The following is a 56,621-nucleotide window of genomic DNA, read 5'->3' on the forward strand; positions in this document are numbered from 1 at the left end:
GGTCTGCGAGACGAACCAGTTGGCGACGGTCGGGCCGAACCGGCCTTCCCGCACACTGCTGTTGATCACGGCGAGGCGCAGGGGTGTGGCGGACATACATCTCCTCTAGTACCTGTCCGGGCGGAGCCGGCCGGGGCCTCTCCGTCCGGGTCCGAAGGTCGGACCGCGGCTGACGTCAGGACCGGCCCGGTGATCCCATCCGGCCCGGGGAGCTCGCCGCGGGGGTGCGTCCCGTGCCGTGCTCACGGCCCCAGCCGCGGGCGCCGCTGTGGCGAAGCGCGCGTTCCAGACGGTGCCAGTTGGGTGAGCGGCGGCGGGACGGGCGAAGGGGCTGGGACGCGGCGGACCGAGCCATCAACACCACGACAAGAGCAGCGAGTTCCTCGGAAGTAGCGTAACCGCGGATGACCCGGATGTCCGACATGATTCTCCGTCACAGAGGGGGGTTGCCGTGTTTGCGGGAGGGAAGTTCGGCGTGCTTCTCGCGCAGCATCGCCAGGGATCCGATGAGGATGGAGCGGGTGTCGCGGGGGTCGATGACATCGTCGACGAGACCGCGCTCGGCGGCGTAATAAGGGTGCATGAGCTGGGTGCGGTACTCCTGGATCTTCTGCTGCCGCACCGCTTCGGGGTCGTCGGCGGCGGCGATCTCGCGGCGGAAGATGACATTGGCCGCACCCTCCGCACCCATCACCGCGATCTCGTTGCCCGGCCAGGCGAGGGCCAGGTCGGCTCCGATGGATCTTGAGTCCATCACGATGTAGGCCCCACCGTATGCCTTGCGGATCACGACCGAAACGCGAGGAACGGTGGCGTTGCAGTACGCGTAGAGCAGCTTCGCGCCGTGCCGGATGATTCCGTTGTGCTCCTGGTCGATGCCCGGGAGGAAGCCGGGTACGTCGATCAGCGTGACGATCGGGATGTTGAAGGCGTCGCAGAACTGCACGAAGCGGGCGGCCTTCTCGGAGGCCTCGATGTCCAGCACCCCGGCCAGGGACTGCGGCTGGTTGGCCACGATGCCGACGACCTCACCGCCCAGCCGGGCCAGGACACAGAGGCTGTTGCCCGCCCAGCCGGCGTGGACCTCGAAGAACTCCCCGTTGTCGACGATCTCCTCGATGACCGCACGCATGTCGTAGACCCGGCCGGGATCGTCCGGGACGAGGTCGAGCAGGGCCTCGCTCCGACGGTCGTGCGGATCGTCGGCCGGGACGGCCGGGGGCAGCTCCCGGTTGTTCTGGGGGAGGAGGGAGAGGAGGTAGCGGACTTCGGCGATGCAGGTCTCCTCGTCGTCGTACGCGAAGTGCGCGACGCCGGAGGTCTCGGCGTGGACGTCGGCGCCGCCGAGCCCGTTCTGCGTGATCTCCTCACCGGTGACGGCCTTGACGACGTCGGGGCCGGTAATAAACATCTGCGAGGTCTCACGGACCATGAACACGAAGTCGGTCAGGGCGGGGCTGTAGGCGGCGCCGCCGGCGCAGGGGCCGAGCATCACACTGATCTGCGGGATGACGCCCGAGGCCTTGGTGTTGCGCTGGAAGATCCCGCCGTACCCGGCGAGGGCGGAGACGCCCTCCTGGATACGGGCCCCGGCACCGTCGTTGAGCGACACCAGCGGTGCACCGGCGGAGATGGCCATGTCCATGATCTTGTGGATCTTCGTCGCATGGGCCTCACCGAGCGCCCCGCCGAAGATCCGGAAGTCGTGCGCGTAGACGAACACCGTCCGCCCGTCGACCGTGCCCCAGCCGGTGACCACACCGTCCGTGTACGGCTTCTTCGCCTCCAGGCCGAAACCCGTCGCCCGGTGGCGCCGCAGCTGCTCGACCTCGTGGAACGAACCCTCGTCCAGCAGCAGCGCGATCCGCTCGTACGCCGTCAGCTTGCCCTTCGCGTGCTGGCGTTCGGTGGCGGCGGGGTCCGGGCCGTGCCGGGCCTCGTTCCTGATCAGGCGGAGTTCCTCCAGGCGCTCGTAGAGCGTCCAGTCGGAACGCCGGGCCGGAGTCGTATCGATAACGGACATCAAAGCCTCACTCTTCTGTGGATGGTGTGGCGCCCCGGGCCGGACCGGTCCGCAGACCGCCGAGCCCGGCCGCCAGCCCGGCCACGGCCACGGCGGTGACGAGCAGGAACGCCGGCCGGTCGTCGGTACGGCCGACGGCCAGGGCCGCCACCAGCGCCGGTACGACGGCGGCGGCGAGCTGGACGGCGCTCTGGTAGAGGCCGACGGCGGCGGGCCGGTCGACGGCGGCCAGCCGGGACGTCGCCTGGGTGTTCAGCGCGGCGAAGGACAGGACGAAGCCCGCACCCACCAGCAGCAGCGTCGGCAGGACGTCCGTGACGTAGCGCTCCGGGGTCGGATGCCGCAGGCACAGCGCCGCGCCCAGGACCGGGCCCAGCGCCCCCAGGGCGATCAGCCGGGCCGTGCCGTACCGGGCGATCAGCCGCCGGGAGAGCAGCGCCGTGACGGCCAGCGGCACACTGGCGGGCAGGAGCGCCAGCGCGGTGCGCAGCGGGGACCAGCCCAGACCGGTCTGGAGGCGTACGGTCAGGATCAGCAGCAGCCCGAGGTTCACCCCGTTCAGCGCGGCGGCCCCGGCCATCGAGCGGACCAGGGTGCGGTTGCGCAGCAGCCGGCCCCGGATCAGCGGCCGTGCTCCGGTGCGTTCGACGACGGCCAGCACGGTGCCCAGCGCCGCGGCGAGCAGCAGCGGCCCCGCGGTCCGCGCGTCGGACCAGCCGTGGTCGGGGACCGAGACGATCCCCAGCACCAGGCAGAGCAGGGCACTTGTCAGGGCGAGCGCCCCGGCCGTGTCGAAGCGGCGTGGTTCGCCCGGGGGCGGGGCGGCGGGGGCCGGGCCGCGCGGGATCAGCCGTACCGCGCAGACGAACAGCACCAGGACCACCGGCGCGGGGAAGGCGACGGTCCACCGCCAGCTCACCTCCGTCAGCAGCCCCGACACCAGCAGGCCCGCGGCGAAGCCGGACCCGCCGAACAGGGCGTAGACCGACACCGCGCGCTCGCGGCTGCGCCCCGCCGGGAACTCCGAGGCGATGATGGCCAGTCCGGTCGGCGCGGTCAGCGCGGCGAAGAAGCCCTTCAGCACGCGGGCGGCCACCAGCACGGCCGGTTCGTCCGTCACCCCGCCCGCCAGCGAGGCCGCGGCGAAGCCGAGCAGCGCCCCCAGGTAGACCCGCCGCCGGCCGAGCAGTTCCACCAGGCGCCCGCCGAAGAGGGTGAGCCCGCCGAAGCCGACGGCGAAGCCGGTGATCAGCCACTGCGCCCCGGTCAGCGAGAGCCCGAGCGCCTGTCCCGCCACCGGCACGGCCACGACCATGGCCGACACCTCAAGGGCGTCGATCAGCATGTTCCCGGCCAGGACGAACAGCAGCCCCCACAGGCGCGGGCTCCACCGCCCGGCGCCGGCCGGAGGGGCGGCGGAACCGAGGGATTCCTGAGGTGGTGCCACGGGTTTCATCGCGCTCCTTCACTCCGTCCTGTCCCTGCCGTCCGCTGCCGGCCGCCGTCGGGTCGCACAACCCGTCGGGGTCCGGTCCCGGTGCCGTTCAGCCGAGGAGCGTGCCTCCGGTGGCGTCGAGGAACGCCCCGGTGATCCAGCGGGCGTCCTCGCTCGCCAGGAACGCCACCACGTCGGCGACGTCCCGGGGTTCGCCCACCCGTCCGAACGCCGAGAGCGCCGCCATCTGCTCGACGGCCTCCGGGATGCCGAACACGGGGTTGTCGTTGCGCGTGATGCCCGGCGCGACGCTGTTGATGGTGATGCCGCGCGGCGCGAGGTACTTCGCGAAGTGCAGGGCCAGTTGCTCGACGGCGCCCTTCGTCATCGCGTAGGCGATCTCCTCCGGATTGGCGAAGTGGGTCAGCCCGGAGGTGATGTTGACGACCCGGCCGCCGTCGGTCAGGTTCCCCAGCGCCCGCTGGATGAGGAAGAACGGCGCCTTGGCGTTGACGGCGAAGAGCCGGTCGAACTGCTCGGGCGTCGTGGCGTCGGCCGCGACACCACCGCCCATGATCCCGGCGTTGTTGACCAGGATGTCCAGATCGGTGGTGCCGGTGCGCTCCTTCAGGCCCTGTTCCAGGTCGAGGAAGAGCGCGTCGGCGTCGCCGGGGACGCCCAGTTCCGCCCGGACGGCGAAGGCCCGGCCGCCGTCCTTCTCGATCGAGGTGACCACGTCGTCGGCGGCCTCGCCGCCCCGGGAGCTGTGCACGGCGACCAGGGCGCCTTCCCTGGCCAGCCGCAGGGCGATGGCCCGCCCGATGCCCCGGCTGGAACCGGTCACCAGCGCCGTCTTGCCCGTGAACCTGCTCATACCTGCGTCTCTTTCCTGTGAAGGGGTCGGTGAGGGTGCGCCGGCGGCCGGGGCCGGGGATTCCGTACGCGCCGGGGTGCGGGCCGGTGCGTCGGTGAGGGCGTACGGGCCGTCCGGCGCCTCCGGTTCGCCGAACCAGCGCCGCAGCGCCGTGCGCAGCCCGGCCCCGTCGTCCTGCCCCCCGCCCTCCGGGCCGGCCCAGACGACGTGGCCGTCCGGCCGGACCAGCACGGCGGCGCCCGGCTCCGGGACCGCCGTGCCCGCCCCGCCGCCGGGGACGAGGTCGACCCGGTCGCTCCACGGGGCCAGCGCGTGCCGCCAGGTCTCCGCCGGGCCGGGGGCGCCGGGATGCGGCAGCAGCAGGCCGCGGGAGCCGTGGCCGCGCTGTCCGTGGGCGAGCCGGTGGCCGAGCAGCGGGTGGTCACCCGGGCCGGTGTCGTAGCGGATGTCGAGGCCGCAGATCATCGCGGCCAGATGGGCGCGGACCGGTTCCTCGCGGACGAGTTCGGCCACGACGGCCCGGACGGGTTCCACCTCGGGGCCGCCCATGAGCAGCATCGCCTGGGCCCGGATGTTGCCCAGGGCCCGGGAGCCCACGGCGTGCCGTTCGGTGTGGTAGCTGTCGAGAAGGCCGTCGGGGGCCCGTCCGGCGACCTGGAGGGCGAGCTTCCAGCCGAGGTTGGCCGCGTCCTGGAGGCCCAGGTTGAGGGCCTGGCCGCCGATGGGCATCTGCTGGTGGGCGGCGTCGCCCGCGAACAGCACCCGCCCGTCCCGGTACTGGGCGACCTGCCGGGCGGCGTCCGCGAAGGTGTTCACCCAGAGCGGGCGGCCGTGCCCGATGTCCTCGCCGGTGAGCCGCTGCCACAGATCGCGGATCTCGGCGAAGACGGGCGCCCCGGTCCGCTCCCCGGCCGCGCTGCCGAACTCGTGCGCCATCACCCGGGTCACGCCCTGGGCGTTGCGGGCCGCGACGGCCAGCCCCCGGGGCAGCCGCTGGAAGCGGCGGGCCGGGATGTCGATGCCGGCGACATCGGCCCGGACCAGCTCGCGGCGCGCGGCGTCGCCGGGGAACGCGGCCCCGGTCAGCCGTCGCACGGTGCTGTCCTCGCCGTCGCACGCGACGAGGTACCGGGCCCGGACCCCGACCGTCCGGCCGTCGGCCACCGCCTGGGCGGTCACCCCGTCCGGGCCAGTGTGCACCCCGGTCACCTCGTGGCCCGTCCGCAGCTCCGCGCCCAGCGACAGCGCCCACTCCCGCAGGGCCGCCTCCGTCCCGGTCTGCGGGATCTTCCACTGCCCCGGATACGGGGTCGGCAGCGTCAGATCGAGCGGGATGCCGCCGAAGTGGCCTCGTACGTCGTTCGGCAGCTCCCCCAGCGCGTCCAGCAGGCCGCGGCTGTCGAGGATCTCCATCGTGCGGGCGTGCAGGGTCGACGCGCGTGACTCCGTCCCCGGCTCCGTGCGGCGCTCCAGCACCACCACGGCCGCCCCGCCGAGCCGCAGCTCCCCGGCCAGCAGCAGCCCGGCCGGGCCCGCTCCGACGACGACGACATCGCAGTCCAGGGTGGTCACGGTCAGCCCGTGCTCTCGGCGTGGTCCTTGGCGTGTCCGAGCGTGGCGCGGCTGTTGGTGCTGAGCGCCCCGTGGACGTAGGCACGGGCGTCCGCGACGGTCGCCCCGGCGCCGAGGACCTTCTCGATGGTGGCGGTGTTGAGCACCACGGTGTGCTGGGAGACGGCGGTGACGGAGCCGTCGTCCTCCTCGGTGAAGGTCCAGCAGCCGGTGTGCAGGGTCATCAGCGCGGGCAGCGTGATCTGCTTGTACGCGATCTTCTGGTGCGGGAACGCCACCCGGTAGGACTTGGTGGTGTGGGTCGAGCCGTCCCGGGCGCGGGTGTCCATCTCCAGGGTCTGGAGCCCGGGGACGTCCTCGTCGAAGCGTACGGACGCCACGTGCGGAAGGCGCTCCGCCCAGAGTCCGGCCTCGTTGATGAAGTCGAAGGCGTCCTTGGCGGAGCCGTCGATGCGCACGCTGTCCTCGAAGGAGAAGGTCAGTTCCTTCGCGGCGTGCGCGCGCTCCACATTGGTTCTGAGGGCGGCCAGTTCGGACCGGGAATTGCGGTCGACGGCCTCCTCGATCCACTCCAGGCCCTCGGCGTCGTCGTCGACGGCCCGGTAGTCGTGCAGCAGCCGGACGCGGGAGTCGCCGCCGGGCAGCGGTTCGATGATCCAGGTGCCGCCCATCGCGGCGACCGGCGGCGTGGACACCTCCTGGCGGAAGTCGATGCGCAGGCCCTCGGGGTCCAGGGTGCGGCGCGAGGTCCAGTTCTTGGCGGCGCCGTTGGCGGTGGCCCAGATCCGGATGCGCTCGCTGTCGCCGTCCCGGTCGGCCACGTCGACGTGGATGGTGGGCGGGAAGATCTGCGGCCAGTTCTCCACCTCGGCGATCAGGCGGTAGACGTCGGCCGCGGGCGCGGCGACGGTGATCTCGTGCTCGACGTGCTGGGTCGTCATGTCGGTGTCTCCTCGCGAGGGGGTCCGGGACGGTCAGAAGTTGCCGAGTCCGCCGCAGACGTTCAGTGCCTGGGCCGTGAGGGAGGCCGCGGTGTCGGACGCCAGATAGCCGACGAGGCCGGCCACCTCCTCGGGGGTCGAGTAGCGGCCGAGCGGGATCTTCGCCGTGAAGCGCTCCATGATCGCGGCCTCGTCGGTGTCGTACGCGGCCGCGTAGCCCTGGCGCACCCGCTGGGCCATGGGGGTCTCCACATAGCCGGGGCAGACCGCGTTGACGGTGATGCCGGTCGGCGCGAGCTCGTTGCCGAGGGCCTTGGTGAAGCCGACGACACCGTGCTTGGACGCCGAGTACGGGGCGCCGAGGACGACGCCCTGCTTGCCCGCCGTGGAGGCGATGTTGATGATCCGGCCGCGGCTCTTCTCCCGCATGCCGCCCGCGTTGAGCACGGCACGGGTCATCCGGAAGACGCTGTTGAGGTTGGTGTCGATGACGTCGTCCCACAGCGCGTCGTCGATGTCGGCGGTGACGCCGCCGCCGCTGCGGCCCGCGTTGTTCACGAGCACGTCGACGGTGCCGTACCGCTGCACGGCGGCGCGGACGAAGGCCTCGACGCCCTCGGCGGAGCGCACGTCGAGCGGCGCCCCGTCGACGTCCAGGCCCTCCTCGCGCAGCTCCTTCACGGTGGACGCCACGTTCTCGGCGGTGCGCGCGCCGATGAAGACCCGGTGCCCCTGACCGGCCAGCAGCCTGGCGGCGGCGAGCCCGATTCCGCTGGTGGCGCCGGTGACGACGGCGACCCTGGTGTCCTGGCTGTTCTGTGGCATGGCTGACTGCTCCCGTGATCGGTGGGATGAGAGGCGTACGGAGGGTGCGGTGCGGTGGGGGCCTGTCCGGCGGGCCTCAGGCCGCCGCGTCCTGGACCAGGTGCTCGTTGACGGCGCCGACCAGGGCGCGCGGGGTCGTCGCGTCGGCCAGGATGGTGTCGGAGATGGTGATGCCGTAGGCGCGCTCGATACGGCTGCTGGTCTCCAGCAGCGCCAGCGAGTCGTAGCCCAGGTCCTCGAACTCGTGGTCCGCGATGTCCGAGTCGAGGTCCACGTTCTCCGCGGCGCCGGAGCCCTCCAGCAGGATCCGCTTGAGGTCGTCGATCGTGAACGGCTGTGTGGTCATGCGTCCGCCCTGCCTTGTGTCGGGGTCTGAACCGGTGGAATGGGAAGGTGAGAAGAGAGAAGGGGCCCGCCCGCCCGGTCAGGCGGTGGCGCGCAGCAGCACGGCCGAGTTGAAGCCGCCGTGGCCGCGGGCCAGGACCAGCGCGGTACGGATCCGGGCCGTCCGGGCCGTGGTGACGAGGTCGAGGCCGAGCGCCGGATCGGGGTCGGTGTGGATGCTGGGCGGGATCAGCCCGGACCGCATCGAGAGCAGCGCGGTGGCCAGGTCGAGCGGCGCGGCCCCGGAGTAGAGGCGGCCGGTCATGGTCTTCGGCGCGGTGACGGGGACGCCGTGCCGCCCGAAGACCGTGCGGAGCGCCTCGGCCTCGGCCCGGTCCAGCTCCGGTACGGCCGCCGCGTCGGCGAAGACCACGTCGACGTCGCCGGGGGCGGCGCCGGCCTCGGCCAGGGCCAGTTCGACGGCCTTGCGCAGCGCGGGCTCGCCGCCGCTGCCGGGCCGGGGGTCGAAGGTGGCGCCGTACCCGGCGACCTCGCCGTAGATCCGGGCGCCGCGCCCGCGGGCCTTTCCGGCCTCTTCCAGGATGAGCATCGCGCCGCCCTCGCCCGCCACATGGCCGCAGGCCCGGCGGTCGAAGGGCAGATAGGCGCGGGCGGGGTCGTCGACCGTGCTCAGCCGGCCGCTCGCCAGCTGCGCCACCCAGCCCCAGGGGCAGACGGAGGCGTCGATGCTGCCGGAGACGATCATTCCGGTGCCCTTGCGGATCTGGCGGCGGGCGTGGGCGACGGCGTCGAGGCCGCCCGCCTGGTCGCTCACCAGGACCCCGCTGGGCCCCTTCATCCCGTTGCGGATGGAGATCTGGCCGCTGTTGACGGCGTAGAACCAGGCGAAGGACTGATAGGCGCTGACGTGCTGGCTGCCCTTGCTCCACAGCTTCTGGAGCTCGTTCTGGCCGAACTCGAAGCCGCCGGAGGAACTGGCCGTCACCACGCCCATGTCGAAGCCCTCGGCCTCCTGCGGCTTGATGCCGGCGTCGGCGAGCGCCCAGTCGGTGGCGACCAGGGCGAGCCGGGTCATCCGGTCGGTCTGCGGCAGCAGCCGGCTCGGCAGATGGTCCTCCGCCTCGAAGCCGGGCACCTCACCGGCCAGCCGCGCCGGATAGCCCGAGCCGTCGAAGCGGGTGAGCGGGCCGATCCCGCCGCGGCCGGCCCGGGTGGCCGCCCAGTAGTCCTCCTTGCCCAGGCCGTTGGGGGCGGCGACGCCCAGTCCGGTGATCACGACCGACGCGGTCATCGTGTGCTCCCTTCGACCCGTTCCAGCACCATGGCGCTCTGGAACCCGCCGAAGCCGCTGCCCACGGTGAGCACGGTGTCCGTGCGGTGGTCGCGCGCGGTGAGCGGCACGTAGTCCAGGTCGCATTCGGGGTCGGGTGTGTGCAGATTGGCCGTGGGGGGCACGACGTTGTGCTCCATGGCGAGGGCGCAGGCGGCGATCTCGATCGAGCCGATGGCGCCCAGCGAGTGCCCCACCATCGACTTGATGGAGCTGACCGGGGTGCGGTGGGCGTGGTCGCCGAGGCTCTTCTTGAACGCGGCTGTCTCGTGCCGGTCGTTCTGCTTGGTGCCGGAGCCGTGCGCGTTGATGTAGTCGATGCGGTCGCCGGGGATGCGCGCCTCGTCGAGCGCCACCGTGATGGCCTCCGCCATCTCGGCCCCGTCCGGGCGCAGCCCGGTCATGTGGAAGGCGTTGCAGCGGGAGGCGTAGCCGGAGATCTCGGCGTAGACGTGCGCGCCGCGCCGCCGGGCGCTCTCCAGCTCCTCCAGGACGAAGACGGCTGACCCCTCGCCCAGGACGAATCCGTTGCGGGTGCCGTCGAAGGGCCGCGAGGCCTCGCCGGGCGCGTCGTCGCGCGGGGTGGTCGCCTTGATCGCGTCGAAGCACGCCATGGTGATCGGGGAGATCGGCGCGTCCGAGGCCCCGGCGATCATCACGTCCACCGAGCCCTCGCGCAGCAGCTCGACCGCGTAGCCGACGGAGTCCAGGCCCGAGGTGCAGCCGGTGGAGACCACGGTGCTGGGGCCCTGGGCGCCGACCGCCCAGGCGACCTCGGCGGCGAAGGAGCTGGGGACGAAGTAGTTGTAGAGGTGCGGGGCGGCGTAGGCGGGGTCGACCAGGTCGAGCCGGCCGCCGTCGCTGACGATCCGGTACTCCTCGTCGAGTCCCATGGTCGCGCCGACCGCGCTGCCGATCGTGACGCCGAGGCGGTACGGGTCCAGGGCGGCGGTGTCGAGACCGCTGTCCGCGACGGCCTCCCGGGTGGCGACGATCGCGAGCTGGGCCGCCCGGTCCATCCGCCGGATCTCCTGGGGGCTCAGCCCGCTCGCCTCGGCGTCGAAGTCGATCTCGGCGGCGACCCGGGACCGGAACGGCGCGGGGTCGAAGAAGGTGATGCCGCGGGTGGCGGTGCGCCCCTCGCTGAGCAGGCTCCAGAAGTCCTTGACGCCGATGCCGCCGGGGGCGACCACGCCGATGCCCGTGATGACGACCCTGCGCCCGGTCACGCGGAACCGTCCCAGTGGTAGAAGCGGGTGGCCATGGCGTCGGCGGGCGAGCGCCAGGTGGCGGGGTCGTAGGCCTGGATGAACGGCTTGAGATCGTCGCTGATCCCGATGAACCGGGGGTCGGTCTTGGCCTGTTCGATCAGCTCGCCGCCGTTGTCCTCGTCGAACTCCTGGAGGTGGAAGTACAGCCCCCGGTAGGAGAACAGCTGACGGCGCCGGGTGCCCATCAGGTGCGGCATCTCGGTCCGGTCGAAGGCGTCGAACAGCCCGGCGACCTCGGGTCCGGTGCCCGGTGCCATCCGGGCGACGATCAAGGTGCTGTGCATGGTCTCTTCTCTCTCTTCTCTGGGGTGTACGGGGGTCAGCGCGCCGGTCCGAACCAGCGCTCCAGGGCCATCGGCAGATCGCTGTGGCTGCCCGGCGCGGCCCAGGCCACATAGCCGTCGGGGCGGACGAGCACGGCGGCGGTGCCGTCCAGCGCCCCGTCGCCGGGAAGCTCCTTGGGCGCCGCGGTCACCACGTCCACCCGGTCCGTCCAGCCGGACGCGCGGCGGCGCAGTTCGGCGTTGTCCGCGAGGTCCAGGAGCACGCCCCGGCCGCCGTGCAGGGCCTCGGTGGAGCTGCCCGGGGAGGTGGTGCCGGTCAGTTCCAGGTGCGGCATCCGGCGGCCGAGCAGGGGGTGGGCGCCGCCGTCGACGGCGTAGTGGATCTCCAGTCCGCTGACCATCGCGGCCAGGTGCCGGCTGACCGGCTCGTAGCGGATGAGTTCGCTGAACACATCGCGCAGCGGCTGCACTTCGGCGCCGCTGAGGAAGAGGAGCCCCTGGGCGCGGGTGTTCATCAGCAGACGCTGTCCGACGGGGTGGCGTTCGTTGTGGTAGGTGTCCAGAAACGTTTCGTCCATCCGGCCGAGGGCCACGGCCGCCAGCTTCCAGCCGAGGTTGACGGCGTCCTGGATGCTGGTGTTCATGCCCTGTCCGCCGGCCGGCAGATGGATGTGCGCGGAGTCGCCGGCCAGCAGGATGCGGCCCTGCCGGTAGTGGGTGGCCTGGCGGGTGGCGTCGCCGAAGGAGGAGACCCAGACGGGTTCGCCGTGGCCGATGTCGTCCCCGGTGAGCCGCTTCCAGGCGGCGGCGACCTCGTCGTACGAGGGCGGGGTCTCGCGCCGCTGGGGCGGGGTGCCGCGCTCGCACACGATCAGCCGGGTGATGCCGTCCGGGAGCGGGCCGACCATGACCATGCCGCCGGGCAGGGTCTCGCCGATCATCCGCGGAGGCAGGTTCAGCCCCTTCACGTCGGCCAGGAACATCTCCATGGTCGAGGCGGTGCCGGGGAACTCGAATCCGGCCTGTTTGCGCACCAGGCTGCGGCCGCCGTCGCAGCCCACGAGGTAGGGGGCGGTGAGCCGGTGGACCCCGTCGGGGCCGCGGACCTCCGCCTCGACGTGGTCCCCGGCGTCCTTGACGGAGAGCAGCTCGTGGCTGCGCCGGACGTCGGCGCCCAGGGAGGTGACCCACTCCTCCAGGACGGTCTCGGTCCGGGACTGGGGGATGGTCTTGGCGGCCTGGTGGGCCCCGTCCAGGACGGCGAAGTCGATCGGCAGCCCGCCGAAGTGGCCCTGGTTGCTGACCTCGATGTCGCCGAAGCGGGCGAGCAGGCCGCGCTGGTCGAAGACCTCCATCGTGCGGGCGGTGAACCCGAGCCCGCGTGATTCGCCGGTGCGCCGGGCGAGCTTTTCGAGGACGACGACGTCGACCCCGGCCAGCCGCAGTTCCCCGGCGAGCATCATTCCGGCCGGGCCGGCCCCGACGACGATCACTTGAGTGTCCATGCACCCTCTCCATGCTCGATCCGTACGAATGACCTGAAGAAAATTGACCTGAACCTGTCAAGACGTGGGGCGCGGCGGTGCGCCACCGGAAACGTGACGGGAACGGCGAACGGCCCAGGTCACCGACCTGGGCCGTTCGGGAGAAGCCTGGCGTCAGCGGGTCACGGCCCCCGCGAGGACGTACCGTTTGCCACCGATGCCGCGCACACCCGGCATCGTGATGGCCTCCAGGCACTCCTTGGGACGGCTGCTCTTCATGAAGCCGACGTGGGCGTCCTCGTCGACCCACTCCGCCCAGTTCATGACGCGGGTGCCGTCGAGGCTGATGTGGAAGTGGGAGGCGACCAGACCGGGGAACGGCGTGCCGAGCGGTCCGTCGATCAGATTGTCGATCGAGCGGCGCTGCCGGTCCCGGCCGTCCACGTCGAAGACGGGCGCCACCAGCGCGGTGGGCACGCTGCCGGGCTCCAGGACCCGGCCCCGGTAGAGCCGGTAGCGGACCGGTTCGGTGGTGTTCTCGTCCGGTTCGCCGAGACCGCCGCCCGCCACGAACGCGCGGTAGGCGTCGTCCGAGGTCCACTGGGCGTACGTGAGGACGTTCTCGCCCTCGGTGCTGGTGAAGACGCTCACCGAGAGGAAGCCCTCGGGCAGCGGCCCCTTCCGGTACGGCGCGAGGACCCGCTCCGCCTCGGCCCGCTGGTACTCCGGCCCGCCCACGTACAAGGGGGTCACGAGCGCGACCCCCGCATCGGTGCGGGCGACGTCAGGAAAGGGGCTGGGGGCGTCTGCCATGGGGCTTCTCCTTCGTACCGTCACTGTCGGACCGTCAACCATCATGGCAAGATCCGCAGTTCGATGATCGGATGGTCACCCTGTCGGCCGGGACGTCACCCGTCGATGGCGCGATACAGGTGGTAGCGGGTGAAGCCGATCGGCCGGACGCCCGGGGTGCGGGTCGCCAGCCGCAGCGAACGGTGCCGGGTGGCCCCCTCCAGGAACGCGATGTGCTCCTCGTCGCTCGTCCACTCCGCGTAATTGACGACCCGGGTGCCGTCCATGCTGAGGTGGAAGTGGGAGGCGATCAGCCCGGCCTGGTCGGAGCGCGGGGACGCCTCGATGTTCGCCGTGACGGAGGAGACGATGTGCTCCTGCCGCTCCCGCCCGTCCACATCGAAGCTGGCGATCACCACCGAGGCCGCCGGACCGCTCTCCGGGGCCAGTGGCACGCTCCGGAACAGGCGGTACTCCACCGGTTCCACCCGCGCCGCCGCCGACGGCAGCGAGCGGACGAACGGCCGGTAGGCGTCCGGGCCGGCGCACTGGGCGTACGTCATCACCGTGACGTCGTCGCCGCCCGTGCTGAGGTAGCAGGAGAAGGACAGGACGTCCTCCGGCCGCTCCGCCGCCTCCCAGGCGTCCGCGATCTCGTCGAGGACCGCACGGCCCTGCTCCTCCCCCGCCACGTACCAGTGGCTCATGAAGACGGCGCGGGAGTCCGCGCGGTCGATGGCCGGTACGGCGGCTGCCCGCCGGGCTCCTGTGCTGGTCATGTCGTCTCCCGTGGTCTCGTGGGGCGGGCCCGGCTCAGTGCGCGGGCTCCCCGAAGCTGCGGTGCAGGGCGGTGACGAGGTCGCCGGAGCCGGCCGCCCAGGCCACATGGCCGTCGGGGCGGACCAGGACGGCGTCCGCGTCCACCCCTTCGCCGTCCGCGCTCCGCGCGCCCGGCCGCGCGGAGCGGACGTCCACCCACGGCGCCCACCGGGCGGCGAGACGCGCGGGCTCCGGATCGTCGCCCAGGGACAGCAGGACGCCCCGGGCCGGATGCAGCAGCCGCAGGCTCCGCGTCTCCTCGCCGCCCTCCAGCACCAGGGGGATGTCCGGCAGCCGCCGGCCGAGCAGCGGATGGTCCCCGGCGCCGACGTCGTAGCGGATCTCCAGACCGCTGACCATCCCCGCCAGCAGCAGCGCCGCCTCCGGGCCGCGGAACACCTCGGCCAGCACCTCGCGCAGCGGCTGCGTCTCGGGCCCGCCGAGGAAGAGGGAGGCCTGCGCCCGGGTGTTGCGCAGCAGGGCCGCGCCCACCGGGTGGCGTTCGTCGTGGTAGCTGTCCAGCAGCGCCTCGGGCATCCGGCCGGTGACGACCGCGCCCAGCTTCCAGCCGAGGTTGACGGCGTCCTGGATGCTGACGTTCATCCCCTGTCCGCTGGCCGGCAGATGGACGTGGGCGGAGTCCCCGGCGAGCAGGACCCGGCCCCGCCGGTAGGCGTCGGCCTGCCGGGCCGCGTCCCCGAAGGAGCTGACCCAGACCGGTGAGGCCCCGGAGATGTCGTCGCCGCTGACCCGCTTCCAGGCGTCGGCGACCTCGCTGAACTCCGGCGGCCCGGTGCGCTCCCGTGGCTTCCTGCCGTGTTCGGAGACGACGACGCGGACCATGCCCCCGCCCAGCGGGGCGGCCAGCAGCATGCCCGCCGGGCGCCGCTCCCCGGACCACTTCGGCGGCAGTTCGAGGTCCTTCACATCGGCCAGCAGCAGTTCGGCGGTGGCGTCGGTGCCGGGGAACCCGAAACCTCCGGCGCGCCGGACCGTACTGCGGCCGCCGTCGCACCCCACGAGGTACGCGGCCGTCAGCCGCACCTCGCCGTCCGGGCCCTCGGCCCGCACCTCGACGCCGTCGCCGAGGTCGGTGAACCCGGTCAGCCGGTGGCCGCGCCGGACGTCGGCGCCCAGCTCCGCCGCCCACTCCCCCAGCACGGCGACCGTACGCGCCTGCGAGACGCCGGTGACACTGGCGTGCCGCCCGTCGCCGACCGCGAAGTCCACCGGCACACTGCCGAAGTGGCCGCCCGGCGACCGCTTCAGCTCGCCGAAGCGGGGCAGCAGCCCGCGCTGGTCGAACACCTCCAGCGTGCGGGCGGTGAACCCCATGCCGCGCGATTCGGCGGTCGGCCGGCTCTCCTGCTCCAGGACCACGACCCGCGCGCCGGCCAGCCGCAGCTCCGCGGCCAGCATCAGCCCCGCGGGTCCCGCTCCTGCCACGACGACGTGGGTGTCCCGTTGTGCGGACTGCGCCTGCATCCCGTCCCTCACTCCCTGCTCTCGTGTGCGTTCTCGCGTACGGGTGTGCCGGGTTCCCCTGCGACGACGGTGATCGCCCCGGTCGGGCAGCACTCGGCGACGGCGCGCAGCAGCCGCGTCCGCTCCTCCACGTCGTCCGCCGGGACGCCCCGCGGGGTCGCGGCGATACCGTCGTCGTCCAGCAGGAACAGGTCCGGCGCCATCGACTCGCACAGCCCCGTGCCGAGGCACAGCGTGCGGTCGATCCGGGCGGAGACGGTCATGACGGCCGCCCCGGGCCGCTCGCGGCGGCCACCTCAGGCCTCCTGGGCGGCGCGCGCGGCGGCCTTCGGCGAGGCGGCGACGGGCAGCGCGACCAGGCGGCGGATCGCCCAGTTGTCGATGTAGCGCACGGAGTCCCGGGGCGCGTTCAGGACCAGCTCCGGGAAGCGCGCGAACAGGGCGGGGATGGCGATGGCCCCTTCGAGGCGGGCCAGGGCCGCGCCCAGGCAGTTGTGCAGCCCGTGGCCGAAGCCGACGTGGCGGGGGCCCTCGCGCCGCAGGTCCAGCACGTCGGGCCGGTCGAAGCGGCGGGGGTCGCGGTTGGCCGCCAGCAGGCCGACGATGACCGGGGCGCCGACGGGCAGGACGGTGCCGGAGAGCTCGATCTCCTCGGTGGTGACCCGGAACAGGGCGGTGCTCAGCGCCCCGTCGTAGCGGAGCAGCTCCTCCACCGCCGGTTCGGCCAGCCCCGGTTCGGACCGCAGCAGGTCCGCCTGGGCGGGGTGGTCCAGCAGGGAGAGCACCGCGTTGCCGATGAAGCCGCGCACGGTGTCGCTGCCGCCCATGATGACGGCCGCGACGAGACCGGTCAGCTCGTCCTCGGTCAGCCGGCCGTCGTCGTCGTCCCGCAGCAGCGCCGAGGTCAGGTCGTCGGCGGGCCGGGTGCGCTTCTCGGCGACCAGTTCGGCGGCGTACTCGCAGATCCGGCCGAACGCCCCGGGCACCTTGTGCATGAGCGCGGGGTCCGACGGGAACGCCTCGTTGAGCGCGCTGACCAGCTCCCGGTGGCGTTCGATGCGCATCCCGAGGATCTCGCCCAGCACGCCGGCGGAGACCTCGCCCGCGTAGTCGTCCATCACGTCGAAGGTCTCGCGCAGCGCGCAGTCGGCGAGGACGCGCTCGACGTGCTGCCCCACCGTGGTGCGCCACCGCTCCACCTGACGGGTGGTGAAGGCGCCCATCGCCCGCCGGCGCAGCCGGGTGTGGTACGGCGGATCGACCACCGATATGCCCCGCCCCAGGATGGTGCCCTCGGCGGCGACGAGCCCCGCGGCCCGGAACTCGTCGTTGGCCCAGGTGGCGGCCTCCGCGCTGTAGCGCGGATCGGAGAGCACGGTCCTGACGTCGTCGTAGCGCGTGACGAGCCAGGTCCGTACGTCACCGGCCGGGAAGCGGAACTCGTGGACCGGGGAGTCCTCCCTGAGCCGGGCGAGCGTGGTGTGCGGGTCCTGGTAGTAGGCGGGCGAGAACAGGTCCGCGGGCGCCTGCGTCCGCGTCGACAACGTCATGACGTTCGTTCCTCTCCGAGGGGTCAGAGTGCGTTCCACACGTCGGCGGGCGGGGCGAAGAAGTCGCGCAGCGGGGGCGGGAAGACCCCGGCGTCGGCGGCGGTCTCCACCAGGTCGCGTACGTACAGGGCCAGTTGCTCGACGTGCTCGGCGCCCAGGGCGTCGTAGGGCCGGCGGTCGAGCCACGTCGTCTCCGCCTCGACCTCGTCCCTCAGCTTGGCGCCGCGCGCGGTGAGCAGGCCCGCCGCGTCGACCAGTCCCCGTCCGGCGAGCCGCTCCCGTCCGGCCGCCCACTCCTCCTCCGTCCAGCCGCGCATCGGCATGACGATCTCCTTGGCCATGCCGTGCGTGCTGGCGCAGTCGATGACGAGGGAGTCCACGCCGGTCAGCCGGTAGTGGCCGAGTACGGCGACGTGGCCGTCGCCCCGGTGCTCGCGCAGCATCGTGGCGGCGTGCCACAGGGCCGCGTGGGGGCGCTCCGGCTGCGGGAGCACGGAGTTGGCCGCGTACAGCGGGCGGCCGGGCAGGGCGCAGGCCCCGGCGGCGACCGTCGCGAGCTTGGCCGCCTCGGCGAGCTGCGGGGAGTGGACGGTCTCGGTGCCCAGCAGGCGTTCGAGGGCGGCGGCGGAGGCGTCCTCACGGGCGCGCAGCGCCCGCTCGGGCGGCACCAGATCCCAGAGCGCGGGAATGCGTTCGGCCACGAGACGCGGGGCGAAGGAGTTGAAAGCGGCGGTCACCACGGCGGGGTCCACGATGCCCAGGGGAGACGCCCGTCCGGCAAGGTAGACGGTCGAGTGGTCGTCGATGCCGAACGGCGCGAGTTCGTCCGCCAAATCGCTGGTGAAATAGGGAATGGAATGGAGCGCGTTCAGCGCCTGGGCGCATTGCCGCGCGTATCCGTTTTTTCTGTGCTGGTGATCCATGAAGCCCTCAAGGCTGGGTGTCGTGGTCGGCATGAATGCCGCTGGAGTCCGGCCTGAATACCGCTTGAGCGGCTGCGGACGGGGCACGCAACAGGTGCACCGGAAAGCGTGAAGACCACCGGAGAGCTAAGGGTGGCCGCACAAGGGAGAGGGCCCTGGTGTCTGCTCCGCAATCGCTTGCCGATCGGGATTTGCGCAGACCAGTGGCCCGCGAGAAGTGTGACAGTCGGCCGCTGCAGATGTCAACAGCCGTTTTTCCACGCGATGTTGAGTGGCTCTCGATAAACCGTGGGAGGGTGACGCGACCCACATGAGATCTCCTTGACACTTCTGAGCCGACGAGCGCGACAATTGGTGAACAAATTGACCAACGACGGGCCGACGGAGCAAATGCACCGTTCGCCCGATTTGGTTATGCCGCGATTACTGTAGTGCACACGTATGGGCGTCACCGCAAGGCGAACGGACAGGCAGGGAAACTCTCCGGCCGATACGAGAACGCCGGCCGAAGGAAACGGATGCTCGGTCTACAGGAGATGCGAGGCCAGAACGTGCAGCAGCAGGGTTGCTCGGAATCATCGGAACGATTCATACGTCATCCCCCCGCACCCGGGGCGGAATCCGCCACCGGTTCACCGGTCGAAAGACTGAGCGCACGGCTGCGGGACGTCGGAGAGGTCTACCGGGAGAGCGAGGAGGAACTGACCTCCACCCGCACAGGCCCGGTGGAACGTGTCAGCGGGACGCAGTCGGTGGGCATCCGCCTCGACGACCGGATGCTGGCGCTGCGCTCGCAGATCGCCGACTTCCTGTGCTCCTGGGCGGGGCTTGTGGTCTCCGAACGCGGACTGCCGTCGGTGCCCGGCACGGAGGTCCCCGCCCTGCTCCGCTTCCTGGCCGGGCAGGCCGACTGGCTGGCCGCCCACCCGGCCGCCCAGGACCTGGACGCCGAACTGACGTCGCTGCTGGATTTCGCCCGCTCCCTGCTCGGCCCGCGCGCGTACGAGGTCTCGCTGGGAACCTGTTGTCACCACGGCTGTACGGCGCATCTGCGCGCGACGCTGAGAGGCACCAGCGACACGGTCTACTCCCGGGTGGCCTGCGACGCCGGGCACACGGTGCCGCCCCGGGACTGGCTGCTGCTCTCCGGCCGGGCGAAGCCGGCGACGGAGGGCGGCCGGGCGAACGGTCCGGCATGACGGAGCAACGGCGCCGCCGTACCGTACCGACCGAACTGGCCGCGCTGGCCGCGGGGGTCAGCCCGGCCACCATCCGCAAATGGGCGAGCCGGGGGAAGATCACCCGCCTCGGCACCCCGCAGCGCGCCGAGTACGACCTCGACGAGCTGTACGAACTGCTCTCCCGCTCCCCCAAGGCCCCCCGGAGCGGCTGAACCGGCACCACGCGGTCCCCCGGCGGGCGCCCGTCCGGGGCGGCCGCCCCGGTCACGGCACGTCCCACGCGGAGACCACGGAAACCGCCTGCCCCGGGGTCAGCCGGGGGTCGCAGAACGAGGTGTAGCGCTCACCTACGGCGGGCAGTTCCGCCTCGGTGTCGGCGCACTCCGTGACATCGTCGGGCGTCGTCTCCAGATGCAGGCCCCCCGGCACACCGCCCGCCCCGCGCACGGCGGTCACGAAGCGCGAGACCTCCAGCGCGACGGTCTCCACGATCCGCGTCTTGTGGCCGCCGGGCGCGGTGACGGTGTTGCCGTGCACCGGATCGGTGAGCCAGATGGCCGGGTGCCCGGCCTCGCGGACCGCCTCGACCAGACGCGGCAGCCGTTCGGCGACCCGGTCCGCGCCCATCCGCGCGATCAGCGTGAGACGGCCCGGCTCGCGCCAGGCGTCCAGCCGCTCGCACAGCGCCACCAGCTCCCCCGGCTCCATCGACGGACCGACCTTGCAGGCCACCGGGTTGGCGACCTGCGCGAGCAGCGCCACATGGGCGTCGTCGATCTGCCGGGTCCGCTCCCCGATCCACGGCCAGTGCGTGGACCCCAGGAAGAGCCGCCCCTCGTCGTCGGTGCGCAGCAGCGGCACCTCGTAGTCGAGCAGCAGCGCCTCGTGGCTCGTCCACACCTGCGTGCCCGCCGCCCGGTGCCCCGTGCCGCGTTCGCGCCAGCCCAGGTGGTCCACGGCATCGCCCGCCGCCATGTAGCCGGTGAGGATGCGCAGCGGGTCCAGACGGCGGCTCTCCGGGTCCGGTTCCGGACCGTTGACCATATGGCCCCGGAAGACGGGGAGTTCGACACCGCCGACGACCTCGGTCGGCCGCGACCGGGGCTTGGCGAACTGCCCGGCGATCCGCCCCGCCCGCACCACCGGCCGGCCGGTGATCAGACCGAGCGCACCGGCGAGCAGATCGAGCACCGCCACCTTGCGCGCCACGTGCTCGCGCCCGCACTCCCGGGGGTCCTCGGCGCAGTCACCGGACTGCACGACCAGGGCCCGGCCCGCCGCCACGGACCCCAGCAGCGTCCGCAGCGCGGCCACGTCGTCGGGCCGCACCAGGGCGGGACGCGCGGCCAGCGCCTCCCTGACCCGGTTCAGCTGGGGCAGGTCGCTCCATTCGGGCTGCTGCCGTGCCCCGCGGACGCTGACCTCCCGGATCACGTCCTTCACGACGTCCTTCATTGCGTACTCCGATCCAACGGTGCTCTCGCTCGTGACAGGAACGTCGTCGTGCCGCGCCCCGCGGCGGGCTCGAAATCCGGCCGAGGGGTCATCGGGAGTATCGGCGCGCGCACTTGAGACCCGGTCGATTTCCTGTCGGGACCGCGGCGCGGCACACCGGGCCGTCAGTCGATGCCGCGGACCACGTGCGGCTCGGCGAGATCGTCCTCGTCGATGCCCGCGAGCAGCAGCGGCGGGACCGTGACCGGGGAGAACTCCGCCGCCTCGTAGCCGAACCGGGCTTCCTGTTCCATGGTGTCGAGCACGTGCTCCTCCGCTCTCAGCAGGTCGGTGGAGCGTCAGCCGTGGAGCAGTTCCACGCGCCGTCCGCTCCTCGATCCGGTCACGGCACGGTGGATCTCGGGTGCCGCCGTCGACCGGTTGAGCGTGATGTAGTGCAGTCCTGGTGCGCCTTCGGCGAGCAGCCGCTCGGCCATGGCGGTGGCGTACTCGACGCCGATGCGGTATCCCTGCGCGGGATCGTCGCGGGCGGCGTTCAGCCGGTGTGCCAGTTCCTCGGGGAACGCCGCGCCGCTCAGCGCGGCGAAGCGGCTGATCTGGCGGGCGTCGGTGGCGGGCATGATCTCGGGGATGACCGGGATGTCGCAGCCGGCCGCGGCCACCCGGTCGCGCAGCCGCAGATAGTCCTCCACGTGGAAGAACATCTGCGTCAGGGCGTAGTCGGCCCCGGCGCGGCATTTGGCGACGAAGTGCCGGATGTCGCTCTCCCAGTCCGGTGAGCGCGGGTGCCGTTCGGGGAAGGCCGCCACCCCGATGCTGAAATCGCCCAGCTCCCGGACGAGTGACACGAGTTCATGGGCGTGCCGGAAGCCGTCGGGGTGCGGGATCCACGGTGCGTTCGGGTCGCCCGGCGGGTCCCCGCGCAGCACGAGGACGTCGCGTACGCCCGCGTCGGCGTACTGGCCGATGATGTGGCGCAACTGCGCGACGGAGTGCCCCACGGCGGTGAGATGGGCGACCGGGCGCAGGGTCGTCTCGGCGACGATCCGCTTGGTCACCTCGATGGTGCGGTCCCGCGAGGAGCCGCCCGCCCCGTAGGTGACGGAGACGAAGTCCGGCGCCATGCGCTCGATCCGGCGGATCGTCTGCCACAGCCCGTGCATCCCGGCCGCGGTCTTCGGCGGGAAGAACTCGAAGGAGAACGTCGGCTCGGGCCGCGCCAGCGCCTCACGCAACGTCGTCACGTCCGGCCCCTCCGGCCTCGGGAGTACCGGTCACCACCATCAGCACGGGGACTCCTTCACTCGCTTCGGATCCTCCACCATGCGGCCCGCCGGACGAGGTTCCCTCGGGAAGCGCTCGAATCCCCGTCGAGACCGCTCCTCCGCCGGGACCACCCCTCCCCACCGAGACCGCCTCTCCCCGCCCCGCAGGGACGGGACCGGTCCATCCGGATCAGCTCCCGGATCCATCAAGATCAACTTCTGTGAGAGCGATTCTCCCGCCCGCCACCCCACCGCGAGAACCGTCCCTCGATGGCTCCGAACAGCCCCTCCACCCCCCGGTCCACGCCCTCGCCCCGCCCCCTCCCTCTCCCGCGATGGTCCGGCCCCGGACCCCACTCCCCCACCACGACACCACCGCGAACCGGCACCCCACCCCTGCCCCTTCCGCCCGAAACGGACATGCCGCACCGCACGCCCCCGCCTCGGCGCAGTGCCCCACCGACTCCCCCACCACCCGAGCCGGATCCCTGGACGAGCCGCGACACGACCTACGCCATCACCCCACCCGAACACGACGGCCGCAGACCGAAGTCACCCCGACCAGCAGCCCGGCAGCATGCCCGCGCCGCCTCGGCGTGCTCGCCGGCATCGGTGCGGCGGGGCGCGGGTGCGTGCCGTCCCTCCCGCTACGGCCCGCCGGTCTCGCGGCTCGATGGGCGGAACGCCCGGCAGGTCCGTGATGATGCCACCGCCCGGGACCGGTGTGCGGAGGCGGGACGCGGAGGGGCGAAGGAGCGTCGAGTGGAGGGGCATGCGGCGGGCGGGGCCGTGCGTCTTCGGAGGCGAGGTGCCGGGTTCGTCGGTGCTTCGCTGATCGGTGCTTCGCGGCTGCGAGTGACAGCGCTCCTGACTCCGATACGTCCGTTCCTGGGGTGGCGTGGTCGGTCAATCCAGGAGTACGTGATGCCCGCGCTGAGCGTTCTGGGCAAGGGAGCGTGGACGTACGAGCAGGTGGTGTGCCGACGAACGGTCGAGGCATTACTTGGGCCGGAGGAGCTGATCTTCGCGGCGTATTCGGTGCGGGGCGTGGTCGGAGCTACGCGGTGTGCGGGGTGGGTGCTTGGGCAGCTGAGGTGTATCGAGCCTCCTAATCTTGAGGCAATGAGTTGATCATGGATGACACGAACGAGCGGGGACGGGCGCTCGGTACACATGAGTGAGGGGTCGGCTGTCGACGTACGGGGTGTGCGAGCAAGGCATCCTCCATGAGCCTTGCTGGACACCGTCCGACGGGATGGAGGTAACTCCGAATGTGGTGATGAGAGCGGGCATGGTGGTACTGAGGCTTACTCCGATCCGCCGCTCTCCATCGGCCCACTCCGGTGCGAGGGAGCAGGTGACAGAGCCTTCGTCCATGCGTTGACGATCGGCACATGGGAGGTGACTTCGACACACTGAACTGGAAGAACTATGACCCCACCCCAGCCATCCAAGGCCTAAGCCGTTGCCGTGCAAGGGCATCGGCAAGGAGGACTCAGCAGTGCACCATCGAGACAATCCCGTCCGGCGTATCGCTGCGATGAGGGGCAAACTCCCTAGACCCAGAGGTCTGCACAGGGGATCCATGCATGGCGTTCTGACGCCAGCAGGCCATTCACTGAGAGCGGTTCACCTGCAAGAACTCCTGGATCAAGATGGGTTCTGACGCCCGATGAAGGACGCACGGAAGCGATGCGTCGTTCCCCAGAGTTATTGGCACTCGATCGAAGAAGCATAGGTACTCGCGCGGCGAAGTGTGATCACGCTAGAGTGCAGGTACCGGAACGCCAGAAGTGGCCTCTGACCTGGGAAAACAAACACCTCTGCAAACATCGACACAAGCTTGCACGCAACTGGGAGGACATGCATGTACAACCGCGTGAATCCCGGCGTGAGCAGTGGCATGAGTCTGCACTTTGACCCACGCCCGCTCAGTAGTTGCCACAGAGGCTGGTGCATCCGCTGTGACTCCACTACGCACACATACTGTGGTGCCTGTCAGTATCAAGGCAGGACGACAAGCACGTCACTCGGCCTGGTTCTCCACTCCCCTTCACCCATGCGGGTACACCCGGCCACACGTCTACCTCTCCACATCCCGGGACGTGACTCACCAAGCAGGCCAGCCACCATGTTTGCCCACCTCTTGGCATGCGCCTCGGCACGTATGACCGCGAGTGCGAGGACGAACGGGCCCGGCAGCACACCCGACAGCAGGCATGCGCGGACGTATGCACAGAGGCCGCCCAGCTCGACTGGAGGCAGGCCGATCCACCTCCCCGCGCATGGGCATGCAGGGGAGAGGGGTGACGCGCCCACCCACCAGAGGGCATGCAGGTGTACCGGCAGGCGTGTCGGCCAGTCAGTACGCAGGTCACCGAACACCGTGCCCAGCAGGTCCGCACGCCGCCCCGCTCACCGGGAGGCAACCCACCCCGCACACACCCCCGCAAGCGGCTCCGCCATCACCCCGGCCCACAGCACCGCACGCATGCGGACAAGCCGAACCGCCAGCCTGAAAGGCAACCAGATCACCCACCAGCAGCTCTGCCTGACGGCCCGCCCCTAGCCGAACAGGACGTCTGGCAGGGCCGCGCGCAGATGACCCGGCCGACCCGCATACGGGCCTCGCCGCTGGTTCAGCGGTACGGCAGCGGACATGGCGGTCGGCGCGTGCGCCCATGGCGCTGGCACCACGCCCACCACCCGCACCGCCCATACGACTTCAGGCCCACGGGTCACTGGGCAGGCACACCGGTGCATCTGGTGGGTGCCCTGCGGGCGGATGTGTCTGCCGTGCGATGGGCCGAGGGACAGGGATGCAAGCGGATCGCTGCGTGTGGGTGCCCGTTCATCTCATGATCGTCGTGCTAACTTGGGTCCCGCCCTCTTCTCCTGCTTCTCCGGAGGTGACTGTGCTCGCCGAGACGCCACCAGGCTTCTCCACTGAGTGGTCAGCGTCGGTCGCGGCAAGGAGGAGGGCGTGAGGTCAAGCAAGGGCCACAACGTGGGGCCATGCGGGATCACTTGTGGGGGAGAACACCCCAAGTACCCGTATGAGCTGCGACGACGAGGGGGCAGCAGGACGATTCGATGCCGTGGAGGGCGGGTTCGGGCCCTACCCGACACCCTCTTCGGCCGCTTCGGAGCGGAGAATCGTTCTGAGCGAACTGCGGCCACCCGTATCAGCGCAAAAGGGGCACCACGCGCCCTGTATGCGGGCCTGAACCAGAGTGAGAGGATCCATGGCCAGTCCCTTCGAAGCACCTGACGCTCATGCGCAGGCCCACGGCATCCCCTGGGAGTCGCTGTCGCACATCTTCATGTTCGGCAACGGCAAGGGGGGCGTCGGCAAGTCGTCCATCTCCGCCAACGCCGCGGGCAAGGCGGCCCGCAGCGGGCTGCGCACCCTCATCATCGACTGCAACGCGCAGGGCAACATCGCGCGTGAGCTCGGGTACAAGCGCGCCGAGTGGAACGACGGGGGAGCGGCGCTCATCGAGTCGCTGCGCACCGGCGCGCCCCTGACCCCGGTCGAGAACGTGCGGGAGAACCTGGACGTCGTGCTCGGCGGACCGGCGCTCGGCGACGAGTTCGGGATCTTCTTCCACACGCTGCTCGCCAAGGAGGGCCCCCAGGCCTATCTGCGGCTGCTGACGTGCCTGCTGCCCATCGCGGACCGGTACCAGATCATCGTTCTGGACACCCCGCCGGAGAATCCGTCGCTCCAGCGCCTCGCGCTCTCCTGCGCGCGATGGCTCGTCATCCCCGTGAAGAGCGACGGTGGCGCGGAGGACGGGCTGGCCCAGATCGGGCTGGAGTTCTCCTACGTCAAGTTCGTCAGCCAGATCAACCCGCACATCGCGCTGCTGGGGGTACTGCTGTTCGACACCGGACGCAACTACAGCGGCATCCACGCCGATGTGCGGCTCCAGGTGCAGAAGGTGCTGGGCAAGGAAGCCCATATGTTCAAGCACCTCATCGGGCACACGGAGTCCGTGGCCCGGCTGGTGCGCAAGCGGGGGCTGCTGGTCCATGAACTGGCCGACCAGCGGTCGGGCGGTGACCGTTCGATCCCCGAAGCCGTGGTGGGGCTCGACTCGGACTACGAAGGATTCACCGAAGAGATGTTCGCTCGGGCTCTGGAGCTCAGGAAGGAAACCGCGGCATGACACCGCCGAAGAACAAGAGGACCGAGACCCAGGACGACGAGCAGAGCATGTCGGACGAGGGCGTCGGCAACCTGTTCAGCGGGGGAGGGGCGCCGTCCGGCGCGCTCGCCGGCTGGGCCAAGCCGCAGAGCGCGGCACCCGCCGCCGCGCCCGCCCAGCCCGTGCCCACGGCCGTCGCCCGCCCCGTCGTCGTCCCGCAGCCCAGCCGTGAGCCCGCCGAGGAGCAGGCCCCCTCGGTCGCGGACGCGGACACGGCGAAGCCGGTCGGGTTCTACGTCTCGACCAACGTCGCCACCCGCTTCCGCAAGCTCCGCAAGACCAGCGATCTGACGCACACCCAGATCGTGTTCCTCGCGGTCGAGGCCGCCGTGGAGAAGGGGCTCGCCCAGGTCGTCGAGGAGGCCAGGCGCGCCCCCAAGTTCCAGTCGAAGCTGTTCGCCGTCGCCCCCGACAACACGGACCTGCGCGGGCTCGGCCCCGTACAGCTGCAGTACAAGCCGACGCGGGCCCAGCGCGGTGTCATCGACGGACTGGTGACCGAGGCCGGGCTGCCCGACCACACCAAGTTCCTGGCCATCGTGCTCGACCAGTACCTCCCGGGGCGCAGGGACGCCTGAGCACGGAAACCTCGGAGCGCCGGAACGCCGGCGCGCGGTACGTGAACGGGCGCCGGTCCTGTGGGGGAGACCCCGGGGCCGGCGCCCGCGGGCCGCCGGCCCCTGTCGGCCGCTCAGTCGGGCGGGACGGCTGGGCCGATGATCCGATACCCCACGCCGGGTGTCGTGGCGATGACCGGAGGGTCGCCGAGTTTGCGGCGCAGGCGGCTGATCGTCACCGTGACGGTGTTGGTGAACGGGTCGGCGTGCTCGTCCCAGACCTGTTCGAGGAGGTTCTCCGTGCTGAGGAAGGCGGGACTCGCGTCAAGGAGGGCTTCGAGTACCGCGAATTCCTTGACGGAGAGGTCGAGTTGGTGACCGTCGCGGGTGGCGGTGCGGCGCATCGGGTCGAGCTCGATGCCCGCCGTGCTCAGGGTGCGGGACCGGGCGACGGGGCGGCGGCGGGCCAGGGCGCGGATGCGCAGAACGAGTTCGGGAAAGTGGAAGGGCTTGGCGAGGTAGTCGTCGGCACCCAGGGTCAGGCCGCTGACGCGGTCGCCGGGTGAGTCGGCGGCGGTCAGCATCAGGACCATCACGCGGCCGTCCCCCTCGGTGATCATCTGGCAGAGGGTGTCGCCGTGGATGCCTGGCAGGTCCCGGTCGAGCACGACCACGTCGTACGCGTTGATGTCCAGCTTGGCCGCGGCGTCGAGCCCGTCGTGGGCCACGTCCACGGCCATGCCCTGGTCGCGCAGTCCCTCGGCGATGACTTCGGCGAGAGGGCGGGCGTCCTCGACCACCAGGACTCTCAACGCACCACGCCCGTCTCTGCGCCGGGAGCTTGCGCCGTCGCCCTGCCGTCCGTACGGGGGAGGGTGATGGTGACGCGCAGTCCGCCGTCGGGGCGGGCGCGCAGGTTAAGGGTGCCGTGGTGGGCCTGAGTGATGGCCGCGACGATGGAGAGGCCGAGGCCGCTGCCCTGGCCGGTGCCGGTCCGGTCGGCGCCGAGGCGGCGGAAGGGCTGCGAGAGGTCCGCCACCCGCCGCTGGTCGAGGACGGGTCCGCTGGACTCGACGACTAGGGACACCGCGCCTGCGTCGTCTCCTTCGGCCCGTACCGCGACACTGATCCAGCCCCCGGGGTCGTTGTGCGCGATCGCGTTGTCGACCACGTTGTCGACCGCGCGGCGCAGCAGCGTCCGGCTGCCCCACACCCACGCGGAGTCGTCGATCCGGTTTTCACGCACGGTCAGGCCCTTGGCCGCGATGTCCGTTGCCCGTCCGGTCAGGGCGGTCAGCGCGAGTTGGCCGAGGGTGAGGCGCGCCGAGTCGGTGAACTCGCCGTGCTGGGTGCGAGCCAGGACGAGGAAACTCTCCAGCAGCCGGTCCACCTGGTCGAGTTCGGCGCGCATCCGGCCGGCCAGCGTGGCCGTGGTCTCGGGTACCGGGCCGGGCTTGGCGAGGGCCACGTCCAGGGAGGCCCGCATCGTGGTGAGCGGGGTGCGCAGCTCGTGGGACGCGTTGGCGACGAAGAGGCGTTGGGCGTCGAAGGAGCCCTCCAGACGGCCGAGGAGGTCGTCGATGGTGTCGGCGAGGTCCTTCACCTCGTCGCCGGGACCGCCGATGGCCAGGCGTTCGTGCAGGCTGTCGGCGGTGATCCGGCGGGTGGCCGCTGTCATCACGCGCAGCGGGCGCAGCACCCGGCCGGCGACGAACCAGCCGAGGCCGACCGAGATCATCACCATGACGCCGAGGGCGATGGCGGAGCCGAGCAGGATCTGCCGGGACTGGGTGTCGTGCGCCTGGGCCAGCTGCTGCTCCAGCTCGTCGATGCGGCCCCGGGCCTGTGCCGCCGTGGCGGCCTGATGGGTGCCGCCATCGGGGGCGGCCTGGCTGGAGCGCGATCCGCCGGATGCCACCACGGCCGCGATGGCCAGCAGCGCCGTTCCCGACAGCAGGAACAGCGTCACGTACAAGGCGGTGAAGCGAGTGCGGGCAGTGCCACGGTGCAGGCCGAGCCGGGCAGTCAGGCCCGCGAGCCGTCGGGGCGGACCCCATCTCATCCGCATGCTCCCCTCTCGCCACCGCACCAGGACACGTACCGGGCCAGGCTAAGCCGAGGCGCCTAACAGCGAGATGACAGTGGCCGTTCGGCCCCTGTAACTCACTCCGTCACAGGGTGGGGCCCATGAGCGATGAGAGTACGAAGGCGACGATCGAGGTCATCGGTCTGCGTAAACGCTTCGGGCCACAGCTGGCTCTGGACGGGATGACGTTCACCGTGCGGCCCGGACGGGTGACCGGCTTCGTCGGCCCGAACGGCGCGGGCAAGTCCACCACCATGCGGGTGATCCTGGGCCTTGACGCAGCCGAGGAGGGAAAGGCTCTGGTCGGCGGGGTGCCGTACCGCACCCTGCGTCGCCCGCTCCGGCATCTGGGGGCGCTGCTCGACGCCTCCGCGCTGCAGCCGAGCCGCACCGCCCGTAACCACCTGCTGTGGCTGGCCCACTCACAGGGCGTGCCACCCCGGCGCGTGGACGAGGTCATCGAACAGGCCGGCCTGGGCACGGCGGCCCTGCGCAAGGCCGGCGGCTTCTCGCTGGGCATGCGCCAGCGCCTGGGGATCGCGGCGGCGCTGCTCGGTGACCCGCCGGTGGTCATGCTGGACGAGCCGTTCAACGGCCTCGACCCCGACGGCATCGTGTGGATGCGCGGCTTCCTGGCCACGCTTGCCCGGCAGGGCCGCGCCGTCCTGGTCTCCAGTCATCTGATGAGCGAACTCGAAGACACCGCGGACCATCTCGTGGTGATCGGCCGCGGCCGGGTCGTCGCCGACACCAGCGTGTCCGAACTGCTCGCCGAGGCGTCCGGCGGCAGGGTCAGCCTGCGTACCTCCGCGCCTCCGCGCGCCGCCCAGGTCCTGCACGGCGCGGGCGCCACCGTTCTCGCCACCGGCCCCGACACCCTCGGCGTCACGGGCCTGCCCGACGAGGAGATCGTGGCCCTGCTCGCCCGGAACGGGGTGCCGTTCTCGCAGGTGTCCGCGCACCGGGCGACGCTCGAAGAGGCATACATGGAGCTCACCCGGGACGCGGTGGAGTACCGGGGCATCCCGGCGGGGGAGGCCACGCGATGACAGCCACCCTCACCCCTCGCCCCCCGGTCACGAGGCGCGCCGAGCGGAGCGGGTTCCTCAGAACGCTGCACGCCGAGTGGACGAAGTTCCGTACGGTACGCGGCTGGGTCCTCGCCATGGCGGGGGCGCTCCTGGTGACGATCGTGGTCGGCCTGCTCGGCACGGCCGCCCCCGCCCCCGGCGGTCGCGGCAGCGACCCCACCTCGTATCCGAGGGGCCCCGGCGGCGAGGCGGTCAATGACAGCTTCTACTTCGTCCACAGGACGCTCACCGGCGACGGTGCCCTCACCGTTCCCCTGCGGTCCCTGACCGGTGCGGCCGACACCGGGACCGGCAGGACGGCCCAGGGCGCCCAGCCCTGGGCGAAGGCAGGGATCATCGTGAAAGAAAGCCTCGCCCAGGGATCCCCGTACGCGGCTGTCATGGCCACGGGCGGCCACGGCGTGCGCATGCAGTACGACTACACGCACGACACGGCGGGCCCTTCCGGCAAGACCGCCCAGGGGTCCCCGCGCTGGCTGCGCCTGGTCCGCTCCGGCGACAGCCTCACCGGTTACACCTCCACCGACGGCTCCCACTGGACCAAGGTCGGCCGTGCGAAGCTGCCTGGGCTTGCGCGCACCGTGCAGGCCGGGCTCTTCGCCACGTCACCGGAGGCGAAGCAGGACACCGCGGCGGGCACGGGCTTCAGCCCCGCCGTGGCCACCGGCACCTTCGGCCGTCCTGGCCTTACCGGTGGCTGGTCCCAGAGCGCGTGGAGCGGCACACAGGTGGGCGGCGACGCGGGCACCTCCGGCAGCTACACGAACACCACCGAGGGCGGCTTCACGCAGACCGACGGCGGCGGGTTCACCGTGACCGGGGCCGGTGACATCGCACCGGTCGTCGGCGGGCCCGCCATGGGCGTCGGCTTCTCCGTCGAGAACTTCCTCGTCGGCACCTTCGCCGGGCTGATCGTGGTGATCGCCGTGGGCACGGTGTTCATCACCGGCGAGTACCGGCGTGGTCTGCTGCGCACGACCATGGCGGCAACTCCCCTGCGGGGCCGGGTGCTTGCTGCCAAGGCGCTGGTGGCCGGGGGCGTCGCGTTCGCCATCGGCCTGGTAGCCGCCGCGATCACCATTCCCATCGGGGAACGCAGCGCCCGCGGCAGGGGGTTCCATGTCTTCCCCGTCACGTCGGCGACCGAAGTGCGCGTCATGGTCGGAACCGGCCTGCTCTGCGCAGCCGCCGCTGTGCTCGCTCTCGACGTCGGTGCCCTGCTGCGGCGCAGCGGCACGGCGGTCGCCCTGGTCATCGCGTCGATCGTGCTGCCCTTCCTGCTCGCCACCTCCGGCGTACTGCCCGCAGGCGTCTCGGAGTGGCTGCTGCGGGTGACCCCGGCTGCGGGCTTCGCCATCCAGCAGACCCTGCCGCAGTACGCGCAGGTGCTCAGCGTGTACGAGCCGTCGACCGGCTACTACCCGCTGGCGCCATGGGCCGGCTTCGCCGTGCTGTGCGGATACGCCGCGCTCGCCTTCGGTCCGGCCGTGGTGCGGCTGCGCGGGAGGGACGTATGAGCCTCCTGTGCGGTGCACGACTCACGAACACGGCGGACGGCGCATGGCGAGGGGACTTCGGCCGCGCTCTGCGCGCGGAGTGGACGAAGTTGCGCACCGCGGGGGACATGGGCAGGTTGCTCCTGCTCGCCGTCGCGCTGACCGTGGCCGTCGGGTGCGGCACCGCCAAGGCCGTGAAGTGCCCGGAGGCGGGGTGCGGCCAGGACGCCGTCAAGCTCGCCCTGACCGGCGTCACCGTCGGGCAGGCAGTCATCGCCGTTCTCGCGGTGCTGGCCGTCAGCGGCGAGTACGGCACCGGGATGATCCGCACCACGCTCGTGGCCGTGCCGAACCGGCTCACCGTCCTTACTGCCAAGGCGACGGTCCTCACCACGGTCGTCCTCGCCTCCGGGACGGCTGCCGTCCTGGCCTCCCTCCTCGCCGGCCGCTCCATCCTGCCCGGCAACGGATTCACCGAGGCGCACGACTATGCCCCGCTCTCCCCGGCCGACGGCCCGACCCTGCGCGCGGCCGTGGGTTCGGTCCTCTACCTCGTCCTGGTCGCCCTGATCGGCCTCGGCGTGGCGACGGCGGTACGGGAGGCGGCGACCGCCATCGGGATCGTGCTCGGGCTGCTCTACCTCTTCCCGGTCGTCATCCAGGTGGTCCACGACCCGGAGTGGCAGCGCCACCTCCAGCAGGTCTCGCCCATGACCGCCGGACTCGCGATCCAAGCCACCGTCCATCTGCACGAGCTGCCGATCGGCCCATGGGCCGGCCTGGGCGTGCTCGCCACGTGGGCCGCGGCCGCGCTGCTGGCCGGCGGTCTGCTGCTGCACAGGCGCGACGCGTAGCCGAAGCGAGCCGTCCGCGAGCACGGTGGCTTCGGGCCCCTCCCCGGCCCGGCGCCTCACCCGGTCAACGACCCAGCCGGGAGCGACGCCGGGCGGGCGGGCCTTAACAGAGGGAACAAGGGACGCCGGTCGGCGTCGGCGAGGTAGTCGCAGATGAACACCGTCCGTACCGCCCACCCGAGGCGATCACCCTGCGCCACGGCACCCGCCTCGAAAGCGCACGTCGCGGGCCGGGGCTTAAGGAGCAGTCCAGCCCGGCTCAACGATCGGCCCGGCCCGGCTGCAGCTTCCCACGGGACCGAACGGGTCTGAACGGGCTCGGGGCTCAACGGGCCTGAACGGGGCTGTCAGTCCCGTACGGGTAAAACAGCAGGTCAGAGCCGTTCTGTTCTTTTTCCACGGGACTGACGGGGCTCAACCTCGTAGTTATCAGCTGTTCAAGAACAAGGGAACACATGTGCGCGCGCGTACGACGTCTGTTTCTCTATGCTGGTGATAACTACGAGGTTGAGCCCCGTCAGACCCGTAGTTTTCCAGGTCAATGCTGTGACCTGCGCTTTTGTGTCACGGGACTGAACGGGTCCGAAGGGCTGGGGGCCCGCACGGGACTGAACCGGCCGTGGGGGGAGGCGCATTGCCCGAGGGGTACGGGACTGACGGGACTCAATTTTCCCGACACGTGCGTCTTTCCGTTCCGGAGGCCCTCGGTGGGCTACGCTCTGCTTGGTCAACTCAGAAGCTCAGTCCCTTCGGTCCCGTAGTCCCGTCGGCGCGGGCCTCGGACACGCGGGGGACCCGACCCGCAGCTGTCCTGTCCCTCGGCGCCCAGCGCCCGTTCTCCCGACGAGGATGCTCATGAGCGCAGAACCCGTGCGCTTCGACGCTGTGGCCGCGGCCCGGCAGATTCATCAGCAGAGCCTCGATCTCGCCCTGCACGAGCAGCCCAGCCTCCCGGCCCAGCAGAGCGAGGCGGCCACCGCGCCGCCCCCGGCCCGCGCCCTGGGCCTGCTGCCGACCTCCCTCACCGACCGGGGCAACGCCAAGCTGTTCGCCCGCCTCTACCGGGACCGCTTCCGGTACGTCATCGGGATGGGCTGGCACTGCTGGGACACCTACCGCTGGAAGCTGACCGGTGGCGAGGAGGCGGCCGTGTGGGCCGCGGGGGAGATGGCCGAGCGGTACGCCGAGCACGATCCGAGCGGCCGCTTCACGGACCGGCAACTGGCGGGCCACAGCAGGCATTCGGAGTCGACCGCCGGGGTCAAGGCGCTGCTCTTCCAGGCCCAGGCCGCACCGGACCTGCGGCTGGACCCCGATGTCCTGGACGGCGACATCTACGCCCTGTGCACCCCGACCGGCGTGGTGGACCTGCGCACCGGCGAGCTGCGCAAGCCCGATCCGCTCACCGACATGCACTCGCGCGCCACGACCGTCGCCCCGCTCAAGATGCCGGTGCCCCGCTGGGACAGCTTCCTGCGCGACACCTTCGGCGCCGACGACCAGGGCCTGGAGACCACGCGCTTCCTGCACCTGCTGCTCGGCTACTCCATCACCGGGGACGTCGGCGCGCAGGTGCTGCCCTTCCTGTACGGCTCCGGGGCCAACGGCAAGTCCGTGCTCCTGGAGGTCATGACGCAGATCCTCGGCGACTACGCGAACGCCGCGCCGCCCGGCTTCCTGATGGAGAAGGGCAAGTTCACCGAGCACTCCACCGAACTGACCGAGCTGCACGGCCGGCGGATCGTCGTGTGCAGCGAGCTCAAGCCGAACGACAAGTTCAACGAGGCGCGCGTCAAGCTGTTGACGGGCGGCGACACCATCACCGCCCGCCGGATGCGGCAGAACTTCTTCACCTTCACGCCCACGCACAAGCTGTGGCTGCTGGGCAACCACCGCCCCGAGGTCGGCACCGGCGGCCACGCCTTCTGGCGCCGGATGCGCATCATCCCCTTCGAGCGGCGGGTGCCCGACGAACGCAAGATCGACAACCTGGCGGCGGAGCTCGTCGCCGACGAGGGCCCCGGCATCCTCCAGTGGCTCATCGAGGGCGCCCAGCGCTATCTCGCCACCCGGGACTCACTGGCCGGACCGGCCTCCGTCCGGGTCGCCACGGCCGCGTACGAGACGACCGAGGACCACGTCGGACGGTTCGTCACCGAGCGGTGCACCAAGGGCGAGGGGGACGGGCCCAACCCGGAGCTGCGCGTCGAGCAGAAGCTGCTGTACGAGACCTACAGCCGCTGGTGTCTGGACGAGGGGATCCGCGCCTCCACACCGCGCGCCTTCGCCAGCCGCATCCGCCAGGAACTCGGCCTCGCCTCGCCCGCCGACATGATCAAGAACAACGCGACCAAGCTCTATCCGGGAATCGCCCTGCTTGCGGAGAGCGTGGAAGGGGGCGCACGATGACGGACTGCGCCCTGCCCGCTCCCGTAGGGCACCCGTACGATGGGGGCGGAAGTTCCGGACGGCTTCGTTCCACCTGTCCGGACCCCGGCTTCGCGAACGACACACCACCAGGCCGACCCGCGGCCGCCCACACGCAGGAGGGCCGACGATGAGCGCGCTGCCCCAAGAAGGCGATGTTGCCCAGGAGGTCGAGATCGTGTGGCTGGAGGACCCGAGGGGCCTCGATTACGTCCGCCAGTCCCTGGACAAGGTCAACACCCGTAAGGGCAGGCCGCGGTACGAGCGGGACGGCCGCCTCATCGGCTACTCCAACCTCGCGCCGAAGGCCCCCCGTTCCCTCGGCAGCGGGTTGTTCGCGCGGCGTACGTTCTATCTGCTGCCGCACGACCGCCCCAACCGGCCCGACGACCCCGAGTGCCCCTACAAGGTGGGTTCGCCCCTTGAGGCCGTCGACCCGCGCACACTGGCGCCGGGCGCGGTCGGGGAGAAGACCAGCCGTTCGCAGGGGACCGCGGAGACCGTGCCGGCGGGTTCCTGACCGAGGCTTCTCCGTACGGACCGGCCGGGCTCACCAGTCCTGTACGGGCCCGGTCATGGTCGAGGTGAAGACGGGCTCCCCGTCCTGCCGGCCCACCACGCGGACGGTCATCAGATCGCAGTGCTCGGCCGACAGCCGGTCCACCTCGATCCAGCACGGGCGGTCGAGTTCGGCGTAACGGTGGAAGTACGTGGCGGCGCTCGACGGTCGCATCACCAGCGGTGCGGCGAGCGAGCAGGCGGCCTGGCGGGCCCCTTCGAGCAGCACCATCCCCGGCAGATGGTCCCCGGCGTGGTCGAAGAGGATCGGGTGGTTCAGATCCGGGGTGAGCATCCAGCGCGTGGAATCGGCGGTCGGAGTGAGCGCCACATCGGCGGGGGAGTGGCGGCCGACGGAGGCCGGGGTCATCGGCGGGAGGTCCGGCGGGGTGAACGGCGCGGCGGAGTCGTCCCGCTCCGGGCGGCTCGCGCGCAGCCGGGCGTAGACGCCCGGGGTGATCGCGGAGAAGTGTCCCGCCGCATGGGCGAGGATCGTTCCGTCCCTGCGTATCTCGAACTCCATGTGGAGCTTGCTGACTCTTCGTCCGCTGTACGTCACGTCCGTACAGCGCGCGTCCATCTCGAAGTCCGTCGGGTGCGGGCCTATGCGTAGATTCTCCAGGAACGTCGTGTAGTTGAGGTTCCACATCACGAAGTGGTGGCCGAGCGGAACGCCGAGTTCGGCGTGGGCGAGGAACATGCCGGCCTGCCGGAAGGTCTCCGCGACCTGGAGCGGATCGTGGCTGCGCCCGTCCGGACTGCTGAAGAGCGTATGGGCCCGTGGCCATTGGCCGGTGAGCGTGAAGCGCAGATCTCCCTGAGCTGTGCAGCCGGTGAGGAATACCTCGGCCAAGGACGCGCGGTGCACGTACTCCTTGGGAACCGTCGTGGTGAGCTGAGGCATTTCGGGCACTTCGGTACTTCCACCGGCGATGGACAGAGCCATGAGGACCCCCATCTTGAACGTGCGGTCAGCGACGACGACTATAAGATACGGACCTACCGGTTTTCTTCGCGTGAGCCCTAAAGTAAAATCTTCACCAAGTGCGGCCCGGTTACTTGAGGGGAGCATTCCGCTTAGTGCCGTCCTGGGTGGCCTCAAAAGAGGGGTAAACACTGAGATAAGCGGACGTAACGGATATCCGTTGATCCTGGAGCGAGTAAAAGCGTCAGTAAAGAAACCCGGTGCGCGTGTTGTTTTCCGTAATGAAGCCGGGGCGACCGTCAGAACAGACAGGGAGATCACTAGATGAACGCACCCCTCTGCACGCTCCGTCTCGCCGCTGTCAATATCGACGGCGTTCTGCTCAACGACACCTTCAGCCCCGTACTGCATCAGCTCGTGGTCGAGTGGGGCGGCACCTACACCGCCGATCTGGAGAGGCGGCTGCTCTCGCAGACCCAGACCATGGCGGCGCGCGCCGCGGCCGAGGCCACCGGGATGAAGGCGACCGAGGAAGAGCTGATCCGCGCCTACTTCGCCGCCCGGGAGCGCTACGTGGAGCGCCACCCCGTCCAACTCCTCGACGGGGCCGAGTGGTTACTCGAACGCCTGCAGGGCATGGGTCTGGACCTCGTGTGCTACGGAGGCCTCGGCGCGGCCCACTTCGAACGCCATCTGGGGGAGCGGGCGTCCTGGTTCGCCGCCCCCGGATACGTCTGCACCAACGACTTCCGCCCCGGGATCCGCGAGATCGTCGAGGACGTCTTCGGCCTCCGCCGCGAGCAGGTCCTCTTCATCGACGACGCGGCCTCCTTCGCCGCCCGCGCCCGGGAGCTGGACGTCCCCTTCATCGGGCACCCCAGCGCCTTCGAGCACGGATTCCAGCCGGCCCTGATGCGCGAGACCGGCGCCCGGCACGTGGTCGGCTCCCTGGACGAGATCGACGAGGACCTGCTGCGAAGACTCGACCACGAGGCGGCCGAGGGCACGGTGTGGCGGGACTCCGCCGAGGCGGTGTGCGCATGAGCGGCACGGTGACCCCCGTCCTGGAGGGGCGGGTCGCGCTGGTCCACGGCGCCAGCAGTGGCATCGGTGCCGCCGCCGCGCGCGTGTTCGCCCGGCACGGCGCCACCGTCGTCCTGACGGCCCGTCGGGAGGACCGGCTCCGCGCCCTGGTCGAGCAGTTGCGCGCCACCGGCGCCGAAGCCTCCCACCATGTCCTGGACGTGCGCGACGGCGAGGCCGTGCGGCGCGTCGTGGAACGCACGGTGGAACGGCACGGCCGCCTGGACGCGGCCTTCAACAACGCCGGCGTCGGCCTGCCCAGAACCCCCATGCACCTCATCGAGGACGCGACGTACGAACACGTGGTGGGGACCAATGTCACCGGCGTGTGGAACTGCATGCGCCATGAACTCGCGGCGATGGTCGAGGGCAAGGGCGGCGCGATCGTCAACACCAGCAGTGTCGGCGGGCTGGTGGCCTCCTCCACCGGGGCTCCCTACATCGCCTCGAAACACGCGGTGATCGGCCTGACCAAGGCGGCCGCCGTCGAATACGCCTCCCACGGCATCCGGGTCAACGCGATCGCCCCGGGGCTGACCCGCTCCGAGATGATCGACGCCTGGTTCGCGAGCTCGCCGGAGGCGGAGGAACGGGCCCACCGGTCCGCTCCCCAGGGCCGCGCGGCCGATCCGGAGGAGGTGGCGGAGACGGCGGCCTGGCTCTGCAGCGATCTGGCGAGCTTCGTGACGGGGGCGACCGTGCCGGTGGACGGAGGCAGGACGGCCTGGTGAGCCCGGAGCGTGGCGCTGCTCCCCGACTCCGACCTTCCCAAGGAGCAGCGCACGCAGGCGGGTTCGGGGTAGAGTACGACCCGTTTGGTTTTGTTCGCCGTCGGAGGAGGGTCATGGCGCAGCAAGAGCGTGCAATACGGACCCGGCGGGCTGTTATCGAGGGTGCTGCCGGAGTTTTCGCCGAACGGGGCTACACGGCGGCGACGATGGCCGAGATCCTCCAGCGGGCCGGAGTGACCAAGGGCGCCCTGTACTTCCACTTCGATTCGAAGGAAGCGCTGGCGCGCGGCGTCATCGAGGCGCAGATCGAAGCCGGGCAGTGGGCGCCGCGTGATTTACGGCTCCAGGAATGGGTCGATGTCGGGATGACACTGGCGCACCGCATACCCCGCGACGTCATCCTGCTCGCCGGTATCCGCCTCTCGGCCGACATGCACGGGCGGAAGATGTTCGGAAGCGCCTGGCCGGCCTGGGCCGAGCTGGGCACCAAACTCCTCAGTGAGGCCAAGGAGCAGGGCGAGGTGCTGCCGCACGTCGACCCCGAGCAGACCGCTCAGTGCTTCCTCGGCGCGTGGATCGGCACCCAGGTCGTCTCCGAGGCGGAGTCCGGTTTCACCGATCTCGACGAGCGCGTCTCCGTGCTCTACAACCACATGCTTCCCGCTGTGGCCACGCCCGCGGCGCTGATCAGACTGGACACCGCACCCGACCGGGGCGCCCGGGTCCTCGCCGAGATCCAGGGCGCGACCGTGAGGGAGTACGTGGCCGCCGAGGCGTGACAGCACGCCCCGCTCAAGAGCGCCTCGAATCCCGCTGCCGCCGACCACGCCGTGATCCGGTGCGGTCGGCGGCGGTATCGGTGGCGGACGGTGGTCCGTCCGGCCGCCGTACCTGCGTGAATCCGCCCCTTCCCCAGTTCAGGCGTTGATCGCGGTGAACCTGGGTCCGGGATCCGGCACCCCGTCATAAACCAACCAGACGTGCGGTTTGCTATTCTTCCGGGGTCAGGACACCGCTGTCCGCGGAAAACCGGAGTGGGGGACTCGGCGTGCCGCTCAGGGCGGATTGAGGAGGAACCCATGGTCAAGCAGGAGCGGGCCGCCCGCACTCGTAGTGCGCTCATCATCGCGGCCGCGGAGGTCTTCGCCGAGGACGGATACGCCCTCGCCTCGCTCCCTGCGATCAGCAAGAAGGCCGGCGTGAGCACGGGGGCGCTCCACTTCCACTTCGCCAACAAGGACGCGTTGGCGGCGGCGGTCGAGGAGGCGGCGGAGCTGGCCCTGCGGAACCTGGTCGAGGAGTGCGGCGCATCAGCGACGACGCACCTCCAGCGACTGGCCTGCACGATCAACCGGCTGCTCGACGCCGTCGTCTCCGATCCCGTGACACGGGCGGGCCTGCGGCTGGGCGGCGACCCCTCCCGCAAGACCGGCGGCGGCGTCCTCGCCTGGTGGTACGGATGGGTCGGCGACCTGCTCGTCCGGGCCGGGGAGAGCGGCGAACTCCCCGAGCAGCACTCCCCGGAGGGCGCCGCGGCGGTGATCTCCGCGGCCCTGGCCGGGGTGGTGCTCCTCGACGGTGTCCGCGGATCCGAGCACGGGTCGTGCGCGGGCATGGTCCCCTTCCGGGAGTTCCTGCTCTCCTGGCTCGCCGTGTCGCTGCCGCCGCAGCGGCCGGGCGCGGGCCGGGGCATGCCCGACCGGGCGTTCCCCCCGGGCTGACGGGCGTCGGATCAGGCAGGCCTTGAGCCGTACTCCAGCACGACACCGCATCCTTGGTCCGCTGATCCGGGCCGTTGGAGAGGGGGCCAGCACGGATGTCGTCGCACCCAGCACAGGGGGCCGAGTACGCGATCCCGGTCGCGGCTCCCGTCGGCGTGGTCTACGGCCTGCTCGCGGACCCGCTCCGATGGCCCGTTCTCTTCCCGTCGTACGTCCATGCCGAACGCATCGACACCGACGGCTCCCGTGAACTGCTCCACCTGTGGGACATGACGAGCGACGGGCCGCGCGCCCTGCACGTACGCCGTCGTCTCTACCCGCACGACCGGACCATCACGACCGAACGGATCGACCCCGCCACCCAGCAGACCGTCGGACGCGGTGTCTGGCGGGTGACGACCGACGGGAACGGCGGCAGCGTCCTCAGCCTGCGGCGCGAACGGGTGGACACCCCCTACCCCGCGCCCTGGACGCCCGGGGCCGACCAGCCGCCGGACACCGAGGTCAGGTCCCGGCTCGACGAGGTCAGAGCGGTCGCCGAACGCTGGGAGCGGCTGGACGAACTGCTGCTCGCCTTCTCCGACAGCGTCCGCACCACGGGCCCGCCCGAACTCGTCTACGACTTCCTCCAGCACATCGAGAACTGGCCCGATCTGGTCCCGCACATCGACCGGGTCCAGGTCGGGACGGACGCCCCGGGCGTCCAGATCGTCGACATCGACAGCACGGCCTGGGACGGCGGCGACACCGTCACCTCGGGCGCCGTCCGGCTCGGCTTCCCGGCCGCCGGATACCTCGTCCACAAGGACGTGGTGGCGCCCCAGATCCTCGCGGGGCACACCGTCCGGTGGTCCCTGCTGCCGGACGGTTCGGGACTCACGGTGGTCTGTACGCACTCGGTGATGCTCAGGGAAGAGGCGCTGGCCTCGTTCCTCGGTGCCGGTGCCACCCTCACCGACGCGCGCCACGAGGTGCGTACGGGGCTGGGGCAGACGGCCACCGAGATCCTCGGGCTGGCCAAGTGGCATGCGGAGAGCGCCCTGCGCCACGTGGGGTGATCACAGCGACCGCACCGGCAGGACCGACGAGGAGGAGCACGCCGATGGGCAGGGTCTTGCGCTTGCAGCAGCCCGGAGCGAGGAACCGCGGCGGCGCGGCCGTGCCCGCCGACGGTGCCCCCCGGCACACCGACGCCGCCGACGGGCCGGGCCAGGTCCACCCGAGGACCCCGGCGGGCCGCGGCGCGCTCCTGGCGGACGAGCGGCCGGCCGGACCCGTGCTGCCGCCCTTCCACGTGGCCGCGCCGCTGCCGGCCGCCGTCCTCCAGCGCGCCCGGCGCCTGGAGGGGCTGCTCGGGGACCCGCGCGACCGGAGCAACCCGTACGGCCACCACGCCCTCGCCCACGGGGCCGGGCGCCGGCCGTTCGACGGGCTCGGCGGACTGGTCGAGTCGGAGATCCTGCCGGTCACCAAGGGCGGTCACTTCACCGGGGGCGAGGCGCTGGCCGCCGCGCTCCGGCCGCTGCTGCGCCGCGATCCCGAGCTGGGCCACGCCCTCGTCACCTCCACCCTGGCCGCCGTCCCCGGGGCCCCGCTGCCGGACCGGTCCGTGGAACTGGCCCGGCTGCTCGGGCCCGCCGCGCTGGGCGCCGCCGCCGGAACCGCGCTGCGGGCGGCCGTGCGCGCCGTCGCCCAGGGGGAGCGCAGAACACCGGGGCTGTCGCGCTGGCGCGCCTCCCTCGCCCGGAGCTTCGCCGACCTGCTGGCCTGCGAGAGCCTGACGGCCGTGGCGCTGCGTTCGCTGAGCCGTCCGTCCGGCACGGGCGACGCCGTGCTGCGGGCCGCCGCGGGCTGCGTCGTGCCCGCGCTGGCCGCCGAGATCCTGGACGAGGCCGTGCTCACGCTCGGCGAATGCGGTCACGGGCGCGACAGCGCCGCCCTGCGCTGGTGCCTGCGGGCGGCGGACGGGACGGCCCGGGTACGCGACGCGAGCGGTACGGCCGAGAGCAGGGCCCAACTCCTGCGCGCGCTGCCCTCGTCGGCCGGTCCCGGCGGCGGTCGTGCGGCCGCCCGCCCGGCCGGGGAGTACACCGGCCGAACGGACGACGGCACGCTCCCCACCGACCCGGTCGCCGATCTGCACGGACTGCTCGACGCGGCCGCCGCGGAGCGGAACGGCTCCGGCGCCGCGGACGGCCCCGAGGCGGGGAGGGCCCGCGCCGCGGGACGGCTGCTGGCCGAACGCCGGCTGCTGACCGGACCGGAGCGCAGGGTGCCCGGGACGGGGGCCGCCGCGGCGGAGCGGTACGCCCAGCTCCTCACCGCCTGCGTGGTGCTGGCGGTCCGTCGGGACACCGCCCGCTACGGCAGCAGTGGCTTCCTCGCCTCCGGGGGGTGGACACCGCTGGCGCTGGCCCGCGCAGTCCAGCGCCTCGGGCTGCCCCCGGTCGGCCCCTTCGACCGTGCCCAGGCCGGGGTCGAGGCGGAGCTGGACCGGCGCGACCGGATGGGTGTCGACACCGATCTCCACGCCACCAGGATCCTGTGGTGAGCGCCGTGAGCACGGAGCCGCTGTACGTGGGCGGCCCGGACGGTCCGTGGGATGCCGTGCAGGACCGTTTCAGCAGTGCGGGCCACGTGGTCGTCCACACCACCTGGGGCGTGTGGGCGCCGTCCGCCCTGCTCGACCCCGATCTGCGCCAGACGCTGGGCCGGGACTGGCCCCGCTACCGGCAGTTCCCCGCGACCGGGCAGCGGCTGGGCTTCGCGGCCTCGCGCTACGTCATGAAGTACACCGTGGCCGAGGCCCTGGAAGTGCCCGTCGGAGCCATCGACTTCACCTTCCGGCCCGGCGGCCGGCCCGGGGTGCGGGGATGGGACGAGCTCTCGCTGAGCCTCGCGCACACCGACGAACTCCTCGTCGTCGCGGTCAGCCGCACCGGACCGGTCGGCGTGGACATCGAACGCGCCGACCGCTCCATCCCCTTCGACCTGATGGGCGAGGAGATGTGCACACCCCGCGAGGTGCGGCGGCTGACCCAGCTGCCCCCGGAGCGGCGGCAGGCCGAACTGCTGCGGCTCTGGACCCTCAAGGAGGCGTACACCAAGGCGCTCGGATACGGCCTGCGCCACAGCTTCTCCCGGGTGGGCTTCGAGTCGGACGCCGAGGGGCGGACCCGGCTGGCCGCACCCGCCCCGGACACCGGCACCTGGACGTTCGGCACCCACGAGGTCCAGGGGCGGTATCTGGTGAGCGAGGCCCACCGCGGCCCGCTGCCCGGACCGGACGCGGACCCGTCCCCGGCCGCCGGCGGCCGGGACGCGGGGGACGAGGGCGCGCGGGACCGGGAATGAGCGGCGGACACCCGAGCCCGGGAGGCGTGCTCTGCGCGACGCACACGGCGTCCGCGAGGACCTCCGACGGCTCCCATGTGATCGAGCTGCACGGCGCGCTGGCACCCGCCGACGCCGACCGGCTCGCGGCCCGGATCGTCGAGCGCCACCAGGGCTTCTCCGTCCTGGTCACCGGTCTCACCGACAGCCGGCACGCCCTGACCCTCGTCCCGCGCGACCCCGCCCGGGGCGCGCCGCTGACCCCCGAACTCCTCGCCGATCTCCTGCTGCTGCCCGGCGGGGCGCGGACCGTACCGCTGTCGGGCACCCAGCTCGACCGGGTCCGGGCCGCCGTCGGCGCGCCCGGTGATCCGGGGCGCCAGGTGGAGCAGGTCGCCCTGCGCTGGACCGGACAGCTGGACCCGCACCGCTTCGTGGCCGCCTGGCAGTCGGTCGCGGCCCGCGAAACGGTGCTGCGCAGCGCCTTCGACTGGGTGGCTGCCCCCCGGCTGGTGCTGCACGACCACGCGGACATCGAGGTCGCCCACCGCTCCCGTTCCGCGCTCCGGTCCTGGAACGACCTGCTGGAGGACGACCGGGCGCGCGGTTTCGCGCTGCACCGGGCCGGGCTGCTGCGGCTCACCCTGTTCGAGGACGTTCCGGCCACCCCGGACGCCTCCGTGCCGTGCACCCGGGTCCTGCTGACGTACCACCGGGCCCTCCTGGACGAGCGGGCCGTGCACATCCTGTTGCGGGCCTTCTACCGCGCCTACCTGGCGGGCGGTTCCCTGCCCGGCGGGGAGCGGCGCCCCGACGTCCGCGACCACGCCCGTTGGCTGGCCGCCCAGTCCCCGGACGCAGCGCGCGCCTACTGGGCGTGCGCCGCGCCGCCGCCCGACGCCTGGTCGGGGCCCGGACGGCCCGGTGGCGCCACCCGGCAGAGCGGCGATGCCCGCGTACGGCGCCGGCTCAGCCCCACGCAGGCGCTGCGGCTGCGGGCCTGGGCGGCCGACCGGGGCGCCGGTGAGTCCAGCGCGCTGCACCTGGTCTGGGCGCTGTTACTGCACCGGGCCGCGCGGGAGACCCCGGGCGGCCCGGCCGAAGTGACCTTCGGCGTACGGCTGTCGGCGCGCGATGTCGCGATGCCCGGCTCCGCCGACGTTCCCGGCCTGCTGGGGGGCCGGGTCCCCCTCACCGTGACGGTCGACCCGGCGGAACGCCTGGACGCGCTGCTGCTGCGGCTGCGCGACGCCGGACTGGACATGGCCAACTACCCCTGGACGAGCGACGATCTGCTGAACCGGTGGGCCGGGCGCGCGGTGCGTCCGGCCGACACCACCGTGGACTTCGACAGCAGACCGCCGATGGTCCCGGCCGTACGCGCGGAGCTGGAGGCCCACGGCATCCGCGTCGACGTACCGAGGCTCGTCGGCGGCTCGGGCGGCCCGTTCACCCTGGTGGCCCGTCACGAGCCCGACGGGAGCCTCGGCCTGACCTCCCTCTACGACCGCGCGGTGCTGCGCGACGACGACGCGGCCCTGCTGCTGTCGCAGTGCGTGCGGATGCTGCGCGCGCTGGCGGAGTTCCCCGGCACGGACACCACCGTCGCACAGCTCGTCGCGGTCCTGGACGACGTGGACGTGCCGAGGGCGGCACAGCCGCCGCCGGGGACGCCCGGGAGCGGGGCGGCCGGGACCGGCGTCCCGGCCCTGACCACGCTGCGGCGCGGCGAACCCGGGGCGGACGTCATCTGCCTGGTCGCGCAGGAGGGCGTCGTGCCCGGCGCGCACAGCCGCTTCGTCCGGCTCCACGAAGGACCCGAGCGCATCGTCGAACTCCGCTGCCAGGGACCCCCGCTCGCCCTGCCGTCCGCCCTCGCGGAGATGGTGCGCGGGTCCGGGCTGCTGCTCTGCGGGTGCGGTCCGGCCGCGGTGACGGCGTACGAGATCGCGCGCACGGTCGCGTCCGGCCGGGATCCGGTCGTGGTCATGGTGGGCACGGGGAGCGCCGAGGCGAGCGCGGACGCGCTCGCGGCCGCGCTGAGGTCCGTGGTGACGGGCCGGGCGTAGGCCGTGCGGTGAACGTCCCGCTGGCCCGGCGACGCCCGGCACGCACGCCCGGGACGCGGCGCGCCCGGATCCCGGTGGGGCGAGAGCGTTCCGCCGGGCACATCGGAACAGGTCTGAGGAGGCCGTCATGACGAATCCGGAGATCGGCGAGCAGGTGGTGGGCGATCTGCTGCGCGTGGAGCGCGGCCGGGCCGACGCCGAGGAGGTGGCGGCGCTGACCGTCCTGCTGCTCGGGCTGCGCCCGCGCGCCCGGCGGAGCGGCCCCGAGCGGCCGGAGCGGGACCGGCACCGGCTGCCGGAGCCGCAGGCGTACCGCGCGCCCGGCAGCTGGCGGTGACGGGATGTCGTACGCCCTCAGGGAAGGAACGGACATGACGGTGGCAGTGGACTCCGGCCGTACGGAAGCGGGCGCGGGACAGGGCGGCGGGCGGGTCGCCGAGCTGCACGCGATCCGCGCCCAGGCCCTGGGCGGGCCGGGGGAGCGGGCCACGGAGGCCCAGCACGCCAAGGGCAAACTGACCGCGCGCGAGCGCATCGATCTGCTCGTGGACCCCGGCTCGTTCCAGGAGGTCGAGCAGTTGCGGCGGCATCGGGCGACGGGTTTCGGCCTGGAGGCGAAGAAGCCGTACACGGACGGTGTGGTCACCGGCTGGGGGACGGTCGACGGGCGGACGGTGTTCGTCTACGCGCACGACTTCCGGATCTTCGGCGGGGCGCTCGGTGAGGCCCATGCGACGAAGATCCACAAGATCATGGACATGGCCATCTCGGCCGGTGCACCGCTGGTGTCCTTGAACGACGGCGCGGGCGCCCGTATCCAGGAGGGTGTTTCCGCGCTCGCCGGGTACGGCGGGATCTTCCAGCGCAACACCAAGGCCTCGGGCGTCATCCCGCAGATCAGTGTGATGCTCGGCCCGTGCGCCGGCGGCGCCGCCTACAGCCCCGCCCTGACCGACTTCGTGTTCATGGTCCGTGAGACCTCGCAGATGTTCATCACCGGCCCCGACGTCGTCAAGGCCGTCACCGGTGAGGAGATCACGCAGAACGGGCTCGGCGGCGCCGACGTCCACGCCGAGACCTCCGGCGTCGCGCACTTCGCGTACGACGACGAGGAGACCTGCATCACCGAAGTCCGCTACCTCCTCTCCCTCCTTCCCCAGAACAACCGTCAGAGCCCGCCCTCGGTCGATTCCGACGATCCCGTGGACCGCCGCGGCGAGGCGCTGTACGAGCTGGTGCCCGTCGAGGGGAACCGTCCGTACGACATGCACAAGGTGATCGAGGAGCTCGTCGACGACGGGGACTACCTGGAGGTCCACGAGCGCTGGGCGCGCAACATCGTGTGCGCGCTGGCCCGGCTCGACGGCCAGGTCGTCGGCATCGTCGCCAACCAGCCGCAGTCCCTGGCCGGTGTGCTGGACATCGAGGCCTCCGAGAAGGCCGCCCGCTTCGTCCAGATGTGCGACGCCTTCAACATCCCGATCGTCACGCTGATCGACGTACCCGGCTTCCTGCCCGGCGTCGACCAGGAGCACGGCGGGATCATCCGGCACGGGGCGAAGCTGCTCTACGCGTACTGCAACGCGACCGTGCCGAGGATCTCCCTGATCCTGCGCAAAGCCTATGGAGGTGCCTACATTGTGATGGACAGCCAGTCCATCGGTGCGGACCTCACCTACGCCTGGCCGACCAACGAGATCGCGGTCATGGGCGCGGAGGGCGCCGCCAACGTCATCTTCCGCCGACAGATCGCCGACGCCGAGGACCCCGAGGCCATGCGGACCCGCATGGTCAAGGAGTACAAGGCCGAACTCATGCACCCGTACTACGCGGCCGAACGCGGCCTCGTCGACGACGTCATCGACCCCGCGGACACCCGTGCGGTCCTCATCCGTTCCCTGGCCATGCTGGGTGCCAAGCACGCCGACCTGCCGTCCCGCAAGCACGGCAATCCGCCCCAGTAGCGCAGGCGCGCCGTCTCTCAAGTCCCTTGCGAGCAAGGGTGGGTGGAGGCTGGGCTGATTGACAAACCGCCTGTGCTGTTTTTTAATGTGAAGCCTTGTGCACCAGAACGGAAGCCAGGGAGGCGAGCTGCGTGGACATAGATGCTCTGGGGGCGCTGGAGGTCCGTGAGAACGGGGTCTCCATCACGCCGACCGCGCCCAAGCCCCGTCAGGTTCTCGCCCTGCTGGCGCTCCACGCCGACCAGGTCGTGCCCGTTTCGGTCCTCGTCGAGGAATTATGGGGGAGCAAGCCGCCGCGCAGTGCGCGTACGACCCTGCAGACCTATGTGCTCCAGGTGCGCGACCTCATTGCCGTGGCGCTTCTCAAGGATCCGTCCGACCGCCCCGCCAGGACCTCCAAGGAGGTCCTGGTCACCGCGCCCGGCGGCTACATGCTCGTCAGCGGTGACGGGGTCAGCGACGTCCGGGAGTTCGACCGGCTCGCCGGCATCGGCTACCGCGCCATGGACGCGGGCGACTTCCCGCGCGCCGCGGAGACCCTGCGCCAGGCGCTGGACCTGTGGACCGGGGAGCCCTTCTCCGGGGTGCAGGCCGGCGCGCAGCTCGGGATGGAGGTCAAGCGTCTTGAGGAGACCCGTCTCTGCGCGCTCGACCAGCGCATCGACGCCGATCTGCGGCTGGGCCGCCACCGCGAACTGCTGGCGGAGCTGACGGTCCTGGTGAGCCGTTACCGGACCCACGAGAACCTGCACGCCCAGTTCATGATCGCCCTGCACCGCTCCGGTCGCCGGGGCGAGGCGCTCGGCCTCTACCGCCGGCTGCGCAACACCCTCGTCCACGAGCTGGGCATCGAGCCCTCGGCCCGTCTGGCCCGCCTGCAGAAGTCGCTGCTGGCCACGCCGGTCGACGACGGCCGCAATCCGCTCAACGGCTCGGTGATGCCGATGGGCGGCGCGGGCGCCGTGCCCATCAGCTGACGGGCGGAACGCGGGCCGTTCCCGCCGGTGCATTTCACTGGAAGAATTTATAGAAAGAGAAAGAAAGAGCGTTTGCGTAAAGCGATTTATTTGAAGTCCGCTACAGAGTCGCTGGAGAAAATTACTCGGTGAGTCCTGACCCGATAGCTTGCTCCACAGCGCAGCTTTCTGGCCACTGACGGCCATGGGCGAGCGGACGCCAACGGGGAGGGCGAATGAGGGTTCAGCTTCTGGGGCCGTTGTCGGCCGAGGTCAACGGCGGGTCGATCGTCCCGACCGCCGGCAAGCCGCGCCAGATCCTGGCACTGCTCGCGCTGTACCCCAGCCGCGTGGTGCCGGTCCCCACGCTGATGGAGGAGATCTGGGCCTCGGACCCGCCGCAGAGCGCGCTCACCACGCTGCAGACCTATATTCTCCAGCTCCGCAGGAGACTCGGTACGGCGATGGGTCCGGACTCGCGCGAAGGTGTCAAGGACATCCTCGCCACCCGACACGGCGGATATCTGTTCCAGATACCGGAAATGGATATCGACGTCCGCGTCTACGAGAAACTCGCGCGTGAGGGCCAGATCGCCTTCGAACAGGGTGACAACGCCCTCGCCGCCGAGCGTCTGCGTACCGCCCTCGATCTGTGGCGGGGGCAGACGCTCGTCGACGTACGGCTCGGCCCGGTCCTGGAGATCGAGGTCATGCGCCTTGAGGAGAGCCGGCTGGTGGCGGTGGAGCGCCGGATCGACGCGGATCTGCGCATGGGCCGGCACACCGAACTCATCGCCGAACTCATGGAACTGACCGCCCGTCATCCCCGGCACGAGGGCCTGCACTCCCAGGTGATGGTCGCCCTCTACCGGTCCGGCCGGCAGAGTTCCGCGCTCGATGTGTACCGCAGGCTCCGCGGCCGGCTCATCGAGGAACTGGGGGTGGAGCCCTCGCCGCAGCTCCAGCGGCTGCACCAGGCGATGCTCGCCGTCGACCCGCTGCTGGACGTGCTGTCGGGGCCGCGGCGCACCTCGACGTTCGACCTGTTCGCCGCCTGAACGGACGGGAGCCGGGCCGGAGAAGGGCGGGCACGCGACGGAGTCCGGAACCCGGGCCGTCCCGTCGGGGGAGGACGTGGAGGCCCGGGGCCGGATCGCACACCGGGACGGGGGTGCCCGGTTCCGTTCCATCGTGGGCGACCGAAGTCGTGTACGACTGGAGCGTTACCGGAAACGACGGAGAAGGTCACCGCATATGCCGCACCAGGAGAACGCGAGCCTCTGGGCCGTGAGCGATCTGCACGCCGCGTTCACGGACAACCGGGAGCTCCTGGAGCGGATGCGTCCGGAGACGGACGAGGACTGGCTGATCGTCGCCGGCGACTGCGGCGAGATGTCCAAGGACGTCGAATGGGTGCTGACCCTGCTCAGCGGCCGGTACGCCAAGGTGATCTGGACGCCCGGCAACCACGAGCTGTGGACCCCGCGCGAGGATCCGCTCCAGCTCCGGGGCGTGGCGCGCTACGAGCACTTCGTCGCCCTCTGCCGCGGCCTGGGCGTGGTCACCCCCGAGGACCCGTACCCCGTGTGGAACGGCCCCGGCGGCCCGGTCACCGTCGCGCCGCTCTTCCTGCTGTACGACTACACCTTCCTCGTCCCCGGGGTCACCACCAAGCAGAAGTCGCTGGAGCTGGCCTACGAGGCCGGCGTCGTGTGCAGCGACGAGTTCATGCTCCACCCGGACCCGTACCCCAGCCGTGACGCCTGGTGCCGCGACCGGGTGCGGGAGACCGAGGCCCGGCTCGCCGCGCTCGACCCCGACGTACCGCTCGTCCTCGTCAACCACTATCCGCTGGTACGGCAGCCGATGGACATCCTGCGCTACCCGGAGTTCGCGCAGTGGTGCGGCACCGCGCAGACCGCCGACTGGCACACCCGGTTCCCCGTGCACACCATGGTCTACGGCCATCTGCACATCCCCCGGACCACGTGGTACGACGGCGTCCGCTTCGAGGAGGTCTCCGTCGGCTACCCCCGTGAGTGGCGCCGTCCGGGCCATCCGAAGGTCGGACCGCGCAGAATCCTCCCCCGGGGCTGAACCGACCGTCAGGGCCACCCGATGTCGTCATCGGACTTCTCCGGTCCCGACGCGTTCACCAGGGCTTTCATCAGCGACTCCCCTACGAGGACACGCGCTCCGGCACGGCTGCTCGACATACTGCCTCGAAACGCTCGTGATCGGCTCGGGCCCCGCTCGCGGGGCGGTCGAGCGGGACCGAAGCACCAGGTGAGCCGGGTTGGAGACCCGGTCGTGAGGGCTGGCAAACGTTTGCCCGGACCTTGGCAGCGGCCGTACGCTCGTGGTCCGATCGTGGCCCCGGCCCGCGTGTCCCCCTCCGCGGCCGCTCCCGCTCGTGCACGCGTCCCGACCCGCTGCTCTCCTTGAGGAATTGGTCCATGTTGCGACAGCCCGCGTTCGGTAGCCGGTTGAAGAAGATCCGTCTGGCCCGCGGGCTGTCGCAGACCGCGCTCGCCGGGGACGGCATGTCCACCGGCTACCTCTCCCGGCTGGAGTCCGGCGGGCGCCAGCCCACCGAACGCGTCGTGGCCTATCTCGCCGAACGGCTCGGGCTGCAGCCCTCCGAGTTCGAGGAGCCCGCCGCGGGCTCCCTCGCGCACGCCCTCACGCTGGCCACCTCCACCGGGGCCGGCAGCGCCGTCGACGTGCTCCGCGAGGCGTACGACGCCGAGAGCCACGAATCACCGGCGCTGCGCTGGCAGGCGCTGTGGCTGCTGGCCCAGTCCCGCCGGATGGAGGGTGACCACGTGGGGGAGCGGGCCCTGCTGGAGGATCTGGTCCGGCTGGGCGACGAGGTCGCGCTGCCCGAACTGCGGGTGCGCGGGCTGACCCGGCTCGCCCGTTGTCTGCGGTCCGTCGGTGAGATCCAGTCCGCGCTCGCCCTGGGCGAGGACGCCCACCGGCTGGCCTGCGAGGCGGATCTCGGCGTCGAGGACCGGGCCGCCGTCCTGCTGGCCCTGGCGTCCGTGGAGACGGAGGCGGGCCGGCTGCCCGACGCCCGCGTCCACGTCGACGAACTCCTGGACCTGGTCGAGGGGCGCTCCGACAGCCTGTGGGCGGAAGCGCTGTGGACGGTGGCCGCCGTACGGGTGCGGCAGGGCGACTACGAGAGCGCGCGGCGCATCCTCGAAGAGGCCCTGGCCGGCTTCGCCAGTGCCGAGGACCTGACCCTGTGGGTGCGGCTGAGGATGGCGGCCGGGCGGCTGTATCTGCAGCGGTCCCCGGTCGATTCGGCGGCGGCCGAACTGCGCATCGCCGAGGCGGAATCGGCGCTCGTCTTCGTGCGTACGGAGGCGCTCGACCAGGAGATGGCCGGTCTCAAGGCGGACCTGGCGTTCGTCACCGGCCGCTACGACGACGCCCGTGCCCTGCTCGCGGAGCTGGCCCGCGGCGAGCTGATGACGTACCGGGACCGGGTGCGCTTCGACGTCCTGCGTCATCAGCTGGGGGTGCTGGAGGGCGACGAGAGCGGTGTCCAGAGCCTCGGTGCTCTGGCGGCGGAGGCGCAGTCCAGCGGGAACATCGATCTGGCCGCGGAGATCTGGCGGGTGCTGGCGGAGGCGCTGACCCAGCTGCGGATGTCGTCCACGGCCGCGGCCCCCGGGCTCGTGAAGGAGTCCGACAGCGCCTGATCCGGCGCGGAGCGGAGGCCGGCCGCCCGTCACGCACCGATGACGGGCCAGCCGATGGTGCCGTTCGTCGTGTCCGCCGGGTCGGTGGTGGCCGGGGCGACCGGCCAGCCGATCGTGCCGTTCGTCGTGTCGTTCGTGCCGCTCGTGTCCGTCGTGCCCGGTGCGACGGGCCAGCCGATGGTGTCGTTCGTCGAGTCCGAGGCGGTCGGGGCGACCGGCCAGCCGATGGTGTCGGCGGAGCCGACCCCGGCCGAGGCGAGGAACGCGGCGGCGAGCGTGGCGGTGACGACCAGACCCCGGGCGAGACCCTTCATGACTGACTCCTCTGTGACTCGGTTCTGCCAGTGCGTGCTGTTCCTTGGCAAGAACATTGACAACTGTGCCTTGGATTCCGGTCGCGATGTGCTCAAGAATTACTGGAGTCCGGCAATTCCCTGACCGGAACGCGCCCGGCGGAACGCGCCCCCGATCTGCGCGCATCCCAACTGACCTGCGTGGATACCCGTTTGCCCGCGCGGGTGTCCGCAGGTGCCCCCGTGTGTTCCTGGTGCCGGCCGCCCTTTGCCGCAATGCCGCGTATTGCCAGAACTAGAGCCCCGCTGGAGCGGGCGTTGCCAAATTCCCCGCCCTGTAGGCAATCTATTGCCAACAGCTTGGCAATTTCCTGGCACAGGGGAGGCCCTGAACATGATTCACCTGAATACGGCAGGTCAGGGCCGGATGCCCGCCTCGGTCCGCACGGTTCTCACCGAGTGCGTCCGCGTCGAGGACCGCTTCGGACCGCACGAACTGGAGGAACGGGTCGGCGACCTCGTGCACGGAGAGGTCCACCACCGGCTGGAACGGCTGCTCAACACCCCCGACGGGCACACCGAACTGTTCACCGGCGGCGCCGCCGCGTACGAGGCCCTGGTCTCGGGCCTCGCCCTCGGCCGGGGCGACCGGATCTGGACCACGCCGTACGAGAGCGCCGCCCACCTCGCCACCCTCAGGTCGCTGCGCGACCGCACCCGCTGTCGCATCGAGGTCGTCCCGCTGCGCCCCGACGGCGACCTGGACCTCGCCTGGATGGGCGCGCACCTCGACGACACCGTGGCCCTCGTCTCCGTTCCGCACGTCCCCGCGAGCCGGGGCATCGTCAACCCGGTCGAGGAGATCGGCCGCCTTCTCGCCCCGCACCGCTGCCTGTACGCGGTCGACGCCGCGTACGCGCTCGGACAGGTGCCGGTCGACGTGGCGCGCATCGGCTGCGATCTGCTGACCGGCGACGGCTGGCGGTTCCTGCGCGGCCCGCGCGCGGTCGGCTTCGCCTATGTGGCGCCGGCGCTGCGCGACGCGCTGACCTGGGCGGACGCGGGCGACCGGGCCCCCCGGGCGACCACCGTCGTCTCGCCCGTGCCGACGACGGCCGCCGTCGCCGCGTTCGCCTCCGCGCTGGTCCACCGCGCCGAGCGGCCGGCCCCCTCGTACGACGAACGGGCACAGGCGCTGCGTACGGCCGTCGCCTCGGTCGCCGGGGTCGAACTGCTGACGCCCGGCCGCCACCAGTCCGCGATGGTCGCCTTCCACCACCCGGAGCTGTCCGCCGCGCTCATCCGCTGCGGACTCGCGGAACGCGGGGTTGCGGTGCGCAAGACCGTCGCCGACGAGACACCGCTGCTCTCCCTGCCGGGGGCGGCCACCACCGCGCTGTGCGCCTCGGTCGGCGAGAGCACCACCCCGGCCGACATCGCCGAGTTCGCCCGCGCCCTGGCCTCCACGGTCACCGAACTCCGCCGGCGGACCGCCGTCACGCACACCCGCACCGCCCGCATCGCTCTGGTCGGCAGCTGATCGCCTGCCCCGCTCCACCGGCCGTCCGGCCGGATCGAGCACTCTTCGAACCGTTCTCAAGCCCCGGGCACGACCGTGGGAGGCGCGATCGCCGTGCGCACCTTCGGGTGACCGGCGGCTGCTCCAGTGATCCAAGCCGCCGCGGAACGTGCGGGAAGAGCCCACGCACGACCACCGTCCGACCACGCACCCTTCTGGAGAGCCATGTCCCGTCGCCTGTTCACCTCGGAGTCCGTGACCGAGGGCCACCCCGACAAGATCGCTGACCAGATCAGCGACGCGATCCTCGACGAACTGCTCCGGCAGGACCCGTCCTCCCGCGTCGCCGTGGAGACGCTCATCACCACGGGCCAGGTGCACATCGCGGGGGAGGTGACGAGCCGTGCGTACGCCGACGTCCCCACCCTGGTCCGCGACAAGATCCTGGACATCGGCTACGACTCCTCGGCCAAGGGCTTCGACGGCGCCTCCTGCGGCGTCTCGGTCTCCATCGGGGCGCAGTCCCCGGACATCGCGCAGGGCGTCGACACCGCGTACGAGAAGCGCGTCGAGGGCGCCTCGCGGAAGGAGGAGGACGAGCTGGACCGGCAGGGCGCCGGTGACCAGGGCCTGATGTTCGGCTACGCCACCGACGAGACGCCGAACCTGATGCCCCTGCCCATCGAGCTGGCCCACCGGCTGTCGCGCCGGCTCACCGAGGTCCGCAAGGACGGCACCGTCCCGTATCTGCGCCCCGACGGCAAGACGCAGGTCACCATCGAGTACGACGGCAGCCGCCCGGTCCGGCTGGACACCGTCGTCGTCTCCTCGCAGCACGCCTCCGGCATCGACCTGGACGAGCTGCTGGTGCCGGACATCCGCCGCCATGTCGTCGAGGTGGTCCTGGCCCGGCTCGCCGAGGACGGCATCAAGCTGGAGACCGACGACTACCGCCTGCTGGTCAACCCGACCGGGCGCTTCGAGATCGGCGGCCCGATGGGCGACGCCGGCCTCACCGGCCGCAAGATCATCATCGACACCTACGGCGGTTACGCACGCCACGGCGGCGGTGCCTTCTCCGGCAAGGACCCGTCGAAGGTGGACCGCAGCGCCGCGTACGCGATGCGCTGGGTCGCCAAGAACGTCGTCGCCGCCGGACTCGCCGCCCGCTGCGAAGTCCAGGTCGCGTACGCCATCGGCAAGGCCGAGCCGGTCGGCCTGTTCATCGAGACCTTCGGCACGGCCACGGTCGACGAGGAGCGGATCGCGCAGGCGGTCTCCGAGGTCTTCGACCTCCGCCCGGCCGCGATCATCCGCGACCTCGACCTGCTCCGCCCGGTCTACTCCCTGACCGCCGCCTACGGCCACTTCGGCCGTGAGCTGCCGGAGTTCACCTGGGAGCGCACCGACCGGGCCGCCGCGCTCAGTGCCGCCGTCGGCGCCTGACCGGGGACCCCGGCACCGTCTTCGCCGCGGCCCGGATGCGGGCCGCATTACAAGAGTTCAGGAGTCAGTGTGCGCATCGCGGTGACAGGGTCCATCGCCACGGACCACCTCATGGCCTTTCCCGGCAGGTTCGCCGACCAGCTGATCCCCGATCAGCTCGCCCATGTCTCGCTCTCCTTCCTGGTCGACGGGCTCGACGTCCGCCGGGGCGGGGTCGCGGCCAACATCGCCTTCGGTCTGGGCAGCCTCGGTCTCTATCCGCTGCTGGTCGGGGCCGTGGGCCCCGACTTCGCCGAGTACGAGGTCTGGCTCAAGGAGCACGGGGTCGACACCGGCGCCGTGCGGGTCTCCGCCGAGCACCAGACCGCCCGCTTCATGTGCATCACCGACCAGGACGCCAACCAGATCGCCTCGTTCTACGCCGGCGCCATGGAGGAGGCCCGCGAGATCGACCTGTGGCAGCTCGTCGGCTCCTGGGACCGCCCCGACCTGGTCCTCGTCTGCCCGAACGACCCGGCGGCGATGCTCCGCCACACCGAGGAGTGCCGCCAGCTCGGGCTGCCCTTCGCCGCCGACCCGTCCCAACAGCTCGCCCGCCTCGACGGCGACGAGGTCCGGGACCTGGTCGCGGGCGCCCGGTGGCTGCTCACCAACGAGTACGAGTCCGCCCTGCTGCTGGAGCGCACCGGCTGGACCCGCGAGGAGGTGCTGGAGCGCGTCGACACCTGGGTCACCACCCTGGGCGGGGGCGGCGTCCGCATCGACGCCGTGGACGAGCCGACGCTCACGGTTCCGGCCGTGCCCGGCGTCGAGGTCGCCGACCCGACCGGCGGCGGCGACGCCTTCCGCGCCGGGTTCTTCGCCGGCGTCGGCGCGGGGCTGCCGCTGGAGGCGGCGGCCCGGCTCGGCTGTGTGACCGCGGCGGCCGCCCTGGGGGCCGTCGGCTCGCAGGCGTACCGCGTCGACCGCGACGCTCTGCTGGACACGGTCGCGCGCGCCTACGGCAGCGCGGCCGCGGACGAGATCGCCCCCGCCCTCAACGCCGTTCCGTGACCGGTGGTACGGCCCCGACCAGCCCTTTCCCCTCCCAAGGAGTAGTACGCATGCCCGCTCAGCCGAACGCCGCCTTCACCGATTTCAAGGTCGCGGATCTCTCCCTCGCGGCGTTCGGCCGCAAGGAGATCACGCTCGCCGAGCACGAGATGCCCGGCCTGATGTCCATCCGCAAGGAGTACGCGGACGCCCAGCCGCTGGCCGGTGCCCGGATCATGGGATCCCTGCACATGACCGTGCAGACGGCCGTGCTCATCGAGACCCTGGTGGCCCTGGGCGCCGAGGTCCGCTGGGTCTCCTGCAACATCTTCTCCACCCAGGACCACGCCGCCGCCGCGATCGCCGTGGGTCCGAACGGCACGCCCGAGGCTCCGGCCGGCGTCCCCGTGTTCGCCTGGAAGGGCGAGACGCTGGAGGAGTACTGGTGGTGCACGGAGCAGGCCCTGACCTGGCCCGGCCACTCCGGTCCGAACATGATCCTCGACGACGGTGGTGACGCCACCCTCCTCGTCCACAAGGGCGTCGAGCACCAGAAGACGGGCGTGCTGCCCGCCGCCGAGAACGAGGAACTGGCCGTCGTCCGCGCCCTGTTGGAGAAGAGCACCCTGGACTGGTCCGTCCTCGCCTCGGAGATCCGTGGGGTGACGGAGGAGACGACGACGGGTGTGCACCGTCTGTACGAGA

52 protein-coding genes (2 of these 52 only partly in view) are annotated in these 56,621 nt (G+C 71.7%); 27 read left to right on the forward strand and 25 right to left on the reverse strand.

Going from position 1 to position 56,621, the window contains the following annotated elements:
• The 18 genes from ACFVDM_RS20020 to ACFVDM_RS20105 form a co-directional block, all read right to left on the reverse strand.
• Positions 1-96, reverse strand: the 5' end (the start) of a protein-coding gene (locus ACFVDM_RS20020; protein WP_383641317.1) for an NADPH-dependent FMN reductase. Its footprint begins 489 nt before the window's first position; the window shows 96 of its 585 coding nt (coding positions 1-96); the start codon lies at positions 94-96; the stop codon falls past the left edge of the window.
• Between the two features lie 79 nt (positions 97-175).
• Complete coding sequence (locus ACFVDM_RS20025; protein WP_383641320.1) at positions 176-424, reverse strand: acyl-CoA carboxylase subunit epsilon; 249 nt, start codon at positions 422-424, stop codon at positions 176-178.
• Between the two features lie 9 nt (positions 425-433).
• The gene (locus tag ACFVDM_RS20030; protein WP_383641323.1) at positions 434-2,023 is read right to left on the reverse strand and encodes an acyl-CoA carboxylase subunit beta; all 1,590 of its coding nucleotides are present in this window, start codon (positions 2,021-2,023) and stop codon (positions 434-436) included.
• Positions 2,024-2,030: 7 nt separating this feature from the next.
• Positions 2,031-3,470 (reverse strand): MFS transporter, encoded by a 1,440-nt coding sequence (locus ACFVDM_RS20035; protein WP_383641326.1) that lies wholly within the window; start codon positions 3,468-3,470, stop codon positions 2,031-2,033.
• A gap of 97 nt (positions 3,471-3,567) precedes the next feature.
• Positions 3,568-5,904, reverse strand: a complete 2,337-nt coding sequence (locus tag ACFVDM_RS20040; protein WP_383641329.1) for an SDR family oxidoreductase — start codon at positions 5,902-5,904, stop codon at positions 3,568-3,570.
• Positions 5,905-5,906: 2 nt separating this feature from the next.
• Positions 5,907-6,845, reverse strand: coding sequence for an aromatase/cyclase (locus ACFVDM_RS20045; protein WP_383641332.1), 939 nt, complete (start codon positions 6,843-6,845; stop codon positions 5,907-5,909).
• 33 nt (positions 6,846-6,878) lie between these two features.
• Entirely contained in the window at positions 6,879-7,670 is a 792-nt protein-coding gene (fabG, locus tag ACFVDM_RS20050) for a 3-oxoacyl-ACP reductase FabG (RefSeq protein ID WP_383641334.1), read from the reverse strand.
• A gap of 76 nt (positions 7,671-7,746) precedes the next feature.
• On the reverse strand, positions 7,747-8,016 hold the full coding sequence (locus ACFVDM_RS20055; RefSeq protein WP_383641337.1) for an acyl carrier protein: 270 nt from the start codon (positions 8,014-8,016) through the stop codon (positions 7,747-7,749).
• Between the two features lie 78 nt (positions 8,017-8,094).
• Positions 8,095-9,306 carry a ketosynthase chain-length factor gene (locus ACFVDM_RS20060; RefSeq protein ID WP_383641340.1) on the reverse strand — a complete coding sequence of 404 codons (1,212 nt, stop codon included), beginning with the start codon at positions 9,304-9,306 and terminating at the stop codon, positions 8,095-8,097.
• Entirely contained in the window at positions 9,303-10,574 is a 1,272-nt protein-coding gene (locus tag ACFVDM_RS20065; protein WP_383641343.1) for a beta-ketoacyl-[acyl-carrier-protein] synthase family protein, read from the reverse strand. Before ACFVDM_RS20065 ends, ACFVDM_RS20060 begins: the two co-directional genes overlap by 4 nt.
• A complete protein-coding gene (locus tag ACFVDM_RS20070; RefSeq protein WP_383641346.1) occupies positions 10,571-10,900 on the reverse strand; it encodes a TcmI family type II polyketide cyclase in 330 nt (109 codons plus the stop codon). The genes ACFVDM_RS20065 and ACFVDM_RS20070 overlap by 4 nt, the downstream gene beginning before the upstream one ends.
• A gap of 35 nt (positions 10,901-10,935) precedes the next feature.
• Entirely contained in the window at positions 10,936-12,405 is a 1,470-nt protein-coding gene (locus ACFVDM_RS20075) for an FAD-dependent monooxygenase (protein WP_383641349.1), read from the reverse strand.
• 153 nt (positions 12,406-12,558) lie between these two features.
• Positions 12,559-13,197: a monooxygenase gene (locus ACFVDM_RS20080; protein ID WP_383641352.1), complete on the reverse strand. Its 639-nt coding sequence runs from the start codon at positions 13,195-13,197 to the stop codon at positions 12,559-12,561.
• 95 nt (positions 13,198-13,292) lie between these two features.
• Complete coding sequence (locus tag ACFVDM_RS20085) at positions 13,293-13,955, reverse strand: hypothetical protein (RefSeq protein WP_383641355.1); 663 nt, start codon at positions 13,953-13,955, stop codon at positions 13,293-13,295.
• A gap of 34 nt (positions 13,956-13,989) precedes the next feature.
• Positions 13,990-15,480 (reverse strand): FAD-dependent monooxygenase, encoded by a 1,491-nt coding sequence (locus ACFVDM_RS20090; RefSeq protein WP_383641358.1) that lies wholly within the window; start codon positions 15,478-15,480, stop codon positions 13,990-13,992.
• A gap of 8 nt (positions 15,481-15,488) precedes the next feature.
• Complete coding sequence (locus tag ACFVDM_RS20095) at positions 15,489-15,743, reverse strand: ferredoxin (protein ID WP_383641361.1); 255 nt, start codon at positions 15,741-15,743, stop codon at positions 15,489-15,491.
• A 33-nt stretch (positions 15,744-15,776) separates the two neighbouring features.
• On the reverse strand, positions 15,777-17,030 hold the full coding sequence (locus ACFVDM_RS20100; RefSeq protein ID WP_383641364.1) for a cytochrome P450: 1,254 nt from the start codon (positions 17,028-17,030) through the stop codon (positions 15,777-15,779).
• Between the two features lie 23 nt (positions 17,031-17,053).
• Complete coding sequence (locus ACFVDM_RS20105; protein WP_383641367.1) at positions 17,054-17,986, reverse strand: hypothetical protein; 933 nt, start codon at positions 17,984-17,986, stop codon at positions 17,054-17,056.
• A 692-nt stretch (positions 17,987-18,678) separates the two neighbouring features.
• On the opposite strand from ACFVDM_RS20105, the gene ACFVDM_RS20110 reads away from it, so the two are divergent.
• Complete coding sequence (locus tag ACFVDM_RS20110) at positions 18,679-19,152, forward strand: hypothetical protein (protein WP_383641370.1); 474 nt, start codon at positions 18,679-18,681, stop codon at positions 19,150-19,152.
• The gene (locus ACFVDM_RS20115) at positions 19,149-19,346 is read left to right on the forward strand and encodes a hypothetical protein (protein WP_383641374.1); all 198 of its coding nucleotides are present in this window, start codon (positions 19,149-19,151) and stop codon (positions 19,344-19,346) included. Before ACFVDM_RS20110 ends, ACFVDM_RS20115 begins: the two co-directional genes overlap by 4 nt.
• Before the next feature lie 52 nt (positions 19,347-19,398).
• Here the strand turns inward: ACFVDM_RS20115 and ACFVDM_RS20120 are convergent, their stop codons facing one another.
• The 3 genes from ACFVDM_RS20120 to metF form a co-directional block, all read right to left on the reverse strand.
• On the reverse strand, positions 19,399-20,589 hold the full coding sequence (locus ACFVDM_RS20120; protein ID WP_383641377.1) for a 3-deoxy-7-phosphoheptulonate synthase: 1,191 nt from the start codon (positions 20,587-20,589) through the stop codon (positions 19,399-19,401).
• A 164-nt stretch (positions 20,590-20,753) separates the two neighbouring features.
• Positions 20,754-20,894, reverse strand: coding sequence for a hypothetical protein (locus ACFVDM_RS20125; protein WP_383641379.1), 141 nt, complete (start codon positions 20,892-20,894; stop codon positions 20,754-20,756).
• Between the two features lie 33 nt (positions 20,895-20,927).
• Positions 20,928-21,833: a methylenetetrahydrofolate reductase [NAD(P)H] gene (metF, locus tag ACFVDM_RS20130; protein WP_383641382.1), complete on the reverse strand. Its 906-nt coding sequence runs from the start codon at positions 21,831-21,833 to the stop codon at positions 20,928-20,930.
• 3,266 nt (positions 21,834-25,099) lie between these two features.
• On the opposite strand from metF, the gene ACFVDM_RS20135 reads away from it, so the two are divergent.
• Positions 25,100-26,026: a ParA family protein gene (locus ACFVDM_RS20135; protein WP_383641385.1), complete on the forward strand. Its 927-nt coding sequence runs from the start codon at positions 25,100-25,102 to the stop codon at positions 26,024-26,026.
• Positions 26,023-26,643, forward strand: coding sequence for a hypothetical protein (locus ACFVDM_RS20140; protein ID WP_383641388.1), 621 nt, complete (start codon positions 26,023-26,025; stop codon positions 26,641-26,643). The genes ACFVDM_RS20135 and ACFVDM_RS20140 overlap by 4 nt, the downstream gene beginning before the upstream one ends.
• Before the next feature lie 113 nt (positions 26,644-26,756).
• On the opposite strand, the gene ACFVDM_RS20145 is transcribed toward ACFVDM_RS20140, so the two are convergent.
• Together ACFVDM_RS20145 and ACFVDM_RS20150 are read right to left on the reverse strand one after the other, a co-directional pair.
• Positions 26,757-27,434: a response regulator transcription factor gene (locus ACFVDM_RS20145; protein ID WP_383641391.1), complete on the reverse strand. Its 678-nt coding sequence runs from the start codon at positions 27,432-27,434 to the stop codon at positions 26,757-26,759.
• Positions 27,431-28,591, reverse strand: coding sequence for a sensor histidine kinase (locus tag ACFVDM_RS20150; RefSeq protein ID WP_383641394.1), 1,161 nt, complete (start codon positions 28,589-28,591; stop codon positions 27,431-27,433). The genes ACFVDM_RS20145 and ACFVDM_RS20150 overlap by 4 nt, the downstream gene beginning before the upstream one ends.
• Positions 28,592-28,809: 218 nt before the next feature.
• Between ACFVDM_RS20150 and ACFVDM_RS20155 the strand changes: the two genes are divergently transcribed.
• From ACFVDM_RS20155 to ACFVDM_RS20175, 5 genes are all read left to right on the forward strand, one after another.
• Positions 28,810-29,757 (forward strand): ABC transporter ATP-binding protein, encoded by a 948-nt coding sequence (locus ACFVDM_RS20155; RefSeq protein WP_383641397.1) that lies wholly within the window; start codon positions 28,810-28,812, stop codon positions 29,755-29,757.
• Positions 29,754-31,316, forward strand: coding sequence for a hypothetical protein (locus tag ACFVDM_RS20160; RefSeq protein WP_383641400.1), 1,563 nt, complete (start codon positions 29,754-29,756; stop codon positions 31,314-31,316). The genes ACFVDM_RS20155 and ACFVDM_RS20160 overlap by 4 nt, the downstream gene beginning before the upstream one ends.
• 107 nt (positions 31,317-31,423) lie before the next feature.
• Entirely contained in the window at positions 31,424-32,149 is a 726-nt protein-coding gene (locus tag ACFVDM_RS20165; protein ID WP_383641403.1) for an ABC transporter permease, read from the forward strand.
• Between the two features lie 855 nt (positions 32,150-33,004).
• A complete protein-coding gene (locus ACFVDM_RS20170) occupies positions 33,005-34,558 on the forward strand; it encodes a phage/plasmid primase, P4 family (RefSeq protein ID WP_383641406.1) in 1,554 nt (517 codons plus the stop codon).
• Positions 34,559-34,706: 148 nt separating this feature from the next.
• Complete coding sequence (locus ACFVDM_RS20175; RefSeq protein ID WP_383641409.1) at positions 34,707-35,096, forward strand: DUF6009 family protein; 390 nt, start codon at positions 34,707-34,709, stop codon at positions 35,094-35,096.
• A gap of 30 nt (positions 35,097-35,126) precedes the next feature.
• Here ACFVDM_RS20175 and ACFVDM_RS20180 read toward each other — a convergent pair whose 3' ends face one another.
• Positions 35,127-36,038 carry a ScbA/BarX family gamma-butyrolactone biosynthesis protein gene (locus ACFVDM_RS20180; protein ID WP_383641413.1) on the reverse strand — a complete coding sequence of 304 codons (912 nt, stop codon included), beginning with the start codon at positions 36,036-36,038 and terminating at the stop codon, positions 35,127-35,129.
• A gap of 345 nt (positions 36,039-36,383) precedes the next feature.
• Here ACFVDM_RS20180 and ACFVDM_RS20185 point away from each other — a divergent pair, with 345 nt between their 5' ends.
• From ACFVDM_RS20185 to ACFVDM_RS20250, 14 genes are all read left to right on the forward strand, one after another.
• Positions 36,384-37,103 carry an HAD family phosphatase gene (locus ACFVDM_RS20185; protein ID WP_383641416.1) on the forward strand — a complete coding sequence of 240 codons (720 nt, stop codon included), beginning with the start codon at positions 36,384-36,386 and terminating at the stop codon, positions 37,101-37,103.
• Positions 37,100-37,873 carry an SDR family NAD(P)-dependent oxidoreductase gene (locus tag ACFVDM_RS20190; protein ID WP_383641420.1) on the forward strand — a complete coding sequence of 258 codons (774 nt, stop codon included), beginning with the start codon at positions 37,100-37,102 and terminating at the stop codon, positions 37,871-37,873. Before ACFVDM_RS20185 ends, ACFVDM_RS20190 begins: the two co-directional genes overlap by 4 nt.
• A gap of 113 nt (positions 37,874-37,986) precedes the next feature.
• A complete protein-coding gene (locus tag ACFVDM_RS20195; protein WP_383641423.1) occupies positions 37,987-38,652 on the forward strand; it encodes a ScbR family autoregulator-binding transcription factor in 666 nt (221 codons plus the stop codon).
• A gap of 300 nt (positions 38,653-38,952) precedes the next feature.
• Positions 38,953-39,594: a ScbR family autoregulator-binding transcription factor gene (locus ACFVDM_RS20200; protein ID WP_383641426.1), complete on the forward strand. Its 642-nt coding sequence runs from the start codon at positions 38,953-38,955 to the stop codon at positions 39,592-39,594.
• Positions 39,595-39,689: 95 nt separating this feature from the next.
• The gene (locus ACFVDM_RS20205; RefSeq protein ID WP_383641429.1) at positions 39,690-40,652 is read left to right on the forward strand and encodes an SRPBCC family protein; all 963 of its coding nucleotides are present in this window, start codon (positions 39,690-39,692) and stop codon (positions 40,650-40,652) included.
• A 44-nt stretch (positions 40,653-40,696) separates the two neighbouring features.
• A complete protein-coding gene (locus ACFVDM_RS20210) occupies positions 40,697-42,145 on the forward strand; it encodes a hypothetical protein (RefSeq protein ID WP_383641432.1) in 1,449 nt (482 codons plus the stop codon).
• Complete coding sequence (locus ACFVDM_RS20215; protein WP_383641435.1) at positions 42,142-42,948, forward strand: 4'-phosphopantetheinyl transferase family protein; 807 nt, start codon at positions 42,142-42,144, stop codon at positions 42,946-42,948. Before ACFVDM_RS20210 ends, ACFVDM_RS20215 begins: the two co-directional genes overlap by 4 nt.
• Positions 42,945-44,996: a condensation domain-containing protein gene (locus ACFVDM_RS20220; RefSeq protein WP_383641438.1), complete on the forward strand. Its 2,052-nt coding sequence runs from the start codon at positions 42,945-42,947 to the stop codon at positions 44,994-44,996. Before ACFVDM_RS20215 ends, ACFVDM_RS20220 begins: the two co-directional genes overlap by 4 nt.
• A gap of 127 nt (positions 44,997-45,123) precedes the next feature.
• Positions 45,124-45,333, forward strand: coding sequence for an acyl-CoA carboxylase subunit epsilon (locus tag ACFVDM_RS20225; RefSeq protein ID WP_383641441.1), 210 nt, complete (start codon positions 45,124-45,126; stop codon positions 45,331-45,333).
• 34 nt (positions 45,334-45,367) lie between these two features.
• A complete protein-coding gene (locus ACFVDM_RS20230; protein WP_383641444.1) occupies positions 45,368-46,960 on the forward strand; it encodes an acyl-CoA carboxylase subunit beta in 1,593 nt (530 codons plus the stop codon).
• A gap of 131 nt (positions 46,961-47,091) precedes the next feature.
• Positions 47,092-47,937, forward strand: coding sequence for a BTAD domain-containing putative transcriptional regulator (locus tag ACFVDM_RS20235; RefSeq protein WP_383641447.1), 846 nt, complete (start codon positions 47,092-47,094; stop codon positions 47,935-47,937).
• 215 nt (positions 47,938-48,152) lie between these two features.
• Positions 48,153-48,974 (forward strand): BTAD domain-containing putative transcriptional regulator, encoded by an 822-nt coding sequence (locus tag ACFVDM_RS20240; protein ID WP_383641450.1) that lies wholly within the window; start codon positions 48,153-48,155, stop codon positions 48,972-48,974.
• A gap of 196 nt (positions 48,975-49,170) precedes the next feature.
• A complete protein-coding gene (locus tag ACFVDM_RS20245; RefSeq protein WP_383641453.1) occupies positions 49,171-50,013 on the forward strand; it encodes a metallophosphoesterase family protein in 843 nt (280 codons plus the stop codon).
• Positions 50,014-50,372: 359 nt separating this feature from the next.
• Positions 50,373-51,626: a helix-turn-helix domain-containing protein gene (locus ACFVDM_RS20250; protein ID WP_383641456.1), complete on the forward strand. Its 1,254-nt coding sequence runs from the start codon at positions 50,373-50,375 to the stop codon at positions 51,624-51,626.
• Between the two features lie 29 nt (positions 51,627-51,655).
• Here the strand turns inward: ACFVDM_RS20250 and ACFVDM_RS20255 are convergent, their stop codons facing one another.
• Positions 51,656-51,940 (reverse strand): hypothetical protein, encoded by a 285-nt coding sequence (locus ACFVDM_RS20255; RefSeq protein ID WP_383641459.1) that lies wholly within the window; start codon positions 51,938-51,940, stop codon positions 51,656-51,658.
• 373 nt (positions 51,941-52,313) lie between these two features.
• Here ACFVDM_RS20255 and ACFVDM_RS20260 point away from each other — a divergent pair, with 373 nt between their 5' ends.
• The 4 genes from ACFVDM_RS20260 to ahcY all read left to right on the forward strand — a co-directional run.
• Positions 52,314-53,459, forward strand: a complete 1,146-nt coding sequence (locus ACFVDM_RS20260) for an aminotransferase class V-fold PLP-dependent enzyme (RefSeq protein WP_383641462.1) — start codon at positions 52,314-52,316, stop codon at positions 53,457-53,459.
• A gap of 204 nt (positions 53,460-53,663) precedes the next feature.
• On the forward strand, positions 53,664-54,884 hold the full coding sequence (gene metK / locus ACFVDM_RS20265) for a methionine adenosyltransferase (protein WP_383641464.1): 1,221 nt from the start codon (positions 53,664-53,666) through the stop codon (positions 54,882-54,884).
• A 69-nt stretch (positions 54,885-54,953) separates the two neighbouring features.
• Entirely contained in the window at positions 54,954-55,937 is a 984-nt protein-coding gene (locus ACFVDM_RS20270) for a carbohydrate kinase family protein (RefSeq protein WP_383641467.1), read from the forward strand.
• A gap of 50 nt (positions 55,938-55,987) precedes the next feature.
• Positions 55,988-56,621: the start of an adenosylhomocysteinase gene (ahcY, locus tag ACFVDM_RS20275; protein ID WP_383641470.1), read on the forward strand. It continues 803 nt past the right edge of the window; only the first 634 of its 1,437 coding nucleotides appear in the window; it begins with the start codon at positions 55,988-55,990; its stop codon lies off the right edge, out of view.

Source organism: Streptomyces sp. NPDC057682 (assembly GCF_042799575.1).
Classification (GTDB): Bacteria; Actinomycetota; Actinomycetes; order Streptomycetales; family Streptomycetaceae; genus Streptomyces.

Excerpts from the sequence above, each read along its gene's own strand:
- fabG (WP_383641334.1), bottom strand. The coding sequence starts at position 7,670 with ATGCCACAGAACAGCCAGGACACCAGGGTCGCCGTCGTCACCGGCGCC.
- ACFVDM_RS20060 (WP_383641340.1), bottom strand. The coding sequence starts at position 9,306 with ATGACCGCGTCGGTCGTGATCACCGGACTGGGCGTCGCCGCCCCCAAC.
- ACFVDM_RS20220 (WP_383641438.1), top strand. The coding sequence starts at position 42,945 with ATGAGCGGCGGACACCCGAGCCCGGGAGGCGTGCTCTGCGCGACGCAC.
- ACFVDM_RS20135 (WP_383641385.1), top strand. The coding sequence starts at position 25,100 with ATGGCCAGTCCCTTCGAAGCACCTGACGCTCATGCGCAGGCCCACGGC.
- ACFVDM_RS20195 (WP_383641423.1), top strand. The coding sequence starts at position 37,987 with ATGGCGCAGCAAGAGCGTGCAATACGGACCCGGCGGGCTGTTATCGAG.
- ACFVDM_RS20085 (WP_383641355.1), bottom strand. The coding sequence starts at position 13,955 with ATGACCAGCACAGGAGCCCGGCGGGCAGCCGCCGTACCGGCCATCGAC.
- ACFVDM_RS20230 (WP_383641444.1), top strand. The coding sequence starts at position 45,368 with ATGACGGTGGCAGTGGACTCCGGCCGTACGGAAGCGGGCGCGGGACAG.
- ACFVDM_RS20115 (WP_383641374.1), top strand. The coding sequence starts at position 19,149 with ATGACGGAGCAACGGCGCCGCCGTACCGTACCGACCGAACTGGCCGCG.
- ACFVDM_RS20205 (WP_383641429.1), top strand. The coding sequence starts at position 39,690 with ATGTCGTCGCACCCAGCACAGGGGGCCGAGTACGCGATCCCGGTCGCG.
- ACFVDM_RS20025 (WP_383641320.1), bottom strand. The coding sequence starts at position 424 with ATGTCGGACATCCGGGTCATCCGCGGTTACGCTACTTCCGAGGAACTC.
- ACFVDM_RS20120 (WP_383641377.1), bottom strand. The coding sequence starts at position 20,589 with ATGAAGGACGTCGTGAAGGACGTGATCCGGGAGGTCAGCGTCCGCGGG.
- ACFVDM_RS20260 (WP_383641462.1), top strand. The coding sequence starts at position 52,314 with ATGATTCACCTGAATACGGCAGGTCAGGGCCGGATGCCCGCCTCGGTC.
- ACFVDM_RS20200 (WP_383641426.1), top strand. The coding sequence starts at position 38,953 with ATGGTCAAGCAGGAGCGGGCCGCCCGCACTCGTAGTGCGCTCATCATC.
- ACFVDM_RS20175 (WP_383641409.1), top strand. The coding sequence starts at position 34,707 with ATGAGCGCGCTGCCCCAAGAAGGCGATGTTGCCCAGGAGGTCGAGATC.
- ACFVDM_RS20155 (WP_383641397.1), top strand. The coding sequence starts at position 28,810 with ATGAGCGATGAGAGTACGAAGGCGACGATCGAGGTCATCGGTCTGCGT.
- ACFVDM_RS20160 (WP_383641400.1), top strand. The coding sequence starts at position 29,754 with ATGACAGCCACCCTCACCCCTCGCCCCCCGGTCACGAGGCGCGCCGAG.
- ACFVDM_RS20055 (WP_383641337.1), bottom strand. The coding sequence starts at position 8,016 with ATGACCACACAGCCGTTCACGATCGACGACCTCAAGCGGATCCTGCTG.
- ACFVDM_RS20090 (WP_383641358.1), bottom strand. The coding sequence starts at position 15,480 with ATGCAGGCGCAGTCCGCACAACGGGACACCCACGTCGTCGTGGCAGGA.
- ACFVDM_RS20185 (WP_383641416.1), top strand. The coding sequence starts at position 36,384 with ATGAACGCACCCCTCTGCACGCTCCGTCTCGCCGCTGTCAATATCGAC.
- ACFVDM_RS20075 (WP_383641349.1), bottom strand. The coding sequence starts at position 12,405 with ATGGACACTCAAGTGATCGTCGTCGGGGCCGGCCCGGCCGGAATGATG.
- ACFVDM_RS20250 (WP_383641456.1), top strand. The coding sequence starts at position 50,373 with ATGTTGCGACAGCCCGCGTTCGGTAGCCGGTTGAAGAAGATCCGTCTG.
- ACFVDM_RS20140 (WP_383641388.1), top strand. The coding sequence starts at position 26,023 with ATGACACCGCCGAAGAACAAGAGGACCGAGACCCAGGACGACGAGCAG.
- metK (WP_383641464.1), top strand. The coding sequence starts at position 53,664 with ATGTCCCGTCGCCTGTTCACCTCGGAGTCCGTGACCGAGGGCCACCCC.
- ACFVDM_RS20245 (WP_383641453.1), top strand. The coding sequence starts at position 49,171 with ATGCCGCACCAGGAGAACGCGAGCCTCTGGGCCGTGAGCGATCTGCAC.
- ACFVDM_RS20080 (WP_383641352.1), bottom strand. The coding sequence starts at position 13,197 with ATGGCAGACGCCCCCAGCCCCTTTCCTGACGTCGCCCGCACCGATGCG.
- ACFVDM_RS20105 (WP_383641367.1), bottom strand. The coding sequence starts at position 17,986 with ATGCCGACCACGACACCCAGCCTTGAGGGCTTCATGGATCACCAGCAC.
- ACFVDM_RS20255 (WP_383641459.1), bottom strand. The coding sequence starts at position 51,940 with ATGAAGGGTCTCGCCCGGGGTCTGGTCGTCACCGCCACGCTCGCCGCC.
- ACFVDM_RS20070 (WP_383641346.1), bottom strand. The coding sequence starts at position 10,900 with ATGCACAGCACCTTGATCGTCGCCCGGATGGCACCGGGCACCGGACCC.
- ACFVDM_RS20170 (WP_383641406.1), top strand. The coding sequence starts at position 33,005 with ATGAGCGCAGAACCCGTGCGCTTCGACGCTGTGGCCGCGGCCCGGCAG.
- ACFVDM_RS20225 (WP_383641441.1), top strand. The coding sequence starts at position 45,124 with ATGACGAATCCGGAGATCGGCGAGCAGGTGGTGGGCGATCTGCTGCGC.
- ACFVDM_RS20210 (WP_383641432.1), top strand. The coding sequence starts at position 40,697 with ATGGGCAGGGTCTTGCGCTTGCAGCAGCCCGGAGCGAGGAACCGCGGC.
- ACFVDM_RS20095 (WP_383641361.1), bottom strand. The coding sequence starts at position 15,743 with ATGACCGTCTCCGCCCGGATCGACCGCACGCTGTGCCTCGGCACGGGG.
- ACFVDM_RS20045 (WP_383641332.1), bottom strand. The coding sequence starts at position 6,845 with ATGACGACCCAGCACGTCGAGCACGAGATCACCGTCGCCGCGCCCGCG.
- ACFVDM_RS20165 (WP_383641403.1), top strand. The coding sequence starts at position 31,424 with ATGGGCAGGTTGCTCCTGCTCGCCGTCGCGCTGACCGTGGCCGTCGGG.
- ACFVDM_RS20100 (WP_383641364.1), bottom strand. The coding sequence starts at position 17,030 with ATGACGTTGTCGACGCGGACGCAGGCGCCCGCGGACCTGTTCTCGCCC.
- ACFVDM_RS20180 (WP_383641413.1), bottom strand. The coding sequence starts at position 36,038 with ATGCCTCAGCTCACCACGACGGTTCCCAAGGAGTACGTGCACCGCGCG.
- ACFVDM_RS20030 (WP_383641323.1), bottom strand. The coding sequence starts at position 2,023 with ATGTCCGTTATCGATACGACTCCGGCCCGGCGTTCCGACTGGACGCTC.
- ACFVDM_RS20240 (WP_383641450.1), top strand. The coding sequence starts at position 48,153 with ATGAGGGTTCAGCTTCTGGGGCCGTTGTCGGCCGAGGTCAACGGCGGG.
- ACFVDM_RS20190 (WP_383641420.1), top strand. The coding sequence starts at position 37,100 with ATGAGCGGCACGGTGACCCCCGTCCTGGAGGGGCGGGTCGCGCTGGTC.